Annotated in this window: 56 protein-coding genes and 1 pseudogene (2 of these 57 running past the window's edge); 9 read left to right on the top strand and 48 right to left on the bottom strand. The window is 42.3% G+C overall.

The genetic code is table 11. The features are described 5' to 3' along the window. Together ODU46_RS04700 and ODU46_RS04695 are read left to right on the top strand one after the other, a co-directional pair. On the top strand, positions 1-894 hold the 3' portion of the coding sequence (locus ODU46_RS04700; protein WP_002939248.1) for a magnesium transporter CorA family protein. The gene continues 51 nt to the left of window position 1, outside the view; only the last 894 of its 945 coding nucleotides appear in the window; the start codon falls outside the window, past its left edge; its stop codon occupies positions 892-894. Positions 895-909: 15 nt separating this feature from the next. After that, positions 910-1,566, top strand: coding sequence for a DUF1129 domain-containing protein (locus tag ODU46_RS04695; RefSeq protein ID WP_024385182.1), 657 nt, complete (start codon positions 910-912; stop codon positions 1,564-1,566). 340 nt (positions 1,567-1,906) lie between these two features. Here the strand turns inward: ODU46_RS04695 and rpsR are convergent, their stop codons facing one another. The 4 genes from rpsR to ODU46_RS04675 form a co-directional block, all read right to left on the bottom strand. Next, positions 1,907-2,146: a 30S ribosomal protein S18 gene (rpsR, locus tag ODU46_RS04690; RefSeq protein WP_002939250.1), complete on the bottom strand. Its 240-nt coding sequence runs from the start codon at positions 2,144-2,146 to the stop codon at positions 1,907-1,909. 32 nt (positions 2,147-2,178) lie between these two features. Beyond that, positions 2,179-2,673 (bottom strand): single-stranded DNA-binding protein, encoded by a 495-nt coding sequence (locus tag ODU46_RS04685; RefSeq protein WP_002942409.1) that lies wholly within the window; start codon positions 2,671-2,673, stop codon positions 2,179-2,181. Positions 2,674-2,684: 11 nt separating this feature from the next. Then, positions 2,685-2,975 (bottom strand): 30S ribosomal protein S6, encoded by a 291-nt coding sequence (rpsF, locus tag ODU46_RS04680; RefSeq protein ID WP_002942403.1) that lies wholly within the window; start codon positions 2,973-2,975, stop codon positions 2,685-2,687. 170 nt (positions 2,976-3,145) lie between these two features. Continuing rightward, a complete protein-coding gene (locus ODU46_RS04675; RefSeq protein ID WP_105140666.1) occupies positions 3,146-4,135 on the bottom strand; it encodes a lipoate--protein ligase in 990 nt (329 codons plus the stop codon). Positions 4,136-4,264: 129 nt separating this feature from the next. Here ODU46_RS04675 and ODU46_RS04670 point away from each other — a divergent pair, with 129 nt between their 5' ends. Beyond that, positions 4,265-5,425, top strand: a complete 1,161-nt coding sequence (locus ODU46_RS04670; RefSeq protein ID WP_398579312.1) for a DUF6688 family protein — start codon at positions 4,265-4,267, stop codon at positions 5,423-5,425. Positions 5,426-5,461: 36 nt separating this feature from the next. Here the strand turns inward: ODU46_RS04670 and ODU46_RS04665 are convergent, their stop codons facing one another. The 8 genes and pseudogenes from ODU46_RS04665 to ODU46_RS04630 form a co-directional block, all read right to left on the bottom strand. Further along, positions 5,462-6,901: a 6-phospho-beta-glucosidase gene (locus ODU46_RS04665; protein ID WP_024406580.1), complete on the bottom strand. Its 1,440-nt coding sequence runs from the start codon at positions 6,899-6,901 to the stop codon at positions 5,462-5,464. Positions 6,902-6,915: 14 nt separating this feature from the next. Continuing rightward, the gene (locus tag ODU46_RS04660; RefSeq protein ID WP_336383249.1) at positions 6,916-7,518 is read right to left on the bottom strand and encodes a histidine phosphatase family protein; all 603 of its coding nucleotides are present in this window, start codon (positions 7,516-7,518) and stop codon (positions 6,916-6,918) included. 11 nt (positions 7,519-7,529) lie between these two features. Continuing rightward, positions 7,530-8,129 (bottom strand): histidine phosphatase family protein, encoded by a 600-nt coding sequence (locus ODU46_RS04655; protein ID WP_024406579.1) that lies wholly within the window; start codon positions 8,127-8,129, stop codon positions 7,530-7,532. An 8-nt stretch (positions 8,130-8,137) separates the two neighbouring features. Next, a pseudogene (locus ODU46_RS04650) lies at positions 8,138-9,007 on the bottom strand (family 1 glycosylhydrolase); the annotation flags it as partial. Positions 9,008-9,055: 48 nt separating this feature from the next. Then, positions 9,056-10,816 carry a dihydrolipoyl dehydrogenase gene (gene lpdA, locus ODU46_RS04645; protein ID WP_253213372.1) on the bottom strand — a complete coding sequence of 587 codons (1,761 nt, stop codon included), beginning with the start codon at positions 10,814-10,816 and terminating at the stop codon, positions 9,056-9,058. 273 nt (positions 10,817-11,089) lie between these two features. Then, positions 11,090-12,472: a dihydrolipoamide acetyltransferase gene (locus ODU46_RS04640; protein ID WP_398579311.1), complete on the bottom strand. Its 1,383-nt coding sequence runs from the start codon at positions 12,470-12,472 to the stop codon at positions 11,090-11,092. 341 nt (positions 12,473-12,813) lie between these two features. After that, positions 12,814-13,809 (bottom strand): alpha-ketoacid dehydrogenase subunit beta, encoded by a 996-nt coding sequence (locus ODU46_RS04635; RefSeq protein ID WP_002942393.1) that lies wholly within the window; start codon positions 13,807-13,809, stop codon positions 12,814-12,816. Positions 13,810-14,328: 519 nt separating this feature from the next. Next, a complete protein-coding gene (locus ODU46_RS04630; RefSeq protein ID WP_013730549.1) occupies positions 14,329-15,297 on the bottom strand; it encodes a thiamine pyrophosphate-dependent dehydrogenase E1 component subunit alpha in 969 nt (322 codons plus the stop codon). A 232-nt stretch (positions 15,298-15,529) separates the two neighbouring features. Here ODU46_RS04630 and ODU46_RS04625 point away from each other — a divergent pair, with 232 nt between their 5' ends. Continuing rightward, complete coding sequence (locus ODU46_RS04625; protein WP_024401072.1) at positions 15,530-16,189, top strand: trimeric intracellular cation channel family protein; 660 nt, start codon at positions 15,530-15,532, stop codon at positions 16,187-16,189. Positions 16,190-16,224: 35 nt separating this feature from the next. On the opposite strand, the gene ODU46_RS04620 is transcribed toward ODU46_RS04625, so the two are convergent. From ODU46_RS04620 to ODU46_RS04565, 12 genes are all read right to left on the bottom strand, one after another. After that, positions 16,225-17,379, bottom strand: a complete 1,155-nt coding sequence (locus ODU46_RS04620; RefSeq protein WP_136628780.1) for a carbohydrate-binding domain-containing protein — start codon at positions 17,377-17,379, stop codon at positions 16,225-16,227. 167 nt (positions 17,380-17,546) lie between these two features. After that, entirely contained in the window at positions 17,547-18,218 is a 672-nt protein-coding gene (locus tag ODU46_RS04615) for a colicin lysis protein (RefSeq protein ID WP_398579310.1), read from the bottom strand. Between the two features lie 125 nt (positions 18,219-18,343). Continuing rightward, entirely contained in the window at positions 18,344-18,697 is a 354-nt protein-coding gene (gene rbfA / locus ODU46_RS04610) for a 30S ribosome-binding factor RbfA (protein ID WP_002942382.1), read from the bottom strand. A 154-nt stretch (positions 18,698-18,851) separates the two neighbouring features. Further along, positions 18,852-21,674, bottom strand: coding sequence for a translation initiation factor IF-2 (infB, locus tag ODU46_RS04605; RefSeq protein WP_398579309.1), 2,823 nt, complete (start codon positions 21,672-21,674; stop codon positions 18,852-18,854). A gap of 17 nt (positions 21,675-21,691) precedes the next feature. Beyond that, the gene (locus ODU46_RS04600) at positions 21,692-22,030 is read right to left on the bottom strand and encodes a YlxQ-related RNA-binding protein (protein WP_043028741.1); all 339 of its coding nucleotides are present in this window, start codon (positions 22,028-22,030) and stop codon (positions 21,692-21,694) included. Then, positions 21,987-22,283, bottom strand: a complete 297-nt coding sequence (gene rnpM / locus ODU46_RS04595) for an RNase P modulator RnpM (protein WP_024389460.1) — start codon at positions 22,281-22,283, stop codon at positions 21,987-21,989. The genes ODU46_RS04600 and rnpM overlap by 44 nt, the downstream gene beginning before the upstream one ends. 16 nt (positions 22,284-22,299) lie before the next feature. Further along, on the bottom strand, positions 22,300-23,442 hold the full coding sequence (gene nusA / locus ODU46_RS04590) for a transcription termination factor NusA (RefSeq protein ID WP_105141519.1): 1,143 nt from the start codon (positions 23,440-23,442) through the stop codon (positions 22,300-22,302). Between the two features lie 73 nt (positions 23,443-23,515). Then, complete coding sequence (gene rimP, locus ODU46_RS04585; protein ID WP_002942369.1) at positions 23,516-23,986, bottom strand: ribosome maturation factor RimP; 471 nt, start codon at positions 23,984-23,986, stop codon at positions 23,516-23,518. 297 nt (positions 23,987-24,283) lie between these two features. Beyond that, positions 24,284-24,922, bottom strand: a complete 639-nt coding sequence (trmB, locus tag ODU46_RS04580) for a tRNA (guanosine(46)-N7)-methyltransferase TrmB (RefSeq protein ID WP_002939002.1) — start codon at positions 24,920-24,922, stop codon at positions 24,284-24,286. After that, positions 24,919-25,713, bottom strand: coding sequence for a cell cycle regulator CcrZ (gene ccrZ, locus ODU46_RS04575; protein WP_002942360.1), 795 nt, complete (start codon positions 25,711-25,713; stop codon positions 24,919-24,921). The genes trmB and ccrZ overlap by 4 nt, the downstream gene beginning before the upstream one ends. A 49-nt stretch (positions 25,714-25,762) precedes the next feature. Further along, entirely contained in the window at positions 25,763-26,803 is a 1,041-nt protein-coding gene (locus ODU46_RS04570) for an ABC transporter permease (protein WP_398579308.1), read from the bottom strand. Next, a complete protein-coding gene (locus tag ODU46_RS04565) occupies positions 26,800-27,534 on the bottom strand; it encodes an ABC transporter ATP-binding protein (RefSeq protein ID WP_398579307.1) in 735 nt (244 codons plus the stop codon). The genes ODU46_RS04570 and ODU46_RS04565 overlap by 4 nt, the downstream gene beginning before the upstream one ends. 62 nt (positions 27,535-27,596) lie before the next feature. Here ODU46_RS04565 and ODU46_RS04560 point away from each other — a divergent pair, with 62 nt between their 5' ends. Beyond that, positions 27,597-28,010, top strand: a complete 414-nt coding sequence (locus tag ODU46_RS04560) for an HIT family protein (protein WP_398579306.1) — start codon at positions 27,597-27,599, stop codon at positions 28,008-28,010. A 1-nt stretch (position 28,011) separates the two neighbouring features. After that, positions 28,012-28,314: a hypothetical protein gene (locus tag ODU46_RS04555; RefSeq protein WP_024383569.1), complete on the top strand. Its 303-nt coding sequence runs from the start codon at positions 28,012-28,014 to the stop codon at positions 28,312-28,314. A 469-nt stretch (positions 28,315-28,783) separates the two neighbouring features. Here ODU46_RS04555 and ODU46_RS04550 read toward each other — a convergent pair whose 3' ends face one another. The 10 genes from ODU46_RS04550 to ODU46_RS04505 all read right to left on the bottom strand — a co-directional run bounded on the left by ODU46_RS04550 (position 28,784) and on the right by ODU46_RS04505 (position 39,161). Further along, complete coding sequence (locus ODU46_RS04550) at positions 28,784-29,977, bottom strand: LCP family protein (protein WP_398579305.1); 1,194 nt, start codon at positions 29,975-29,977, stop codon at positions 28,784-28,786. Then, positions 29,974-30,501 carry a GNAT family N-acetyltransferase gene (locus ODU46_RS04545; protein WP_253212313.1) on the bottom strand — a complete coding sequence of 176 codons (528 nt, stop codon included), beginning with the start codon at positions 30,499-30,501 and terminating at the stop codon, positions 29,974-29,976. The genes ODU46_RS04550 and ODU46_RS04545 overlap by 4 nt, the downstream gene beginning before the upstream one ends. Continuing rightward, positions 30,494-30,934 carry a tRNA (adenosine(37)-N6)-threonylcarbamoyltransferase complex ATPase subunit type 1 TsaE gene (tsaE, locus tag ODU46_RS04540; protein ID WP_024376437.1) on the bottom strand — a complete coding sequence of 147 codons (441 nt, stop codon included), beginning with the start codon at positions 30,932-30,934 and terminating at the stop codon, positions 30,494-30,496. The genes ODU46_RS04545 and tsaE overlap by 8 nt, the downstream gene beginning before the upstream one ends. A gap of 92 nt (positions 30,935-31,026) precedes the next feature. Further along, positions 31,027-32,691: a DAK2 domain-containing protein gene (locus ODU46_RS04535; protein WP_014638614.1), complete on the bottom strand. Its 1,665-nt coding sequence runs from the start codon at positions 32,689-32,691 to the stop codon at positions 31,027-31,029. A gap of 2 nt (positions 32,692-32,693) precedes the next feature. Continuing rightward, positions 32,694-33,059 (bottom strand): Asp23/Gls24 family envelope stress response protein, encoded by a 366-nt coding sequence (locus ODU46_RS04530; RefSeq protein ID WP_002939192.1) that lies wholly within the window; start codon positions 33,057-33,059, stop codon positions 32,694-32,696. Between the two features lie 121 nt (positions 33,060-33,180). After that, a complete protein-coding gene (locus tag ODU46_RS04525; protein WP_029171026.1) occupies positions 33,181-34,083 on the bottom strand; it encodes an ABC transporter permease in 903 nt (300 codons plus the stop codon). Positions 34,084-34,096: 13 nt separating this feature from the next. After that, the gene (gene opp4B, locus ODU46_RS04520; RefSeq protein WP_024389682.1) at positions 34,097-35,053 is read right to left on the bottom strand and encodes an oligopeptide ABC transporter permease; all 957 of its coding nucleotides are present in this window, start codon (positions 35,051-35,053) and stop codon (positions 34,097-34,099) included. A 1-nt stretch (position 35,054) separates the two neighbouring features. Continuing rightward, complete coding sequence (locus tag ODU46_RS04515) at positions 35,055-35,996, bottom strand: ATP-binding cassette domain-containing protein (RefSeq protein ID WP_029694475.1); 942 nt, start codon at positions 35,994-35,996, stop codon at positions 35,055-35,057. A gap of 2 nt (positions 35,997-35,998) precedes the next feature. Next, positions 35,999-36,997, bottom strand: a complete 999-nt coding sequence (locus ODU46_RS04510; protein ID WP_002942324.1) for an ABC transporter ATP-binding protein — start codon at positions 36,995-36,997, stop codon at positions 35,999-36,001. A 376-nt stretch (positions 36,998-37,373) separates the two neighbouring features. Then, positions 37,374-39,161: an oligopeptide ABC transporter substrate-binding protein gene (locus ODU46_RS04505; RefSeq protein ID WP_105153861.1), complete on the bottom strand. Its 1,788-nt coding sequence runs from the start codon at positions 39,159-39,161 to the stop codon at positions 37,374-37,376. 212 nt (positions 39,162-39,373) lie between these two features. Here ODU46_RS04505 and pbp3 point away from each other — a divergent pair, with 212 nt between their 5' ends. Continuing rightward, positions 39,374-40,615 carry a D-alanyl-D-alanine carboxypeptidase PBP3 gene (gene pbp3 / locus ODU46_RS04500; protein ID WP_398579304.1) on the top strand — a complete coding sequence of 414 codons (1,242 nt, stop codon included), beginning with the start codon at positions 39,374-39,376 and terminating at the stop codon, positions 40,613-40,615. Positions 40,616-41,038: 423 nt separating this feature from the next. On the opposite strand, the gene sufB is transcribed toward pbp3, so the two are convergent. From sufB to ODU46_RS04460, 8 genes are all read right to left on the bottom strand, one after another. Next, positions 41,039-42,454, bottom strand: coding sequence for a Fe-S cluster assembly protein SufB (gene sufB, locus ODU46_RS04495; protein ID WP_024379508.1), 1,416 nt, complete (start codon positions 42,452-42,454; stop codon positions 41,039-41,041). A gap of 181 nt (positions 42,455-42,635) precedes the next feature. Beyond that, positions 42,636-43,076: a Fe-S cluster assembly sulfur transfer protein SufU gene (gene sufU / locus ODU46_RS04490; RefSeq protein ID WP_136628882.1), complete on the bottom strand. Its 441-nt coding sequence runs from the start codon at positions 43,074-43,076 to the stop codon at positions 42,636-42,638. After that, on the bottom strand, positions 43,063-44,286 hold the full coding sequence (locus tag ODU46_RS04485) for a cysteine desulfurase (RefSeq protein WP_136628881.1): 1,224 nt from the start codon (positions 44,284-44,286) through the stop codon (positions 43,063-43,065). Before ODU46_RS04485 ends, sufU begins: the two co-directional genes overlap by 14 nt. 3 nt (positions 44,287-44,289) lie before the next feature. Further along, positions 44,290-45,552, bottom strand: a complete 1,263-nt coding sequence (gene sufD / locus ODU46_RS04480) for a Fe-S cluster assembly protein SufD (protein WP_398579303.1) — start codon at positions 45,550-45,552, stop codon at positions 44,290-44,292. A gap of 16 nt (positions 45,553-45,568) precedes the next feature. Further along, the gene (gene sufC, locus ODU46_RS04475; protein ID WP_002938165.1) at positions 45,569-46,342 is read right to left on the bottom strand and encodes a Fe-S cluster assembly ATPase SufC; all 774 of its coding nucleotides are present in this window, start codon (positions 46,340-46,342) and stop codon (positions 45,569-45,571) included. A gap of 373 nt (positions 46,343-46,715) precedes the next feature. Continuing rightward, a complete protein-coding gene (locus tag ODU46_RS04470) occupies positions 46,716-47,888 on the bottom strand; it encodes an MraY family glycosyltransferase (protein WP_024385160.1) in 1,173 nt (390 codons plus the stop codon). Continuing rightward, the gene (gene mecA, locus ODU46_RS04465; protein ID WP_002938171.1) at positions 47,885-48,607 is read right to left on the bottom strand and encodes an adaptor protein MecA; all 723 of its coding nucleotides are present in this window, start codon (positions 48,605-48,607) and stop codon (positions 47,885-47,887) included. Before mecA ends, ODU46_RS04470 begins: the two co-directional genes overlap by 4 nt. Positions 48,608-48,734: 127 nt before the next feature. Further along, the gene (locus ODU46_RS04460) at positions 48,735-49,571 is read right to left on the bottom strand and encodes an undecaprenyl-diphosphate phosphatase (RefSeq protein ID WP_014638628.1); all 837 of its coding nucleotides are present in this window, start codon (positions 49,569-49,571) and stop codon (positions 48,735-48,737) included. A 126-nt stretch (positions 49,572-49,697) separates the two neighbouring features. Between ODU46_RS04460 and ODU46_RS04455 the strand changes: the two genes are divergently transcribed. Together ODU46_RS04455 and ODU46_RS04450 are read left to right on the top strand one after the other, a co-directional pair. Then, the gene (locus tag ODU46_RS04455) at positions 49,698-51,263 is read left to right on the top strand and encodes an ABC transporter substrate-binding protein/permease (protein ID WP_024393418.1); all 1,566 of its coding nucleotides are present in this window, start codon (positions 49,698-49,700) and stop codon (positions 51,261-51,263) included. Then, positions 51,256-51,999 (top strand): amino acid ABC transporter ATP-binding protein, encoded by a 744-nt coding sequence (locus ODU46_RS04450; protein WP_012775335.1) that lies wholly within the window; start codon positions 51,256-51,258, stop codon positions 51,997-51,999. Before ODU46_RS04455 ends, ODU46_RS04450 begins: the two co-directional genes overlap by 8 nt. Before the next feature lie 123 nt (positions 52,000-52,122). On the opposite strand, the gene ODU46_RS04445 is transcribed toward ODU46_RS04450, so the two are convergent. The 6 genes from ODU46_RS04445 to ODU46_RS04420 form a co-directional block, all read right to left on the bottom strand. Then, complete coding sequence (locus ODU46_RS04445; RefSeq protein ID WP_009910800.1) at positions 52,123-52,332, bottom strand: hypothetical protein; 210 nt, start codon at positions 52,330-52,332, stop codon at positions 52,123-52,125. 82 nt (positions 52,333-52,414) lie between these two features. Beyond that, positions 52,415-53,320 (bottom strand): SPFH domain-containing protein, encoded by a 906-nt coding sequence (locus ODU46_RS04440; RefSeq protein ID WP_398579302.1) that lies wholly within the window; start codon positions 53,318-53,320, stop codon positions 52,415-52,417. Positions 53,321-53,329: 9 nt separating this feature from the next. Beyond that, positions 53,330-54,580 (bottom strand): threonine ammonia-lyase IlvA, encoded by a 1,251-nt coding sequence (gene ilvA / locus ODU46_RS04435; RefSeq protein ID WP_398579301.1) that lies wholly within the window; start codon positions 54,578-54,580, stop codon positions 53,330-53,332. Positions 54,581-54,873: 293 nt separating this feature from the next. Next, entirely contained in the window at positions 54,874-55,896 is a 1,023-nt protein-coding gene (gene ilvC, locus ODU46_RS04430; RefSeq protein ID WP_002942259.1) for a ketol-acid reductoisomerase, read from the bottom strand. A 140-nt stretch (positions 55,897-56,036) separates the two neighbouring features. Then, positions 56,037-56,513, bottom strand: a complete 477-nt coding sequence (gene ilvN / locus ODU46_RS04425; protein WP_024412902.1) for an acetolactate synthase small subunit — start codon at positions 56,511-56,513, stop codon at positions 56,037-56,039. Then, positions 56,506-57,485 carry the 3' portion of an acetolactate synthase large subunit gene (locus ODU46_RS04420; protein WP_105139558.1) on the bottom strand. It continues 724 nt past the right edge of the window, so the window shows 980 of its 1,704 coding nt (coding positions 725-1,704); its start codon lies beyond the right edge, outside the window; the stop codon is at positions 56,506-56,508. The genes ilvN and ODU46_RS04420 overlap by 8 nt, the downstream gene beginning before the upstream one ends.

Raw genomic sequence — 57,485 nt, 5'->3', positions numbered from 1 at the left:
TTTGAACCAGGGGCTTGGATTAATTTGGTCAACCCCTCCCAGAGTGAGTCTATGGAAGTGGCTGAACACTATAAGATTGACATCGCTGACCTGCGAGCACCGCTCGATGCGGAAGAATCCTCTCGTATCACTGTCGAAGACGACTATACGCTCATCCTGGTCGACGTCCCAATTCTTGAAGAACGAAACAACAAGACATATTATATTACTATTCCTTTGGGAATTATTCTAACAGATGATGCGATTATCACGACTTGTTTGGAACCGTTGCCACTGTTTGAGCAGTTTATCCATCGTCGTCTACGAAATTTCTTCACTTTCATGAAGTCTCGTTTCGTTTTCCAAATTCTCTACCGCAATGCTCAACTCTACTTGTCAGCCCTACGGACCATTGACAGAAAGAGCGAAGAGATTGAGAAGCAACTCCATGAGGCTACTCGAAATGAAGAATTAATTGTACTCATGGAATTGGAAAAAACCATCGTCTACTTCAAGGCTTCCCTCAAAACCAATGAGCGTTTGGTCAAAAAACTTGCTAGTTCCTCACGTCTACTCCGTAAGTATGAAGAGGATGAGGATTTGCTTGAAGATACCTTGGTCGAAACCCAACAGGCCATTGAGATGGCAGACATCTATGGTTCCATCCTGAACTCTATGACCCATGCCTTTGCTTCTATCATTTCTAACAACCAGAATACCATCATGAAAACCTTGGCATTAGTGACAATCGTTCTCTCTATCCCAACCATGGTCTTCTCTGCATACGGTATGAACTTTAAGGACAATATCATTCCTTTTAACGATATTCCCTATGCTTTTTGGTGGATTATCCTCTTCGCATTTGCAATCAGCCTATCACTTACCTTCTACTTCATCCGTAAGAGATGGTTTTAACCTAAGGAGATTTACATGTCATTTACAGAAATTAATGGATTAACTAAAAAAAATCAAGAATTCATTCACATTGCTACTAACCAATTAATCAAAGATGGTAAGACTGATAGTGAAATCAAAGAACTATTGGAAGAAATCTTGCCTACTATTATTGAAAAGCAAAAAACTGGCGTGACTGCCCGCAATCTCTATGGAGCACCAAGTGAGTGGGCTGCTAGTAAGACAATTTCTGAACAGGAAAAGAAAGACCAAGTGGAATACAATGAAAATCCATGGTTGATGTGGCTAGATTCTAGTCTTTTCATGCTTGCAATTATTGCTGGTATCAATGGTTTGATGAATCTTTTTGGCCAAGGTGCACAGTATGGGCTATTGACCTTATTTGTCATCGGTTTCGGTGTTGGTGCAGGGATGTACTTGATGTACCATTTCGTTTATAGAGAACAAATTAAGACTGGGCAACGTCCTAAATTGCTGAAAGCTATCGCTTTTCTTGGACTTGCTACGCTGGCTTGGTCAGTCGTTTTCATTCTAGCAGCACTAATTCCAGCCGCATTTAACCCAGTTCTCCCTCCGCTTGTTACTATTCTTATCGGAGCTGCTGCTTTCGGTGCACGCTACCTCTTGAAAAAGAAATATAACATTCGCAATGCTATGTCCCCAGTTCAATAATAAAACAAAGCGATTGGAATATTCCAGTCGCTTTTGTTTATCTATACAGTCCAGCTATCAAATCACCCGAGAACTTTATCCGCTATCACTTGTCTATGTAATCTGCTGAAACAGTCTATCCCCAGACTGTGCTCGCTTTCTAACTTCTTGGCTCGGGTTGAAACAGTCCATCCCCAGACTGTACCTCGCTTTCTCATTTCTTGGCTCGGGTTGAAACAGTCCATCCCCAGACTGTACCTCGCTTTCTCATTTTCATGCTCGTGACAAAACAGTCTATACTGTTATTGCGCCTTTCGCATTTCTAGAGCGCAAGAAAAAATCGCCACACAGGGCGATTTTTTTAATCTTCGTTTACGAATGGTAAAAGAGCCATAACGCGAGCACGTTTGATAGCTGTTGTTACTTTACGTTGGTTTTTAGCTGAAGTTCCAGTTACACGGCGTGGAAGGATTTTTCCACGTTCAGAAATGAAACGGCTAAGAAGCTCAGTATCTTTGTAATCAACATATTCAATTTTGTTAGCTGCGATATAGTCAACTTTTTTACGGCGTTTGAAACCGCCACGACGTTGTTGAGCCATGTGTGTTCTCCTTTATATTATTATTTTCAGACCTAGAATGGTAGGTCATCGTCTGATATGTCCATTGGATTACTTGCTCCAAATGGACTTTCTTCTCGAGCGAAGTTTGGTGTAGATTGTGCAGGCGCTTGATAAGGCGAGTTATAGTCATTTCCTCCAGCAAACGAGTTGCCAGCTGAATAGCCTCCACCTTGACCTTCACGGGCAGTACGGCTTTCCAAGAGTTGGAAACTTTCTGCAACTACCTCAGTAACGTAGACACGTTGCCCTTGCTGATTGTCATAGCTACGAGTCTGGATACGACCTGTAACACCAATCAGAGCACCTTTCTTAGCCCAATTCGCCAAATTCTCAGCTTGTTGACGCCAAATGACTACGTTGATAAAGTCCGCTTCACGCTCACCGTTTTGATTTTTAAAATTGCGGTTAACCGCCAAAGTAAAAGTCGCAACAGCTTGATTAGACGGAGTATAACGAAGTTCTGCATCACGGGTCATACGACCAACCAATACTACATTATTAATCATACAACACCTTCTTACGCGTCAAGTTTGACAATCATGTGACGAAGAATGTCGCCGTTGATTTTTGACAAACGGTCAAACTCTTTAAGAGCTTCATCGTTGTTAGCTTCAACGTTAACGATGTGGTACAAACCTTCGCGGAAATCTTTGATTTCGTATGCAAGGCGACGTTTTTCCCATGCTTTTGATTCAACGATAGTTGCACCGTTGTCAGTCAAGATAGAGTCAAAGCGTGCTACCAAAGCGTTTTTAGCTTCTTCTTCAATGTTTGGACGAATAATATAAAGAATTTCGTATTTAGCCATTGATATGTTCCTCCTTTTGGTCTAATGACTCATGGTCTAGCCACGAGTAAGTGAGGGATACTCACAGAAAATAATTATACCATAATATAGAAAATGTGCAAGCGAAAACAGTTTTCTGAAAACATTTTCACAAAAAATAAAGACTGCCAAACAAAGGGCAGCCCTATGGATTAAGCTACAATTGCTTTTGCTACTTCTTCTGTTGTCATGCGTGAGAAATAGTGTGTTGTGTCGATTTCTTGGAGTTTCGCTAGGACATCTACGTACTCGTACCGAGTGCCAACCAGCAAGTCTTCGATGTCCGATACATCACCAATACCGAAGAAGTCTCCGTAAATCTTGATAGATTCGATCACAGATTTTTCAGCCTTGATGTAGGTTGTGATTTTACCAGCTGGGTAACGCACGCTACGCTCCACTGTGTATTCTGGTGTTTGACCGTAGGTCCAATCCCATGTCGCAAACTGGGTATCACGGATTTCTTGGATACGAGCCAAGTCATCTTCTGACAAGACGTACTCGTCCATGTCTGGGTATTCTTGCTTCATCTGGTTGAGAATGGCGTCCTTGAACTCCAAGACTGTCATCTTCTCTGGCAATTCGTTATTGATATTGGTCACGCGAGCACGGACTGATTTGACTCCCTTGGACTCAATCTTGTCCTTGCTGACTTTAAGAGCACTTGCGAGGACTGACATATCCACATCAAAGAGCAAGCAACCGTGGTGCATCATACGACCTTTTGCATATGCTTGGGCATTACCACAGATTTTCTTACCATCAATTTCCAGGTCATTACGGCCGGTGAAATTTGCCTCAACACCCAGTGTTGCTAGGGTATCAATCACAGGCTTGGAGAAGGTTTTGAAGTCAAAAGCTCCCTCGTCTGCCTTATTAGATATAATGGTATAGTTGAGGTTGTTGAGGTCATGATAGACAGCGCCACCACCTGACAGACGGCGAACAACATGGATGCCTTTTTCGTCTGTGAATTCCTTGTTAATTTCTTCAATAGCATTCTGGTGCTTACCGATAATGATGGCTGGCTCATTGATCCAAAGGATAAAAATCTCGTCAATATCTGTTAATTCCTTGAAGGCATAGGCTTCGAGGGCGATGTTATAAGCTGGGTCATTGCTGTTGTTTACGATGTATTTCATGCAAAACTCCTTTATTGTTAACTAATTTTTATTATAGTGGAAACGATAACAAAAGGCAAGTATTGAAACTCTTCTTGTCCATTCTTGAATTTTCTAAAAAATGATGGTAGGCTAGGGAAGGAGGTTAACATGAATAAACGCTTAAAACTATTCTGGCAAATTTATATTATCTCAAGTATCTTGGTTCCTTTTATGTGGATAATCAATCTTCCCATCATTTGCTTTATCCTTCCTCTTTATTTGACCTGGAAAAACATCTGTCATTTTATGGCACTCTTGAAAAAGCAATTAAAAGAATACGTTTTCTGGGTCAATGATAGCTTGATATTCTTTTTTGGAATCGTACTGAGTTGGCTAGCTCTTGATGAAGCCCAAGTTGTTTACGTCGATTGGACAGAAACCTTAGTTAATAGACAGATCCACAGCCCCATTCAAACAGAAGCCTGGTCAGGGCAGTTCTTCCTGCTTCTTATGGGTCTTTTAGCTTATTTAGTGCTGAACATCAACCAAACTAAGCTCCTCTCCCCTCTCCTAACGGTCCTCCTCATCAGCTGCCTGTATCCAAGTTTTGTCTTTGCTATTTTGTGGACTATTCAACTTTCTAGTTTGATCGAAACAGATTTACTCACCTACAGCTATCTGTGTTTGGTCCCCTTCAATATCTGTCTTATTTACAGTCGGACCATTTTACAAACCATTCAATTATGGCAAGAAGATTTAGCCAAGCAGTGCAATCCACGCTTTCCTAGACTTTCTGTTCTCCTGCAAAGAAGCCTTTCTCTGCCAATCTGGTTGCTCTTCTTCAGCCTGCCCTATCTTGCAGTTCTTGGCTCTTATCTCATTCTCTTTGGTCAAAAACCTGACCAGCTGCTTCAAATGTGGTCAGAAACCAGCGATTGGGCCTTATCGGAAAAAGTCTCCCCACCAAACACCTTCTATGACGAACACTACCTTTGTACAGTGGGGGCCGCTGGACACCGCAAATTGGTCAAACCCATTCGCATGGGAGAACGCCATGGTCATCGTGTGGTGGTCAACCGTCAGCTACAAATTGCCAATGCCTTTGAACAAATTTTAGAAGAAAGATGTCCACGCCTGCATCGATGTATCCGTTCTAACTACGATCGATATGGCTATCCCATTTCCAAACATATTCGCACAGCCTGGCAGGCAGACCTCGTTTATCTGCTAATGAAGCCGGCAGAATGGCTCTTCCTCATCGTCATCTATCTGCACGATCGTAAGCCAGAAAATCGGATAGCACGTCAGTATTTACCTATAAAAAAATGATAAGCTGAAGATTATTCAGCTTCTTTTCAATAAATTTTATTCCACGTCAGCTCCGTTTGTAGCGATGACTTTCTTATACCATTCAAATGATTTTTTCTTGGAACGTTTGAGGGTTCCATTTCCTTCATTGTCGCGGTCAACGTAGATGAAGCCGTAGCGTTTTTTCATTTCGCCTGTTCCAGCAGAAACTAGGTCAATACAGCCCCAAGTGGTGTAGCCCAAGAGTTCAACGCCGTCTTCGACAATGGCGTCGCGCATGGCTAAGACGTGTTGACGGAGGTAGTCGATACGGTAATCATCTTCCACATAGCCATTTTCATCTGGTGTGTCAACTGCTCCCAGACCATTTTCAACCACAAAGAGTGGCTTTTGGTAGCGATCCCAGATAGAGTTGAGGGTAATGCGGAAACCGAGTGGGTCAATCTGCCAGCCCCACTCCGATGCGTCTAGGTAAGGGTTTTTAATAGAAGCAAAGATATTGCCTGCTGTTTTTTCCTTCTCTGCTGGATCGCCAGATGCAACACGGCTAGAGTAGTAAGAGAAGGAAATAAAGTCCACCGTATGCTCTTTCAGGAGTGCTAGGTCTTCGTCTGTCATTTCAATCTCAATGCCTGCACGCTCCCACTTCTTCTTGGCATAGTTTGGATAGTAGCCACGCGCCTGCACATCGATGAAGAAATAATTTTCACGGTCTTCTTGCAAGCCTTCCCAGACATCACGTGGGTGACAGGTATGTGGGTAGTATTGACCTGCGGCCAACATACAACCAACCTTGTTTTCTGGGTCAATTTCATGGGCCAATTTTGTGGCAATGGCTGAGGCAACAAGCTCGTGGTGGGCAGCCTGGTATTTGACCTGTTCCACATTTTCACCTTCTTCAAAATAGAGACCTGCTCCCATAAATGGTGCATGGAGAATCATGTTGATCTCGTTGAAAGTCAGCCAGTATTTGACCAATCCCTTGTAGCGTGTGAAGAGGGTACGGCACAGGCGTTCGTAAAATTCAAGCATCTTACGATTGCGCCAGCCACCGTAGGTCTCAATCAAGTGCATTGGACAGTCAAAGTGGGTAATGGTCACAAGGGGCTCAATGCCGTACTTGTGGCACTCCTTAAACAAGTCTTCGTAGAATCGCAAGCCTTTTTCGTTCGGCTCTAGCTCGTCTCCCTTAGGGAAAATACGGGACCAGGCGATGGATAGACGATAGGTCTTAAAGCCCATTTCACCAAAGAGGGCAATATCCTCCTTGAAATGGTGGTACATGTCAATGGACTCTTTGGCTGGGTAGAAATAGCCATCCTCAAAATCAAACATCTTCTTACGACCAGTAATAATGGCACCACGGTCTTCACCAATTGGAACTACGTCAACATTGGCAAGTCCACGCCCGTCCACATCATAGGCACCCTCACATTGGTTGGCAGCTGTTGCACCACCCCATAAAAATCCTTCTGGAAATACTTTTGTTACTGTCATTTTTTCTCCTTTTCCTAGCTTTGCTGTTGATAAAGAACCTCTCTGTTCACAGGGTCAACGACACTGACTAGGTCATACTTTCCATCCTCATAATCAAAGGTCAATATAGCACAATTACGCATCCGAACTTGCGGATAGTTTGTCAATACCTGCCTGAAAAATTGAGCTATGGCAGCTCCGTGACTGACCACTAAAACAGATTGATCGTCTGCTTCTTCCATAATGCCCCCAATGGTTTCGACCATTCGTTTTCGGACATCTTGATAAGACTCTCCTCCAAAGGTGACAAAGTAATCACCGTAGCCAATATCTCCTTGGAGAGGAGGGTTAAGATATTCCTGTTGACCCTCGAAAGCTCCAAAATCCTGTTCTTTCAAGCCTTTCAAGCGAGTATAGTCCGTCCTTCCAGATACCAATTCGGCTGTGTCACAGGCACGTTCTTGGGTTGAAGAATAGATTTTATCGAACTCAATCCCTTGCTCTTGAAAATACTGGTGAGCAGCTAGTGCTTGCTCTTTTCCCAGTTCTGTCAGGGGAGAATCACAGGCCCCTTGAATCCGACCTTGTTGATTAAACCGAGTTTGTCCATGGCGCATTAAGTACAATTTTGTTGCCATTTTCCTCCTCCTTACAAATCAATCACTTGATTGAGGACAGGGTTGATTACTTTGACTAAGCGAATCTGGTCCCCATCGTATTCTAACTGGCAAATGGCACAGTTGCTAAATCGGAAATCAGCTGGAAGTTCGATTTTGTGGTGCAACATAAAGCCCCACATGGCTGCACCATGACTGACAGCCAACACCGTTTTTTCATCCTGTTCTGACACCGTCTCTTCTACCGTCTGAGCTACTCGTTGTCCGACTGTACGAATATCCTCACCTCCGAAAGGCACCAAGAGGTCTTCAAATGAATTGGCTCCTGGACGAAACTTGGGCAAAAGCATTTCAGGTTGTGCTTCGAAAATGCCGAAATCCATTTCTTTGAGCCCTTTTAATTGCTGGACATTCTCCTGACCTGACACAATCTTGGCAGTATCTGTCGCACGTTCCTGTGTGGAAGAATAGACTGCACCAAACTGGATACCTTGCTCAGCAAAGTAATTCTTAGCCGCCTGTGCTTGCGCTCTGCCATTTTCCGTCAAAGGAGAATCGCAAACGCCCTGTACACGACCTTGGGTGTTAAAAAGTGTTTCCCCATGGCGCATCAAATAGATTGTTTTTACCATAGAACCTCCTAGTCATTCAAAATGCTTGCTCCATTACTTGCGATAAGGTCCTTATACCAGAAGAAGGAATCCTTCCGTGAACGGTCAAAGCTGCCATTTCCTTGGTCATCCGCATCTACATAAACAAAACCGTACCGTTTGGACATTTCTGATGTTGAAGCTGAAACCAAGTCCGTGCAACCCCACCAAGTGTAACCCATGAGTTCTACCCCATCTTCGATGGCTTCATACATTTGTTCCACATGTTTGCGAAGGTAATCAATCCGATAATGATCGTGAATGGAACCATCCTTCTCAACCGTATCCAAGGCACCCAAGCCATTTTCCACAATGAAGAGAGGAACTTGGTAACGGTCGTAGAGCTTATTGAGTGTGAGACGGAGGCCGACAGGATCAATCTGCCAACCCCAGTCAGAGGCTTCCAGATATGGATTTGCTTCGCCTAGAATCAAGTTTCCTGCTGTCGCTTTTTGCTCTGGCGTTTGATTATTTGGATGGCGGGTAACGGAGGTCATATAGTATGAAAAACTCATAAAATCCACGGGATATTGTTTCAAAATCGCTTCATCGCCTGGTTCAAAGTGAATGGTGATATTATTTTCCTTGAAGAAGCGATTCATGTAACGCGGATATTCCCCACGCACTTGAACATCCGAGTAAAACAGGTTAGATTGGTCTTTTTGTAGCGCGTACATCATATCATCTGGATGACAGGTTGCTGGATAGGCTTCCATACGAGCCAGCATACAACCAACCTTGTTTTCTGGATCAATCTCATGAGCAACTTTTGTTGCTAAACTAGAAGCGATAAACTGATGGTGGACTGCTTGGTACATTTCGTCCAAGTGCAACTGACCATCTTCAAATAGCAAGCCGCCAACATGCAAAAAAAGAAAGCCACGTGGACTTTCTTTTCATTTATTATATTATTTCCGTTTTGGTGGGTTGTGAATCGCTACACCAAGAACATCTAGGAAGGCTTCATACATAACCTCTGAGAAGGTTGGGTGACCGTGGATTGATGCTGCTACGTCGTCAACTGTCAATTCAGATTCCATGATAGTTGCTGCTTCGTTAATCATTTCAGCTGCAACTGGACCGATGATATGAACACCAAGGATTTCATGGTATTTTTTATCAGCAATAACTTTTACGAAACCATGTGCTTCGTTAGAAGCAATAGCACGACCGTTACCAGTGAAGCTGTTGCGACCGATAAGGATGTTTTCTTTACCGTATTTCTCGATAGCTTGGTCTTCTGTCAAACCAACCATAGCGATTTCTGGGTGTGTGTAAACCGCTGCTGGTGTGAAGTCCAATTTAGCTTTATGGTGGTTACCGTGGATCGCATTTTCAGCTGCCACTTCACCCATACGGTAAGCAGCGTGTGCCAACATCTTAGTACCGTTGACATCACCTGGTGCGTAGATGCCTGGGATAGAAGTTTCTTGGTATTCGTTAACCTTGATACGACCGCGGTCCAATTCAAGGTTAAGATTTTCAAGACCAGCCAATTGTGGTACACGACCGATTGAAAGAAGGGCTTTTTCAGAAACGATTTCTGAGCCGTCATTCAACTTGATAGTCAATTGGTTATTAGCTTCGATGATTTCAGATACACCAACAGATGTCAAGAATTTCATACCTTTCTTAGAAAGGACTTTTTGCAATTCAACAGACACTTCACGGTCCATACCTGGAATGATACGGTCAGCCATTTCAACAACTGTTACTTCTGTACCGTATGATGCGTAAACCAAACCAAGCTCCACACCGACTACGCCACCGCCCATAACAGTCAGTGACTTAGGAATTTCACGCAAGTCAAGGATATCGTCAGAAGTCAATACTAGCTTAGAATCAATACCTGGGATGTTGATGCGTGATACTTTAGAACCTGTTGCAAGGATGATGCTACGACCTTTGATAACTTTGTCGCCAATAACAACCGTCTTATCAGGGTTTACTTGACCAAGACCATTGAAGATTGTTACCTTGTTAGCTTTCAAAAGACCTTGAACGCCACCAGTCAATGTCTTCACAACCTTGTTCTTGAAGTCGACTGTCTTATCCATGTCAACAGTGTAGTTGGTTGAAGCAAGGTTGATACCACGCTCAGCCGCAATCTTCAAACCGTCAAGGATTTCAGCGTTTTTCAGATAGGTCTTAGTTGGGATACATCCCTTGTTCAAGCAGGTACCACCAAATTCTGATTTCTCAACGATAGCGATTTTACCGCCCAATTGAGCACCACGAATAGCTGCGTAGTAACCAGCAGGACCACCACCGACAACAACCATGTCGTACTCGTCAGCTGCCAATTCCGCCTTCGGAGCTTGTGGAGCTGCTGCAGGAGCTGCAGGTACTTCCAAACCAGCTGCTTTCAAGTCAGCAGTTGCTTGAGCAACTTCAGCTGGAGCAGGTGCAGCACCCACTTCAACTGTTTCACCTTCTGCACCAAGGTAAGCAATGACTTCTGTTACAGGAACTGTTGCACCGTTACCGTGAACGATTTTCAAAAGAACACCTGATTCTTCCGCTTCCAATTCCATACTTGTCTTGTCTGACATCATCTCCAAGATAACATCACCCTCGTTGACAAAATCACCCTCTTGTTTTTTCCACTCGATGATTTCACCTTCTTGCATATCTACACCAAGTTTCGGCATAATAATTTCAATTGCCATGTTTAAGATACCAAGAGCGAAGAGAAAGCGACTGAAAAATAGGAAATCGTAGAAAATCCTGATTTTCTAAACGATTTGTCTTTTTTCCGAGCTTTCCGCTCGGGTTCAATTGCTAAAACTCTCTCGCTCTTATTCCCTTTCTTTATTTTTTCTCTTTACCAAATTGAGCACAGGCTAAAAACCTATTGAAAAAGATAAATCGCCTCGTGCCTCAAGGCACATCGTTGATTTCCTATTTTCATACGGTTTTCTTAACGCCTTTTGCATCTTATCTCAGATCAACAATTCCAATGGGTTTTCCAGCAAGTTCTTCAAGTCAACCATGAACTTAGCACCATTCATACCATCAATGATACGGTGGTCGATGGTCAAGCAGAGTGCCATGATTGGACGGATTTTGATTTCGCCGTCGATGACAACTGGTGTTTGAACAGTTGATGCTACACCAAGGATTGCTGAGTTTGGTTGGTTGATGATTGGGTTAAAGGTTTTAGTACCAAACATACCCAAGTTGGTGATAGAGAAGGTAGAACCTGACATTTCAGCCCCCTTCAACTTACCAGATTGAGCCTTCTTGATGACATCTTTCGAAGCCACCACAAAGTCAGACAAGCTCATCTTATCTGCGCCGTGAACAACTGGCACCACCAAGCCATCATCTAGACCTACTGCGATACCAAGGTTGACGAACTTGTGTAATTCGATTTCTTGTGCATCGTTAATCAAAGATGCGTTCATGTAACGGTGTTCTTCTTTCATCAAAGTACGAACAACCGCAAGACCGATTAAGTCTGTAAAGGTTACTTTCAAACCAGTCTTGTTCATGATTGGCTCAAGGACTTGCTTACGAAGTGCCATGAGGTTGGTCATGTCAATATCGTAGTTAAGTGTAAATGTCGGAGCAGTCAAGTAAGAGTTGACCATACCTTTTGAAATCGCCTTACGCATTGGGCTCATCTTGATGATTTCAACGCCTTCTGGCAATTCTTTAGCTGGTTTTTCTTCTGCTTTTGGTGCTGGAGCAGCAGTTTCTACAGCTGCAGGAGCAAGTACTGCAAGAACGTCGTTCTTGACAATCTTACCGTTGACACCTGAACCTGTAATGGTTGACAAGTCAACACCTTGGTCTGCTGCAATACGGGCTGCAAGCGGAGTTGCTTTGGGAGCTGCTCCCTTGAAGTCTTCGACGTCAACCTTGTGGACACGACCGTTAGCACCTGTTCCTGGAACAAGACCCAAATCAATTCCAAGCTCACGCGCCAATTTACGTGCTGCTGGAGTCGCACGAACCTTGCCACCACCTTGTGGTTTGGCAGCAGTTGCAGGAGCAACAATCACTGGTGTACGACCTGCAGGTACTTCTTCAATAGCCGCTGCTGGTTCAACAGCAGGAGCACTTCCAGCTTCAACCGTCTCACCTTCAGCACCGATGTAGGCAATAACTTCTGTTACGGGAACGGTAGCACCGTTTCCGTGAACAATTTTCAATAGGATGCCTGACTCTTCTGCTTCCAGCTCCATGCTGGTCTTGTCAGACATCATTTCCAAGATGACGTCGCCTTCGTTGACAAAATCGCCCTCTTGTTTTTTCCACTCGATGATTTCACCTTCTTGCATGTCCACACCGAGCTTAGGCATAATGATTTCAATAGCCATAATTATGATACAAAGAACGTCCAAATGCGACCGAATTTTAGGAGTCCAACGCAGGATGCTTCACATCCAAGGCGGACTATCTAAATTCCGAGCATTTAGTTCGTGTTCTAATCCTTTCTTTCAGTTTCTTACCTTGTCAAGAACCAAACCAGACTTCGATAATCGAAGTGGCTTAATTCTTTTCCAAGCATTCTTAGTCATGCTAGAACACTTTATTTCTAGCATATTAGGGTTATCGTCTTTCCGATTGCTTTTCTGGCAAGTCAATTTGGTGCAGGCATAACCGACCTTAGGCAAGCCAAATCAATACAGCCAGAAAAGATAAGCGAATGACGATAAGATTAACCCTTGTTTACTTGCTTGTAGATTGCCGCTTTGATTTTCTCTACGTTTGGCAATACTGCGTTTTCAAGAATGTTTGCGTAAGGAACTGGTACATCGTCTGAAGCGATACGGATGATTGGTGCATCCAAGTAGTCAAAGGCTTCGCTTTCTGTGATGATTGATGCGATTTCACCGATGAAACCACCTGTTTTGTAAGCATCGTTGACCAAGATAACCTTACCAGTTTTCTTCACAGATTCGATGATCAATTCTTTATCCAATGGGATAAGGGTACGTGGGTCAACCACTTCTACGCTGATGCCTTCTGCAGCTACTTCTTCAGCCGCTTTCAAGGCACGTTCCAACATACGACCGTATGAAATGATGGTTACATCTGTACCTTCACGTTTGATTTCACCTTTACCAAGTGGAATGTAGAAATCTGGGTCCAAGTTCACTTCTTCTTTTTTACCGTAAAGAGCTTTTGGCTCCAAGAAGATAACTGGGTTATTGTCAAGGATAGATGATTTCAAGAGACCTTTTGCATCGTTAGCTGTACCTGGTGCAACAACTTTGATACCTGGGATGTGAGTCAACCAAGCTTCAAGAGATTGTGAGTGCTGTGCCGCTGAACCGATACCTGAACCAGATGCCACACGGAAGGTTACAGGTGTTTTCAAGCCACCACCAAACATATAGTTGGTTTTAGCCGCTTGGTTAACAATCGCATCAAGGGCAATTGTGATGAAGTCCATGAAAGTCAAGTCAACGATTGGACGAAGACCTGTTTGAGCCGCACCAACCGCAGAACCAGCGATTGCAGCCTCAGAGATAGGCGTGTCGCGAACGCGTTTTGGACCAAACTCGTCCAACATACCAACAGATGTACCGAAGTCACCGCCGTAGATACCGACGTCTTCACCCATCAAGAATACTTTTTCATCCTTACGCATTTCTTCGCTCTGAGCCAAGTTAATCGCTTCACGCAAGGCCATTACTTTTGTTTCAGCCATTTTTTACTCCTAATTTATATCAATTTATCTTTACTGTACTAAGGAAAACCAAACAATTACCACAATGTATCGTCATTTAGTTTTTCTTTTATTACTTCGTTAACTCGCCTTGCCTAACTTCAGTTATGCCTGCATCTCGTTGCCTAGTACTAAAAGCAAACTAAAAGACTATAATTGTTTATAGCCCCAGCTTGAGGCACCGTAGAATTGTACTCGAACTAAGGACTGTGCAAATTTCATGTTTAACTATTGCAGTTACTGCGTCGTAGACAACTGTACTTTCTTCGGTTTCACCTGTGAAAATACTAGTTGTCTTGACGAGGGTGCGTCTACGAAATCAAAGATTTCGGACTTACCGCTTATTTTCGCTGTGTCCTTTTAACGTTCTCGTTACTTACGACACGGAGACTATTCAGCCGATATTGCTGAATAGGCGAAGTTAGTGAGGTAAGTAGGTAGTCCACCATAGTGGCTACCGTAGTTTGACTTGCTCTTTAGAGCTTAGTCAAACTTCTTACGTTAGTCTACAAACACATCTTCGTAAGCTACTGAGATGTCTGGATCTGGGCTTTCTTGTGCGAATTTCACAGATGCTTCTACTTGTTCTGCAACTTGTGCTTCGATGGCATCCAATTCTTCGTCTGTCGCAATCTTGTTTTCTGTCAAGTATTTGCGGTATTTCTTAAGTGGGTCTTTTGCTTTCCACTCGTTAACTTCTTCTTTTGTACGGTACACACCTGCATCGGCAGTTGAGTGACCAAACCAGCGGTATGATTCAACCTCAACCATTGCTGGTCCGTTTCCTGCACGAACGTACTCGATGACTTCTTGCATTTTTTCATAAACGGCAATAACGTCGTTACCATCCTCAACATAGTGACCTGGAATACCGTATGCTGCTGCACGTTGGTAGAGATGAGGAATCTTAGTTGAGTAAGAAATATCTGTTGAGATACCGTAACGGTTGTTTGTAATGAAGAAGATAACTGGCAAGTTCCAAACTGCCGCCAAGTTCATTGATTCATGGAAGGAACCTTCGTTAGTAGCTGAATCACCTGAGAAGGCAATAACAATGTTATCTGTACCAAGGTATTGTTGCGTAAGGGCTGCACCAACTGCAAGGGCATAACCACCACCTACGATACCGTTTGAACCAAAGTTTCCTTTTTCAACGTTTGCCAAGTGCATGGAACCACCACGGCCTTTTGATGTACCAGTTGCCTTACCAGCAAGCTCAGCCATCATACCATTGATGTCAATACCTTTTGCAATAACGTGACCGTGACCACGGTGATGTGAGAAGATGATGTCCTCATCTGTCAATCCAGCAATAGGTCCAACAGCTGCAGCTTCTTCACCGACTGAGAAGTGAGTCATACCTTGTACGAAACCGCGACGCACTAATTTGTTTAATTTCATATCAACATCACGGATTTGTTGCATTTTCAAGAACATGTCCAAATGTTGTTCTTTTGTGATAGATACCATAATTTCCTCCAAAGGTTTTTCTCTTTCTGTACTATGATAGACCAATATTTCACAAATGGCAAGTAATTGAACCGTTTTCTTTTTACAGAAATTTTCGTGAAAACCTTGATTTAGTGCGTTTTTTCACAAATTCCAAAAAGATTTATTTTCCTTGTTTGAAACTTTTTTCACAAACTTTAAAATGAGCTTGCACGCCGTCTTTCTTTCTGTTAATATAGGTACGGAGGTTCTTATGGAATTCGATTTATTTCTGATGATTTGTAACTACGTAGGCACTATCGCATTTGCTGTTTCGGGGGCCGTAAAAGGATTTAAGAAAAAGTTAGATATTTTTGGAATTAGCTTGCTCGGCATCATTACCGCCGTTGGTGGGGGAATTATTCGAGATACGATGGCCAATCGCATTCCTACTGCTTTGACTGATCCTACAGCCATCTATTTATCTCTCGGAGTAGCGATTAGCATGTACTTGATTGTTATCAATCTAAAGCAGGACAAACCACTTGATAAGAAGATGATTCATTTCCTTTCCCAGACAAACCTTATCTTTGATGCAATCGGTCTAGCCATCTTCGCCCTCATTGGAGCCAGTACTGGCATCTCTCTCCAGCTAAACGCTCTAACCAGTGGTATTCTGGCAGCTTTGACAGGTGTCGGAGGCGGAATCGCCCGTGATTTACTCGTCAATGAAACACCTATTGTTCTTAAAGAAGATGTCTATGCTGTCCTTGCATTTTTCTCAGGAGTCCTCTATCATCTTTGCGTTGTAAATTGGAAATTACCACAAATTCCAACCTTCATCACTATTTTTACCATTTCTTTAGTCATTCGATTATTGGTAATTAAATACAAAATCAATCTTCCAAATATGGAAAGCAAACGAAAGGTCTGAGTTCGTCAACTCAGACCTTTTTGTATTATTATTGATTACCAGCCGCCGTGACCACCTGCACCTGGTCCTGTTGCTGTGATTTGAGTAATCTGCTCACCGTTAACTGTCACAGTACCTCCTGTCAATTCAGCAGTTCCATCGAAGTCAAAAGCAGATTGAGCTGTTACATCGATTGTACCACCGGAGATATAAATGTCTCCATTAGCATCAAAGGCATCCGTATCTCCACTACCTACAGCCACTTTCAAGTCACCGCCAGTTACCTTGATAAAGATATCTGATGACGTTGTACTTGCCGCATTAATAGCATCATCTGAACCGTAAACATCTAATGTACCACCATTAATCGTGATGTTAGTACCTTCAAGTGCCTCAGCAGATTCTGATACTGTAATGGTACCTCCGTCAATTGTCAAAGCCGTCTCCGCTTTAATACCATCATCACCTGCTTTTACAGTAATTTCACCACCTGTGATAGTTGTATAACCTTTGGTAGTATCTGTATCATTTGTAGACTTGATACCATCACCACCTGCTGTTACATTGATTGTACCACCATTGATTGTCAATGAATCCTTACCACGGATACCATCATCTACTGCAGTGACGGTAATGTTTCCTGAATTCACGACAAGGTCGTCCGTCGATACAATACCATCTTGGAAGTTCCCCTCAACTGTCAAGCTACCATTACCAGTGATGGTCAAATCTGCTTCAACATGGATAGCCCCCTCAATATTGGTATCTGTATGATTGCTGGTATCTTTCACTGTATTCGTCGTACCATCTTTGATTTCCAATTCAACATTATCAGCATTAATAACATTGATTGCTGCAGTATCTGAACTTGAAATCTCAGCACCTGCTAGAATGATGCGAACATTGGCATCTGTTTCAACCGTTACACCAGCTGTTGTTGAACCAGTCAAAATATAGGTTCCTCCCTCAGTAATTTTCAAGCCATCGTTTGAAAGCGTCACTTCTGTCGTTGGAAGGGCTGACCAGTCAATAGATGACGAGCTCGAATCTGATGAAGTGCTATTATTTGAAGTTGTCGCTACACTTGTCTGACTAGTTGCTGCTAAACTTGAAGTCGTCGTTGAACTTGAAGTAGATGAACATGCTGCTAAGACACCAAGACTCATAAGAGTAACACCAGAGTAAAGTAATTTTTTAAGATTTGTTTTCATAATAAAGATTCCTTTTCTTTCTTTAGGAAGTCGTATCCCTTCCTGATATGCTCCTAGTTTACCTTTCCTTCCTAAAAGAAAGATTAAAGATTGCCAAAAGAAAACTTAAAGTTCTATGAACTACAAAAGGCCGGGAAACCCAGCCTAGGAATAATCATTGATAAAATCTATAGCTTAACCCAATTCAAGCTTTTCAACTCAAGCAAGGGAGAAGTTTCAGGGTTGGTATCTGATTCAGAAATGCGTTTTAAACCTGGAATCATCGCATTGTATTGATAAATGCGAAAAACACCATCTCCTTCAAATAAGTATGTTCCATCCTGTAAAGGACGAAGTAGGGCGTCCGGTCCAATTTCAAATCCAAGATTGCGGAAATTATCCACCAAACGTAGACTCTCATTGGCAAGCTGAGTATAGAGATCAATTAAGACATATTCTCCCGACTTGTCCAAAGCTAGAAGCAGCTCCTCTGTACCATCATGGTTGACATCATACAAACTATAAAATATTCCACTGTATTCTTGCCCCTGGCTAGTTAATAAGCTCAGATAGCTACTGACCTCATCCTGATTGATTGCCTCAGCAGGCTGCCCCATATTCGCTTGATAACGATCAATAACTGATTGGTATACCTCACTTAGCTCAGGAGTGGTCACTGAGGATGCTTGCTTCTCGGAGCTAGATGCTATTGTTGACGCTTGCTGCAAACTAGAACTATCTGAAACTTGGCTTGAAGCACTAGAACTAGAACTCTCACCACCTTTTACCTGATTAGACTGACAAGCAGCTAATAGTACAACCGTGGACACTAACATCAGTTTACTAATAAATGTTTTCATAACTTCCTCCTGTGCTCTATCTTTGGTCTTAGTATAACATCTTTCCGAAGGCTTGTAAACGCCACCATATATGGACAAAGCATCCGAGCCAGAAAAAGCCGAATGTTTCCATCCGACTTTTATTGTTAATCTTTCTGATCAAGAGCACGCAGCATTTGGTCAATTTTATTGCCGTACTCAATTGATTGGTCTTTTTCAAAGACCAAATCCGGAATTTTATAAAGAGTTAACTTACGACCAAGTTCTCTCTTAATGGTTCCCGTCGCTTTTTCAAGACCCGTTTGTGCTTTTTGATTATCGGATGCCAAATTACTCATGATTGTGTAGTAAACCTTGGCCATTGACAAATCGCCGACCATCTGAACATCTGTAATAGTCACTCCCTGCACACGTGGATCACGAACTTTCTTTTGCAAAATCTCATTGACTTCGCGCTTGATTTCCATCCCGACACGGTCTGTACGAAAATGATTCGCCATATTCTTTCCTTTCTTAGATGATAGAAAAGCTGAGTTTCCCCAGCTTGAATAATCCAAGTAGATTAAAAACTATTGCTTTAAAACCTACTAAATCTATTAAATTATCACTTCCTCGACAAAATCACTTGTCTATGATTTTGACAATGAGAAAATATTATTTTTTGATTTCTTCCATGATGTAAGCTTCAATGGTATCATCAACTTTCAAGTCGTTGTAGTTCTCAATCATCAAACCACCCTCTTGGGCATTACCAACTTCTTTCACGTCATCTTTATAGCGTTTCAAACTAGCTAGTTTACCATCAAATACTACAACACCATCACGGATAACTCGAACACTTGAATCACGGGTAACTTTACCACGAACAACCATGAAACCACCGATCGTTCCAACTTTGGATACCTTGAAGGTTTCACGAATGATTGCCTCACCAATGATTTTTTCTTCATATTCTGGGTCAAGCATACCTTTCATGGCATCTTCCATCTCTTCGATAACCTTGTAAATGATGCTGTGAAGACGTACTTCAACATCATCTGCTTCAGCTTGGTTACGTGCTTCAGCTGTTGGACGAACGTTGAAACCAATTACAAGAGCATTTGAAGCTTCCGCAAGAGTAATATCTGATTCGTTGATAGCTCCGACTGCAGAGTGGACGATATTAACACGTACTCCCTCTACTTCAATCTTTTGAAGCGATGATGCAAGTGCTTCAACTGAACCTTGTACGTCAGCCTTGATAATCACATTAACTGACTTAACCTCACCTGCTTTAAGGGTATCAAAGAGGTTTTCAAGACTAACTCGTTGCGTTGCTTGACGCTGTTTAAGAAGAGCACGTTTAGCACGTTCTTCACCTGCTGCACGAGCTGATTTCTCATCCTCGTAAACTGCAAAGTGATCGCCTGCCATAGGAGCTTCGTTCAAACCAGTAATAGATACCGGTGTAGATGGACCAGCAGTTTTAACACGACGACCAAGGTCGTTTGTCATGGCACGAACACGTCCGAAGGTATTTCCGACAACGATTGGGTCTTGAACATTAAGTGTCCCTTGTTGAATGAGGAGGGTTGCAACCGCACCTTTCCCTTTATCCAAATGCGCTTCGATAACTGTACCAATCGCACGAACAGTTGGGTCTGCCTTCAGTTCTTGAATTTCAGCAACCAAAAGAACAGTTTCCAACAATTCATCAATGTTTTGGTTAAACTTAGCTGAGATTTCTACAAATTCAGATTCTCCACCCCAAGCGGTTGAGATAACACCGTGCTCAGCCAATTCACCGATGACACGCTCTGGGTTTGCACCTGGCTTGTCAATCTTGTTGATAGCTACAATGATTGGCACATTAGCGGCTTTTGAGTGGTTGATAGCCTCAATCGTTTGCGGCATGACACCATCATCTGCAGCAACGACTAGGATGGTCAAGTCGGTAACAGATGCACCACGTGCACGCATAGAAGTAAAGGCCGCGTGTCCTGGAGTATCCAAGAAGGTAATTTTCTTACCAGCTTCCTCAATTTGGTAGGCACCGATATGCTGTGTGATACCTCCAGCTTCCCCAGTAGCAACACGAGAATTACGTAGGGTATCCAACAAGGTTGTTTTACCATGGTCAACGTGTCCCATGATAGTCACAACAGGTGGGCGTTCTGTCATCTCTTCTTCATTGAGGTAGCCCTCTTCTACGAAGAAACGCTCAATATCTGCGTTATCGACCTCTACCTTTTCTTTCGCTTCAATACCATAATCAACCATGAGGAGTTCGATAGTATCTCCATCCAAAGATTGGTTTTGAGTCGCCATAACTCCCATAAGGAAGAGTTTTTTCACAATTTCAGCAGGTTCACGTTTGATCCGTTTTGCAATTTCTGCGACGGTCATGCCAGCAGTGTATTCAAATTCAGTTGGCAATTCGTGGAACTTGCGTTCTGTGACAGGTTTGGCAGGTTGGTTAGCCTTGCCTTTTTTATTTTTCTTGTTGTTATTCCAGTTACTTGTTCTTTGATTTCTCACTTGATTTTGACTATTTCGATTTCTTTGTTGTTTCCGTGGACCATCTTCTTCGTCACCATTAAAGTCACGTTTTTTATCTGGTCGAGCTTGTTTCTTACGACGGGTATCTACAGTAGTTTCTGCAACTTGCTCTGGTACCGATGCAACAGGTGCAGGCTTCACAAATGGTTTGCTTTCCACAACCGGTTCTTCAAACTTAATTTCTTTTGGCTTCTTAGGTTGCTTTTTAGCTTCCTGAGCCTGACGAAAACGTTCTTCACTGGTACGAGCATACTCCGCATTTTGTTCTGCTTTCAAAGCAGCAGCACGCGCTTTGAAGTCAATTTTAGGTCCTGCTGGTTTTGCAGCCTCTCTTTGTTCAAAGCGAGCTGACCGACCTGAACGATTGTCCTGACGACGGTTGTCTCGATTATCGCGACGGTCTCCAAATCGGTTGTCTTTCCGCTCTTCTGGACGCTGGTCACGACGATTGTCGCGGCGATCATTTCGCTCATTGTTTGAACGTCCCTGACCTAGTTGACGGTTGTCCCGACGGTCCTGACCAGATTTAGCTTGACCACCTTTTCCTTGATTCTGAGCTCGCTTAGCAGCCTGCTCTTTGGCCCGTGCTTCACGCTCTGCCTTAAAGTTTCGACTCTGTGGACGATGTGGAGCTGATTGTACTGCACTTGCCGCAACTTCTTCTTTTACTACTGGCTGTGTTTCCTTAGCTTTTTCTAGCTTAGCTGTTTCCACTTTTGGAGTTTCATCAACCTTCTCAGGCTTGCTAACTTTTGCCGCAACTTTAGTTGCCTCTGATTTTTGTCCCCCAAAGCTTTCTGCAAGGCGTTTAGCGCTTGCTTCATCTACGCTTGAAGCATGACTTTTGACTTCAAAACCCAATTCTTGAGCCTTAGCAACAACTTCCTTACTGCTTACGCCTAATTCACGGGCTATTTCATTCAATCTCTTCTTAGACAATGCCTTGTCCTCCTGTTCTATTCCATAATAGACCTCATCTTCTTTGTAAATCCAGCGTCTGTCACTGCAAGAACTTTTCTAGCCTTGCCGACAGCTGCACTCAATTCCAGTGTTGAAAACACTGTTACAACTTCTACTTGATAGGTATGACTTTTATCTGTTACTTTTTTACTTAAATTTCCAGCAGCATCTTCGGCTAAAAACACCAACTTTGCCTGCCCTTTTTGAATAGCTTCAACAACCAGGTCCTCACCCGAAACCAGGCGACCAGCTCGCTGGGCCAAACCTAATAAATTTAAGATTTTCTGTCTCTTATTCGAGTCCAAGTTCTCTCCTCTTGATCTTATGATCAACATAGGCAATTAATTCATCGTAAAATTCTTCGGTCACTTCCATACTAAAGGAACGATCGAAGACACGACGTTTCTTAGCTTGGCTTGCCTCATCATTATCAAGCTTGATGTAAGCTCCACGACCATTTGCCTTGCCTGTTGGATCGATAAATACCTGACCTTCTTTATTTTTTACAATACGGAGCAAATCCCGTTTGTCGATGATTTCACCGGACACCACAGACTTGCGCAAGGGTATTTTTCTAGCTTTTGCCATGGTTGCTCCTTTTGTCTTATTCTAGTTCTTCTGTGACTTCTTCTACAACTTCGTCTGTTGCATATTGAGCAGCCTCAATTGCTTCATATTCTGATGCTGACTTGATGTCGATACGGAATCCTGTCAAATGCGCTGCCAAGCGAACATTCTGACCACGACGACCGATTGCCAAGGACAATTTATCATCTGGCACAACAACAGTAGCATGCTTGCCATCTTCTGTATCAAACAATACTTGGTCAACCTCTGCAGGTGCAAGAGCATTGTAGATAAATTCCGCTTCATCTGCTACCCACTCGATAACGTCAATATTTTCCTCAGTAGGAATCATACGGTCATTCTTAGCATCATAACGAGCTGGGTGGAACTTGCTGGTGATTTTCTTGATATTTGAACCACCACGACCAACGATCGTACCGATGGCATCTACGTTTGGATTATGGCTACGAACAGCCACTTTCGTACGATCTCCAGCTTCACGGGCAACACTCATGATTTCAACTGTTCCATCGTATACTTCTGGAATTTCCTGTTCCATAAGACGTTTGATCATTTCTGGATGGCTACGGCTGACAAATACGTTAACACCACGACCATTGTCTTCTACCTTGTAGACATAGACTTCGATGCGATCATGAGATTGGAAAACCTCACCAGGAATTTGGTCTTGTTTTGACAATTGTGCTTCAATCGTACCAAGGTTGACATAGATAAAGCGATTATCAAAACGCTCTACCGTACCTGACATAATCTCATTTTCATGTTGCTTGTAGGTATTGAAGGTAATGGCACGCTTTTGTTTGCGCATCTTTTCCATGATGGTCTGTTTAGCTGATTGAGCAGCTACACGTCCAAATTCCGCTGGGTCTTCTTGGAATTTAATTTTGTCACCCATTTCATAAGCTGATGAAATAGCCAAGGCATCTTTTAGACTAATTTCTAGTCGGCTATCAAATACTTCATCTACTACTTCACGAACAGTAAATACATGGAAATCGCCTTTTTTCTCGTCAAATTCAATCACTGCTGATTCTGATTGACCATAACGGCGTTTATAAGCTGAACGAAGCGACTCTGTAACTGCATCAATGATATCCGCTTTGTTAATACCCATGTCTTCCTCTAAAATACGGAAGGCTTCTAGCATTTCTTTACTCATGTTGTTTTCCTTTTGCGCTCAAAAGGTCCTTTCTTAAAGTCTAATATCTTTATAAAATACTCATGAAAGAGCATTATAACTTAACAGCCAAACGGGCCTTAGCCACCGTCTGGTAAGGAATAGTCACTTCCTTCTTACGGGTTTTATCCATATACTCCATAATCAGGTCTGTTCCATCAAAGGAGAGCAACGTTCCTTCAAAAACCTTGATTTTATCAATTGCCTGATAGAGCTTGACATGGATGTACTTTCCAACCGCCTTCTCAACAGCATCTGCCGTTTTTAAAGGACGTTCCAAACCTGGACTTGTTACCTCCAGCATGTATTGGTCTGGAAATGGGTCTGGTTTGATAGTGTCCAAAATCGGACTGATCTTTTCGGATAAATCTGCCGTATCTTGAAGGGAAATTCCACCCTCCTTATCGACAAAAATCGATAGGACATAGTCACCGCCCATTTTACCATATTCCACATCTACCAACTCGTAAGGAGTTTGAATAGCGGGGGTAATTGCTGCTGTGACCAATTCAATAATTGATGACATAAACACCTCCTACTTTTACAGTCGCTAGAAATACATTACTCAAATAGTTCGCACTATCCAGGACTCTCTATTTCCTTTGACAGTAAACTCCCTTGTACTATCATTCATTCTATATACAGAAATCCGTGTACAGGGAAAGGGTTGACTGACGCCAACCCCTTTTCTCATTATTCACTTCCATTATTCTATCATATCTATCCCTATTTGTAAAGGAAAACGATGGATTATAGTCATTTAGTTTATTCGACAAAGGAAAAAGGTCTCTGCTAGACCTCTCCTCATTTTCCACTAAGAGAATTATTGAAACTGTGCTTCCACACGATAGATGACTTGACCCTTGTTTGAGAATTTCTCCTCATACTCTGTCATAACGTTGCCTTCCAAACCATCAGCATGCAAATCTAGCCAAACTTGCTTCAAGACCATGCCATATTGAGAAAAACTAGCCAGGCTATACTCAAACAGACCACGATTATCTGTTTTGAAGTGGATTTCTCCTTTCTCAGGCAAGATTTCCTTGTAGGTATCCAAGAATGACTTGTAGGTCAAACGGCGTTTCTCATGACGTTTCTTAGGCCATGGATCTGAAAAATTCAGATAAAGCTGATCTATCTCTGCCGGTGCAAAATAGTTGGTCAAACTCGAACCATCCACCTGCAATAATTTTATATTTGGCAAGCCAGCTTCAAGCACACGATCCAAGGCATAGCTTAACACGGTCATCTGAATATCAATACCAATATAGTTAATATCTGGATTTTGCGCAGCCATACCAGTGACAAAGCGACCTTTACCAGAACCAACTTCTATGTGGATAGGATTATTGTTTCCAAAAATCTCTGCCCATTTCCCCTTACATTCCTCTGGATTGGAGATAACATACTGGGGATTGTTTGCTAGAAGCTCACTCGCTCCCTTACGATTTCTAACTCTCATACTTCCTTATAGAAACTCTGACGGAATTGCCGTAGAGCGTAAATTTCTTTATTTGCAGCCAAAACATTGTAGCTTTCTACATGCTTAGCAATTTGGTTTAGATAGCCAAGCTGGCCATACCAATAAACCTTATTTAACACTGTGCTGTTATATTTGTAGCCGTAAGCCCGGAGCCACTCTTCCCAGGACTGACGAGGAATATAATGCGTCAAAATATAGGCAACATCCAACATCCGATCCGTTACACAAGCGGTCTCCCAATCTGTCAAATACACCAAACCAGACGTCGTTTCTACCCAGTTACTATGATGCAAATCTCCGTGAACAAATGTTGCCACCTCTTGACGGAATCTTGGTAGATTATTCAATAAATCTTGACAGATAGATTGCAGATAAGAATTCTGTCCCAATCTAGTTGGCGCCTCTTTTTGCCAACGATAAACCAAATCCTGAGGTTCCATATAGGTGTAATTCATCTGCAAAGCCTGATTGAGCAAAATGCGAGAATAGTGCATTCTCACCAGTATTTGACGAATCTGTTTACTAGTCATATCTTGACGCTCCAAGGTACGACCATTCAACCACTCCTGCTCTACACGATGCCCCATTCCTACTTCACGATTTGCTGACAAAACGGGTGGTGTAATTTGCTCACGCGCAAGAGCAGACACTATCGGAGGCATCTCATACTTCACAAAGACTGGCGTTCCGTCTGACCGTAGGCCTTTAAACGCTTTGCCACTATTTCCTGCAATAGACTGTAATTGTAGCCCACTGGTATCAAACTGCATGCCTTTCCTCCTTTAAAAATTCCTTACTATTTTACTAATTTTCGTCTATTTAGTCAATCAATTTTTTTAATTTTAGAGGCAAATATATTTCATGCAAGAAAATCCCCACGAGAAGTAAGACGACTACCATAGTATTCTCTTTAGAAAATAGCAGAGCAAAGCCCAATTCTACCAGTAATAGACTGTATAAAATCACTCTAAGCAAATTCTGAAGACCGATTTTCTTGGAATCTTTCTCCAAAGGATACAGTTGTGTTACAAATTGATAATCATAGTGCTTGTAAAGCCCCAACAACTGGAAGACAAGCAAATAATGAAAGACTAAAACTAGGCCGATGGATAACCACGATTCTTCGATGGCAAATAGAGACAAAATCGCCAACAACAGTAGACGTATCGTCAAGCCCAAGTAGTCTCCTGAACGCAAGAAAGCCCGTAAGTAGAGATAAAACCAAGTCTGTCTCGACTTGACAAGACGCAAGATTCCATTGAGATAGCTTCTCGGTCTAACTGTCGTGCTGATGCCTTTAACCGTCGTAAACAAGGCAAAGAAACGTAAAATAGACTGTTTCCTTTTTTGTTCATCTTGAATAGCCTTAGACCAGTCCAATACTCCCTGTGACTGATAAGCCACTAATTGGCGCTTGACAAGAAGACATTTTAAAACCAACAAAGTAAGAAGACCAGCTACAATCATCCACACCGGCAAACCCAGTTTCAAATAGATTGGTAACAAAACAAGCTGAACCACCACCTGTATAGAGGACCAAAACAAGACCGTGCGTCTGGCTGCAACCTCGAGTCCTTGCAGAATGTCTTTTTCCTTGGTCAATAAGAAGATTTGATCAGCTTCTTCTAAATAAGTCGCAATTCTTCCGGACAATAGCACCAGTAGACTGATTGCAATAACCACCAAAATAATCGGCAACGGATTCTCAGGTAATGACAACAATAATTGACGGTATTGCAAACTCAAAAAGCCTAATAAAACCATGAGAACCAAAACAAAATGGTCATTCAGAACATAGCGCAGATATTTGGAACAACGATTTAAAAAATCTAGTCGGCGTTGTTGAAACAATTCTTTCATCCAGCCACTCCTTCTTGCGTCAAGGCCAGATAAATTTCGTTCAAACTTGCACCATCCATACCAAATGCGCTTTGTAGCTCCTCCAAATTTCCAGTTGCACGGACCTGTCCCTGATGTAAAATCACAAAAGAGTCGCACATTTTCTCAGCTGAGTCAAGAACGTGAGTGGACATGAGAATGGAAGTCCCCTTAGATTTTTCTTCCTCCAAAAGAGCGATCAAGTCAGAGATAGCCACAGGGTCTAATCCCAGAAAAGGCTCATCAACAATCAGCAGACTTGGCTCCACCATAAAAGCACAAATAATCATGACCTTCTGCTTCATTCCCTTTGAAAAATTGACAGGAAACCAGCCCAATTTTTCATCCAAGCGAAACAGTTTTAACAAGTGCTCAACACGTCCCCAAGCTTGCTCCCAGGATAAATCATAGGCCATTGCTACCACTTCCAAGTGCTCTTTGAGGGTTAGTTCTTCATACAAACTTGGTGTTTCAGGGATAAAACCAATCTTCTTCCGATAATTTTCAGCCCCTTGTAGCAAAGTTAAGCCGTCAATTGCAATCTGTCCTTGATAAGGTGTCAAAAGACCGATAATTTCCTTAATAGTCGTTGATTTCCCTGCACCATTTAAGCCAATTAGACCAACTAATTGACCATCCTCAACGGTAAAAGATACATCTTTCAAAACCGGGATATTGACATACCCTCCAGTTACATTTTTTACTTCTAACATACATTTCTTCCTACAATTTGATATAATTATTATAACAAAAATCCCAGAAAGAGGTTGCCATTATGTCGGATTGTATTTTTTGCAAAATTATCTCTGGAGAAATACCAGCTTCAAAAGTCTACGAAGATGACCAAGTATTAGCCTTTTTAGACATCACTCAGGTCACAAAAGGACACACATTGGTCGTCCCTAAAAAACACTACCGAAACGTACTTGACATGGATGAAGAAGCTGCAGCCACACTCTTTTCTGTTGTGCCAACCATCGCTTGTCAGTTAAAAGAAAAACTTGGAGCTAGTGGTCTAAACATCGTTAATAACAACGAGGAGGCCGCTGGACAAACCGTCTTTCATACACACATCCATCTCTTACCACGCTTTAACAATCAAGATGGATTGAACATTCAATTTAAAGCCAACGCCCCTGACTTCCCAGCCCTGGCTCAACTGGCACAAGAGCTCTATCTAGGAGAATAATATGAAACTTCGTAATATCATTTTAGCCGTAAGCGCCGCTACCGCCAGCTTCCTTGCAGTCACGCATCGGGATAAAATTGCTAAAGAAGTACAGGAAACCAAACAACTTCTATCAGATATTCAATTGAGCAAGGACAATATTCAGGAACAACTTGCCATTATCCAAAGTTTTCAAGAACCCTTGCAGGAAATGGCTTCTGACTTACAATATAAGACTCGAGTCTATCAGCAAAGCATTGCAGGAAACTTGGAAGAAATCCAACAGATTCTCAAAAAATACCAGAATGAGAATAACACTCCCTAACATAGGGAATTTCCAAATATCGTCATTTAGTTTCTCTTTTATTACTTGGACGTAAGAGGAAACTCTGTTTCCTTATTTCCAACTTCAAACACTCCACTGGATTGTTTGAACTCGCCTTGCCTAACTTCAGTTATGCTTGCGGCTTTTGATGTGAACATCATTCACTTTATCCCCAGTCTCCAACTATCTCCCAGATAGTTGGAGCGAGTAGTAAAAGTAAACTAAATGCCAATAAAAATATTAAAAATTGAAGAAGTTTGCAAAAGATAGCAAGTCATTAAACTCTTAGAAACATTGATATTTCGGCGTTTCTGAGAGTTTTTTTATTTTCAACATAAAGAAAAAAGATTGAAGAAAATTGTCCAAAATGGACTTTTTCTTCAATCTGAGAGGTTGCAAACGCCCTCTATTTTTATAGGCTTTTAGTACTCGCTCGTCAAAGTAATAAAAGAAAAACTGAATGACTACATTATTGTGACCCGTTTTCATCACCGAGTACTGGCTCTGTTGAAAAATCGGTTACCTGCTCTTCTGTTGTCACAGTCGTAGTAGCCGATGGACTCCCTATTTCTGGATCCAAGCTTTCTGCCCATGGACTTGCTTCTAACAGCAAGAGATTTGTATATACATCATAAACGTTTATTGGACTTGGCAATCCCATCTGTCCTTCGTAGACCTTCACGTTTGTGACTAAGTCGGTATTTTCTTCTAAGCCGATAGATTTTTTCAGAATATTTTGCATTTCCAATAGATGTGTACTGGTTGGTAATTGATAATAGATTTCATCAACCATTTGGTCCACACCGCGCAACTGATAGGAATTCAACTTAGAGACCGAGTCTTTATAACCCAAAAGGCTTGGAATTGTCGCAGGACTAATCTCAATGTTGGTTCGCATATTATTGGAGATGGCGGTCAGAATCTTCTTATACTGGGTCAAACCATCTAACTGGAGGAGTTTTTTTATAATAGCCGTGATAACTTCTCGTTGGCGTCTCTGACGTCCGATATCCCCCTCAGGATCATCATAGCGCATCCGAGCATAAACCAGCGCCTGATCCCCATTTACCAACTGTTTCCCCGGCTGAACAATAGAGGTGTAGGCAGGCTCATGTTCCGAAATGGATATAGGGAAGCCAAGAGTATTGTTTACCTCAATACCTCCAACCGCATCAACAAGCTCAACCAGACCATCCATATTTATTTCGATATAGCGGTCAATGTTAATATCCATCATCTTTTCGATCGTGGCAATGGCCATCGGTGCCTGTCCGTAGCTATAAGAATGATTTAGTTTTTCAACCGTTCCTGAAGACTCCCCATTCGCTTCTGCAATCTCAACCATAATATCACGAGTCAAGCTCATCATATTGGTTTCCTTGGTCTTAGGATTAACAGTTACCAAAATCATCGAATCACTACGACCACCCTCCCAATCTCCCCCACGGGTTGCTTGGTCCATATCCACCCCCATCAGTAGGATGGTTAGGGGCTCTGTCGCATCAATAGGAGTGATTTCTTCTTCTCCATTTAACTGCTTAAAGGTTTTGGAAATAGCATCTGTAGAAAAATTTAACAAGCTGGCTCCATATATTAAGCCGGCACCTAGTGTTAAACCAATAATAGCCAAAGACATTAAGAATATTTTTTTTCCAATTGTCATACTTCACCAATTAACTTGCCCATATAATAAAGATCAAGCCATTCTCCTTCATCTGTTCTAGCCCCACGTATCTGGGTTCCTTCAATGTTGAATCCTAGTTTTTGGTATAAATGTACTGCCGCCTGATTGCGAACCTGAACCGTTAATTCCAAACGTTTCAATACATCCATTTCCTCTGCCCAATGCAATACTTCCTCCAGTAAAATCGTCCCTAGACCGTGACCCCAATAGGCTTTTTTTACTGCAATAAAAATATTTCCGATATGGCTAATGCGAAACTGCTTAGAGGACTTAACAGAAATTGCGCCGACGACTTCCGAACCAACCTTAGCCAACAGGCACAATTCACGAGGATTTTCGATTCCTGCTTCGAAGATGGTCCCCATTTCATCAACACTAAATCGAAAACCAGTCTCATCCATGACCAGATAATCCGTTTCTCTAGCAACTTGATTCATAAAATCAATAAAAGCTGCTGCATCAGCTGGTTCAGCTTCACTAAAATACACTTCTTTTTCAGACATTTTGGAACTCCTTCGCTAAATCGCTACTTTGAGCCCCATGAGATTCGACTGTCAATCGTCGACCATCTCCCTCTTTCTCTATACGAATGAGCAAATAGTCATCAAATAGACTGACATCCAGTAATTCTCCCCACTCGATAACCGTTAGACCACCTCCATAGAGAAAATCATCCAAATCAATCGAGTCAGGATCATCTCCAATTCGATAAACATCTAAGTGATAGAGTGGCATGGTCCCCTCATACTCTCGAACAATCGTATAAGTAGGACTCTTAATCATCTGTTCAATTTTTAAACCCTTGGCCAAACCCTTGGTCAGAGTTGTTTTCCCAGCACCCAAATCCCCTGATAATACTAGAACTTGATTTGGCTTACAGGCTTTTCCAATTCTCTCACCAATGGCAATCAATTCATTTTCATTCTGACTATACATGTCTTTAATTATACCATAGCCCCAGTAGTTTGTCATAGGTCTACTGGAAATTGTCGACAGAAAAAATCGCAAGCCAGAGCCTGCGATTTTGTTTATTCTACGCTGAAAAGATATGGGTAGACTGGTTGATTTCCTTGATGGATTTCGACCTCGACATCTTCAAATTGTTCTTCTAGCTGTTCAGCAAGAGTTTGAGCCAATTCTTCATTACCATCTTCACCGATATAGATTGTCACGATTTCGCTATCTTCATCAAGCATTTTCTCAAATGTAGCGACAAGTGTTTCCATCATATCTGGATTAGAAACCACAATCTTGCCATCAACCATACCAAGGTTGTCATTCTCATGGATTTCAAGACCGTCAATGGTTGTATCGCGGACCGCAGTTGTCACGCTACCACTTTTCACCTCTGCAAGCGATGCCGTCATCGCTTCAAAGTTGCTTTCCAAATCACGACTTGGATCAAAAGCAAGCAAGCTAGTGAACCCTTGTGGCAGGGTCTTGGTTTCCACAACCTTAACTGCAACTTCTGCAACCTCAGCAGCCGTCTGAGCCGCCATCAAGATGTTCTTATTGTTTGGCAACAAGATGACATTGCGGGCATTGACCAATTCAATAGCATTAACAAAATCTTCTGTTGATGGGTTCATAGTCTGACCACCTGAAATCACATAGTCAACGCCTTGTGATTTGAAGATTTCTGTCAAACCTTCCCCAGCAGCTACCGCAATAATAGCATACTCTTTTTGTTCAGCCGGTTTTTGGAAACTTTCTTCTTTCTCAACCTGAGCTTCATGTTGCTCACGCATATTGTCCACTTTTACCTTGACCAAGCTACCGTATTGAAGACCCGCTTGCATGACCAAACCTGGATCTTCTGTATGGACATGGACTTTAACGATTTCATCATCGTTGACCACAAGGAGGGAATCCCCAAGGTCGTTGAGGTAGTTACGGAATTCTTCATAATCAAAGTCCTTGACATAAGTAGGACCTTGGCGAAGAGCCACCATGATTTCGGTACAATAACCAAAGGTAATATCTTCAGTCGCTACATGACCCGCAACTGACTTGTGGTGCTCAGCATTGATCATTTCAGACATAACAGCAGGTGTTGCCTCAAAATCTTCCGAAGCAATATACTCACCTGTCAAAGCTGACAAGAAGCCTTCATAAATGTAAACAAGACCTTGTCCACCTGAATCGACAACACCAACTTCCTTCAAGACTGGAAGCATCTCTGGCGTTTTCTTAAGAGCACGATTAGCACCGTCAAGAGTGGCACGCATGACCTCAACCGCATCATCAGTCTCTTCTGCCTTTTTCAAAGCGGCAGTGGCTGCCCCACGCGAAACAGTAAGAATTGTACCTTCAACTGGCTTCATAACGGCTTTATAAGCCACTTCTACACCATGTTGAAAGGCTTGCGCCAAATCCTTACCGTCCAATTCAACCTTGCCTTTAACAGATTGACCAAAACCGCGGAACAATTGCGACGTAATAACACCTGAGTTTCCACGAGCTCCCATCAACAAGCCCTTAGAAAGAATTTGCGCAACTTCTCCAACAGTAGAGGCAGACTTATCTGCTACTTCTTTAGCACCATTGGTAATAGTCATCCCCATGTTGGTACCAGTATCCCCATCTGGAACTGGGAAAACATTGAGTGAGTTCACATATTCGGCTTGTTTATTCAGACGAGTTGATGCTGCCTGCACCATTTCTTGAAATAAACTAGTTGTAATTTTAGACACAATTATTCTCCTACGACTTTGATATTTTGGATAAAGACATTGACGGCATCTACAGAGATACCTAGTTGATTTTCCAAGTTGAACTTAACGCGTTCTTGGATATTGCGAGATACTTCACTGATTTTTACACCGTAGCTCATCACAGTATAAACATCGACTGCAATGCGACCATCTTCCAAGGTCTTAATCACAACACCTTTAGAATAATTTTCTTTTCTCAAAAGTGCTTGAAAATTATCCTTGATCGCAGACTTACTAGCCATCCCAACAACACCGAAAATCTCAGTCGTAGCACCGCCAACAACTGTGGCAATCACGTCATCAGTCAATTCGATTTGGCCGTCTTTAGTATTGATTTTAACAGTCATAATTCGTTACCTCAAATAGTTTTATCACTCCATTTTACCACATTTTCTGCTTTCTGTAAAAAACAAGCTTGTTACATCGGATTTTACAAAAAAAGAGTTCCCAGAGGAACCCTTTTCACAATTAACCTAAACGCTGCTTAGCATCTGCTGCACGTTGGAAAGCTTGTCCGACATAGTTGATACAGAGCATCATCACAAGGATGAAGATGGCTGCTGGCAACCAAATCCATGTCTTGTTTTCCAAAATATCTGCATTGCGGGCATTGGCAATCAAGGTACCCAAACTTGGTACTGTCGATGGTAGACCGAAACCAAGATAAGTCAACGAAGTCTCGATACCGATATTTCCCGCAAAGTTCAAGGTCAAGTTAACGATAATCAATGAACTTAAGTTTGGTAAAATTTCACGGAACATAATCATGAAGTCGCTTGTTCCCAATGTTTTTGATGCATTGACATAATCCAAGCTTGCCTCTGACAATGTCCTTGTACGGAATAGACGAGCCTTGGCTGTCCAGTAAAAGGCACTCATGATGAGAATGAAGTGATAGATCGTATAGTTCTTGATAACTGTCACGAACACAATGATCAACATAGTCACCGGCAAAATCATGATGAAATCGACAATACGCATCAAGAATCCGTCCAAGCGACCACCGTAATAACCAGAAATCAGACCGATAGAGATACCAACGATACTAGTAATAATCGTAATGGTAAAACCGATAATGATTGAGTTACGAGCACCGATAATCAGCTGACCAAAGATATCTTTACCACCTTCATCTGTCCCCAAGATATAGCCGTTAACACCTGGTTCCAAGTAACGTCCCAAAAGGTTGACTTTCATAACTTGTTCTTGATCCAACAGAAGCGCTCCGATAAAGACTGCCAAGAGAACCGTCACTAAGATAATTAATGAGGTCAATGCAAGTCGATCCTTCATAAACTCCCGCGCGATGACACGGAAGCCACCTGGAGGAGTTGAAGCAGATTGTGCTTGTTTTTTATTTTCTTTACTCACCTTACTCCTCCTTCTATTTCACACGGATACGTGGATCCACGATACTCATGATAATATCTGAAATCAATGTCCCCAACAAGGTACCCATACCAAATATCAACAACAAAGCCAAGATGACACTATAGTCACGACTAGAAATCGAGTTAAAGAATAACTGACCGATACCTGGATAAGTGAAAATATTTTCAATGAAGATAGAACCACCAATCAACCCTGTCAATTCATAGCCCAAGAAAGATGCAATTGGCAAGATAGAATTACGGAAGATATGACGGTTATAAACAACTCTCTCGGGAACACCTTTGGCACGAGCTGTACGAACATAATCCTGGCTCTTCGCATCGATAATCCCCGTACGAAGATATTGAATAGTTACTGTTGTTGACAAAATTGCCATTGTAATCGCTGGAAGAATCATATGGTGTAAGCGACTGAGAATGGCTGCAAATCCTTCTACACCACCGTCAATCGACCCACGCGTTGGGAACCAACCCAAACTAAAGCCAAACATCCAAAGCATAAGGATGGCAAAAACGAAAGTTGGAGTTGAAAACGTCAAGAAGTTATACACGCCAATGATTTTATCTGCAAGCGAGTTTTGGTAACGACCTGCAATCATCCCCAATGGAAGGGCAATCAAATAAGTCAACACCATCGTCAATAAAGACAACCAAATAGTGTTGTTTAAACGTTGCATGATAACATCAACAACAGGTTGCTTGAAGAGGATACTTTGACCAAAATCCCCCTGCAAAAGATTACCAATCCAACGGAAATACTGAACAGGGATTGGATCATAGTAACCTGCTGCAATCCGTTTTTGTTCGATGATTGCTGGATCGATATTTGGGTCAATCAATCCTGTAAAGGGATCCCCCGGCATCATCTTCGCAACAAAGAAAGCAATGATGCTCAAGATAATAATCTGCGGAATCATCATGAGTAAACGACGTAATACTGTTTTCCACATCTTAGTTCTGACCTCCTTCTGGAAGGGCTACTTGATGAGTTTCTGAGAAGGATCTCAAATCGTACACACGACCGTTTTCATCATAGTATTGACCTTGCATTTCTTGATACTCTTTTTCAGCAGCCAAACGTTTTTCTTTATTCTTCAAACGGTTGACTGGGTCAATCGTTGGAATCGCAGACAACAAACGTTTAGTGTAAATATGTTGTGGATTATTATAAATATCGTTCTTATTTCCTGTCTCTACGAAACGTCCGCGATACATGATAAACAATTCATCACACATGTGTTGTACAACACCGAGGTCATGGGAAATAAAGAGATAGCTAAGCTTGAACTCATCTTGGATACGTTTCATATAGTTCAAAACCTGTGCCTGCACAGACAAATCCAAGGCAGAAACCGGCTCGTCAGCAATAATCAAACGAGGGTTACTAGCCAAGGCACGAGCAACACCGATACGTTGGCGCTGACCACCTGAGAATTCATGAGGATATTTAATCAGGGCTTCTTCATTTAGACCGATTGTATCCAAGAGATGAAGAACCTTTTTCTTTTCTTCATCTGGAGATAAGCGGTCAAAGTTACGGATTGGTTCCGCAATGATGTCCAAAATACGTTTTTTCGGGTTAAAACTTGAAAGAGAATCTTGGAAAATCATTTGAACATCACGATTAAAGTTTCCTTTTTTACCACGTGATTTGTTGGTTACATTTTGTCCTTCATAGATAATCTGACCAGAAGTGGCACGCTCTAAACCGATAATTGCCTTACCAATGGTCGATTTCCCAGAACCTGACTCACCTACCAAACCATAGGTTTTTCCTTCTTCAAACTCAATATTAACGCCATCGACAGCATAGACATGATCCGTCACACGGTTAAAGAAGCCACTACGAATTGGATAATGGACTTTTAAATCTTTTACTTCAATAAATCCCACTATTAGGCCTCCCCTTCAAAATAGAATGTCTCATGGCAGGTACAACGAACAAAGTGATTTGGACCTACCTCGTGCATGCTCGGATTCTCTTCATGAGCCTCTGCTCCAATCCACGGAATACGTGGAGCAAAACGGCAACCCTTACGAACCATTTTTGTAATCGGCGGCACAATACCTTCAATAACATGAAGATCGCCTCCTTCGCTACCTGATTGAGGATTTGACTTCAAGAGCGAACGTGTATATGGATGTTTTGGATTGGTAAAGAGTTCTTCTACTGGCGCTACTTCGACAAACTGACCACCGTACATGACAGCCACACGATCAGCAGTTTCTGCAACTACTCCCAAGTCATGGGTAATCAAAATAATACCCGAACCTGTCTCCGCTTGAATATCATTTAAGAGATCCAAGATTTGTGCTTGAATTGTAACATCCAAGGCTGTTGTCGGTTCGTCCGCAATAATAATTGGCGGTTTACAAGACAAGGCCATCGCAATAATGATACGCTGACGCATACCACCTGAAAGCTCATGTGGATACTGTTTAAATGTCCGCTTAGGATTTGGAATACCTACCTGAGCCAAGAGTTCCAAAACTCGCTCTGTACGAGCATTGGCATCCAAATCAGTGTGATAGAACAGCGCCTCATCAATCTGTGCACCAATCGTCATCAATGGATTCAGAGAAGCCAAGGGATCTTGGAAAATCATACCAATATCATTACCACGTACCGTATTGTACTTAGCTTCATCCATACCAATCAATTCCATATCATTGTACTGGATGCTTCCTGTGATTTTGGTATTCAAAGGGTTATGCAAGCCCATAATGGTCGTTGCCAAAGTTGATTTACCACAACCAGATTCCCCTACAATTGCCAAAATTTCATTTTTTTGCAATGAGATGTCAACACCGTCAACAGCGTCAAAATAATCATCTCCAATACGGAAACCGACGTGTAAATCTTTAATGTCTAAAAGCGGTTTTTCGGTAGCCACGCTTTTTCCTCCTTTATGTGCCAGCTAATCAAGCTCAATCAATTCAATATCCTTACGATTATCAAGTTCATATAATGTTTGATTAACTGACTTTATGTAACTACTCTAGAATAACATATTTCTATCAATCATCGTTTGATAGCGGTTACCCAGAAGTAAAAAATGTACGTATATCCAATCATAAATCAAGACCATCCCTATTACTGACTCAATTAGCAATTGAGTAGGTTAATGTGATCCATCTTGAGTTTTTGTTAGTAGTGACTCATTTTTTGTGTACTGAGTCTACTATACCACAATTATCTGAAAATTCCAATAGCAATCTGAAAAAAGCCAACCAAGTTGGCTTTTTCAAATTCTATTGTCTTCTTGCAGACTATTCTGCTACTACACCTTTATCAGCTGTAAGTTCGATACCCTCATAAGCAATACCGTTTCCTGAAGCTGAACCATAGTTAGAATCATAGTTTTTCACACGTTTGTTAAGTGCTGTAACCTTTTCAGATTCAAATGTAGGAATAGCAAATGCTTGTTCGTAAGCATATTTTTGCCAAGCCTTATAGTTCTCAACATTTTTCTTATCATCAAATGATTCTGTTGAGCTGATTGCATTCAACAATTTAGTGTTTTCATCAGACACGAAACGTGACATGTTGAAGGCAGCGATAGGACCCCAAGTACCAGTTGGGTTTGGATCGTAACCTGTAGACCAACCACCAGCGTACATATCAATAGCAGGATCATTTGCTTGAACAGCTTCGTAGAATGTATTGATTTCAACTGTACGGCCTGTGTAAAGTTCAACGTTCAAGCCAACTTCTTTCCACCAAGCAATGTACTGTTGTACAAGCGCTTCGTTAGCTTCCGTACGTTTACGAGCAGCAAAGGTAATCTTGAATTCCTTACCGTCTTTACCTTCACGGATACCATCGCCATCTACGTCTTTGTAGCCAGCTTCATCCAAGAGTTTTTTCGCTTTTTCAGGATCGTATGAATAACCTTCCAACTCTGAATCATGAATATCGCCGAAGAATGAGATAATCAATGATTTTGCAGGGTGGTAAAGACCATTGTACAATGACTCACCAGCTGTCTTGGTATCAATTGCATAGGCAATCGCTTGACGAAGTTTCACATCATTCATCTTAGCATTTTCATCCATGACATTCTTCTCAGCAGACTCGTCATATTTACCAAGGTTGAATGAAATATATTCATAAGCTGAGTCTAACCGACCAACAATATTCAAGTTAGATGCATCTTTATAAGAATCCAACTGATCAACAGGCATCTCAGCAATGTCATAGTTACCAGCTTTCATCTCAGAAACGATTGTATCAGGAGATACAATATCAACCTTCAATGAGCTTGTTTTTGGTTGTCCCTTGAAGTAGTATTCGTTTGGTACGTAAGTGATAGACTCACCGTTTACGATTTCCTTGATTTTCCAAGGTCCCATACCAACAAGTTTAGCTGTACGTGAGTACTCGCTCTTTTCCCAGTCTGCAACAGGGATGTCTTTATAGATATGTTCTGGTTGGATATAGGCTGGGACATCACCACCCGCATACATCATTGAAGGTGACATTTCTTTTACAGTCAATTCTACTGTGTAGTCATCAATTTTCTTAAGACCAGAGATGTCAGAAGCTGTTCCAGCAACGAATTCTTTCATACCTTCAATGTTCAAGAATTTATCATCAAAACGAACACCTGTATAGTCTTTGCTTGCCATTGACTTGATAGTAAAGATGTAGTCGTTGATTGTGAACGGTTGACCATCTGACCACTTGTAGTCCTTACCTGTCAAGCTAACTGTGATTTTCTTACCTTCTACATCAAATTCAGCTTTAGCAAGACCTGAATCATCTAACTTACGATTTCCATCGAAACCGAACAGTGAGATATCAACAAAACCACCAAATGTTGAGTCAGTTGTATTTTCAGTCAACTCGTCAATCAAGAGACCTGATGAAGTCGTTGGTGATACCCATGCGTATTTCAACTGAGCATCAGACACTGCTGTTCCGTCTTGTTTTACCTCAGCTGGGAATGACAATTCCTGTTTTGCTGCACCTGATTGTTTTGAACCACATGCTGCAAGAACAGATGCTGAAAGGAGAGTCACACCTGCAAGTGCAAAAAGTTTCGTTGTCTTTTTCATAAAACACCTCTGTTTTCTTTTTGTTTGACACTTATTACTATGTCTTATAAAAAACATTATATCATAAAATTTTCTTAAATAAAGTCTTTTTGTCAGAAAATTTTGTAAAAACATAATTTTTCGGCATTTTCTCATTTTTTACATATTTTTTCCAAATTTTTCTCACATTTCTTGTGATATAATAGAATAAAATAACAGCCAAAGGAATGATTATGCGTAAATTTTTACTAACACTCACTACAGTTATTGCTCTTTTTTTCACTTCCACACCTATTTTGGCAGAAGATTTTTCTGTTGCAGCCAAGCATGCTATCGCGGTTGAAGTAAGTAGCGGCAAAATCTTGTATGAGCAAGATGCCGAAACCAAAGCAAGCATTGCTTCCATCAGTAAGACATTGAGCATTTACCTGGTCTACGAAGCACTGGCAAAGGGGGAAATCACTTTAGATACTATGGTAGATATTTCTGATTATCCCTATAGCCTCACTTCTAATACAGAATTAAGCAATGTCAACCTAGATGAACGTTCCTATTCAGTAAGCGACCTATTAAACGCTTCTTTAATAACATCATCCAATAGTGCTATTATTGCTCTGGCAGAAAAAATAGCCGGTAGCGAAGCTGCATTCGTGGATAGAATGAAAGCAAAAGTCCAAGAATGGGGAATTACTGACGCAAAGATTGTCAATGTATCCGGACTAGACAATACCGACTTGGGTGAAAATATTTATCCAGGTTCCAGTCCTGAAGATGTAAATATGTTTTCAGCCTTAGATGTTGCTATCATTGCTAGACGATTAATACTCGACTATCCTCAGGTGCTCGACATTACTTCGCTAAACGCCTACGACTTTGGTGGCTACACTTACTATAGCACCAACCAAATGCTGAGCGACGGCACTCACGCTCGTGGAGGGGTTGACGGCTTAAAAACAGGGACATCAAACTCAGCAGGTTCAAGTTTTCTTGCAACAACTCAACAAGCTGGTATGCGCATTATCACAGTAGTATTGAATGCCACTGATGGGCTGACCTCTCCAGAAAATCGATTTGTCGCGACAAATGATTTGATGAACTATGTTTATTCTAACTTTTCGCTTGTTACGCTAGTAAAAAAAGGGGAAGCTTTTGAAGGTAGTAAGATAAAGGTTTTCAATGGTGAAAAAGAAACAAGTCCTGTTGTTGCAGCAGCAGATTTAACTGTTGTTCAACGAAATCAAACTGATAATGTCCCCACCGCAACTTTCACAACGGATATAAAAGAAATTGATGCTCCCCTCAAAGCAGGGACCTTGGTTGGCAAACTGCAACTGAAAGATCAAGATCTCATTGGAAAAGGTTATATTTCCGAGCAAGCTAGTGTCGATATGATTATCCCTAGCGATATGAAAGAAGCATCCTGGCCATTCTCTTGGTGGAATCAATTTGTCCGCTATGTCAATGAAAAATTATAAAAAATAGTATGTCGGACGATTTTCGACATACTATTTTTATTGTAGACTAGCATTCGCTACTCCTTATCTCCTACTTCAGTGGGGAGTTTGACGGGCTTGAACAACTTTAAAGCTGTTTGAGTCACAAGGTTGGCCGAATTACAAAGAAGAGCGATTTCCATCGCTCCTCATCTCCTACTTCCTTGGAGAGAGTTCCTATGGAACTCCTTATTACATATCGCTTCCTTACAGGAAGCGACGTCAGTAGGGTAATCTAGCTCCCTAAACTATATTAGTAACAAAGAAGAGCAATTTCCATCGCTCCCTATCTCCAACGAGCGTTGGCATTACAATGTAGAGTAGCTTTCGCTACTCCTTATCTCCCACCTCGGTTGGAGATTTTTTGGCTTTTAGCAAACTCATGTTTGCTAAATTGCCAAAAATCTAACCAACCGAGCCCTCCATTTCATAGGCAATCAGTCTGTTGAGTTCGACTGCGTATTCCATTGGGAGTTCTTTGGTGAATGGTTCGACAAAGCCCATGACAATCATCTCTGTAGCTTCTGACTCGGACAAGCCACGGCTCATGAGGTAGTAGAGCTGTTCTTCTGAGATTTTGGATACTTTTGCTTCGTGTTCGAGAGCCACTTGTGAGTTGTGGATTTCATTAAATGGAATGGTGTCTGATTTAGAAATATCATCCATGATAATGGTGTCACACTCGATGTGGCTAATCGACTTGGCTGAGTTTTTCGCAAAAGTGACTTGACCACGGTAATTGACTTCTCCACCGCCACGGGCAATGGATTTGGACACGATAGAAGATGAGGTGCGTGGGGCATTGTGGATCATCTTGGCACCGGTATCCTGGACTTGACCTTTATTGGCAAAGGCAATGGACAACATGGTTCCACGAGCCCCTTCACCTTCTAGGTAAACCGCTGGATATTTCATAGTCGTCTTGGCACCAAGGTTGCCGTCAATCCACTCAACTGTGGCATTTTTCTCAGCACGGGCACGCTTGGTTACCAAGTTATAGACATTGTCTGACCAGTTCTGAATGGTTGTATAACGCATATAGGCACCTTCGTGGGCAATGATTTCCACAATAGCAGCGTGAAGGCTGGCCGTTGAATAAGTCGGAGCGGTGCAGCCTTCTACGTAGTGAACACTTGCCCCTTCATCTACGATGATAAGGGTGCGTTCAAACTGACCTGTCCCCTCATTGTTGATACGGAAGTAGGTTTGAAGCGGAATATCCAGCTTGACACCTTTTGGTACGTAGATAAAGGTGCCCCCTGACCAAACCGCTGAGTTGAGGGCAGCCAGTTTGTTATCTGACGGCGGAACGAGTTTTCCAAAGTATTTTTTGAAAAGTTCTGGATGTTCCTTGAGAGCCGTGTCGGTATCTGTAAAGATAATGCCGTGCTTGTCGTACTCTTCTTTCATATTGTGGTAGACCACTTCTGATTCGTACTGGGCAGAAGCTCCTGCCAGGTAAGCACGCTCGGCTTCTGGAATACCGATGCGTTCAAAGGTTTCCTTGATCTTGTCTGGCACATCGTCCCAGCTGCGTGCTGGCTTATCTGACGGTTTTTGGTAATAGACAATGTCATCAAAATCCAGCTCAGACAAGTCGGCTCCCCAAGTCTGCATCGGCATTTTCTTGAAGGTTTCATAGGATTTCAAACGGAATTCCAACATCCATTCAGGCTCGCCTTTGATACGGGACATTTCACGAATAACTTCTTCGCTCAAGCCCTTACCCGTCGAAGCCACCAGTTCCACGTTCTCGTCATGGAAACCGAATTTGTATTCCCCAAGGTCAATCGGGGTTGGTTCAATTCTTTCTTCTGACATAATATAAGATACTAAGCCCCTTAAGAAAGCAAATGAAAAATAGGAAATCGACTTCGTGCCACAAACACACGAGGAGATTTATCTCTTTTCAAAAGCTTGAGGGCCTGTTCAATTTCAATTCCAATCAGAAACTGAACAATCCTTTCTGTATGATTTTCGTTTTTTGTTTATTCGATGGTGCTCAGTCAGCACTTTCACTGCGTTCGATTGTCTTCTTTAGGGCATTCCATGGTAGTGTGGCACACTTGATGCGTTGGGGGAATTTGGCAACGCCTGCGAGGAGGGAGGCGTCTCCCAGTTCCTTCTGGCGTGCATCTTCTTGTCCTTGGACCATTTGTGAGAAGATTTCTGCCAGTTCTTGAATCTGACTGATTTCTTTGCCAAGGACTGCCTCGGTCATCATGGACGCCGATGCGGTTGAAATAGTGCAGCCAACTCCGTCAAAAGCAATATCGGTAATCACATCTTTTTCAATCTTGACTGACAGTTCAATCACATCGCCGCAGGTTGGGTTGTGGAGTTCTAGTTTTTCCACTCCATCCAAACTTCCGCGATGATGAGGCGACTTGGAGTGTTCAGACACAACTGCCATATAAAGAGAATCTAATCTAGATAGGGCCATTGAAAAACTCCTTTGTCTTGATGATTGCCTCAACCAACTTATCACAGTCGGCCTTGGTATTGTAGATGTAAAAACTTGCTCGCACGGTGGCTGGTACCTGCAAATATCTGAGAAGCGGTTGGGCACAATGGTGGCCAGCCCGCACAGCAACACCTTCATAGTCCAGAGCAGTTGCCACGTCATGTGGATGCAAGTCGTCCAAGTTAAAGGCGATAACTCCCGTCCGCTTGGACAGGTCCTGACTGCCATAAATGGTCAAACCTGAAATAGCCTGTAATTTGGGAAAGACATAGTCAACCAGCTCTGCCTCGTGGGCCTGGATAGCGTCCATGCCAATTTCCGTTAGGTAATCAATGGCTGCTCCCAGCCCAATGGCACCTGCAATATTGGGCGTTCCTGCCTCAAACTTCCAAGGCAATTCCTTCCAAGTGGCTGACTGCTCATAGACAAAGTCAATCATCTCACCACCGAATTCAACAGGCGACATGAGATTGAGCAATTCTTCCTTGCCGTAGAGAACGCCGATTCCTGTCGGTCCTAACATTTTATGACCTGAAAAGGCATAGAAGTCCACGTCTAATTCTTGCACGTTGACGGCCATGTGGGGAACTGACTGGGCTCCGTCCACCACCAAGTAGGCACCGACTTCATGCACCAGCTCTGCTATTTCCCCAATAGGAACCACGCCACCTAGGACATTGGATACGTGGGCTAGGGAGACGAACTTGGTCTTAGAAGACAACAGCGACCGCAGGTGGTCCATGTCTAGCTCGCCGTCTTTTAGGGTCACATAGCGGAGCTTAGCACCTGTTTGCTGGCAGGCTTGCTGCCAAGGGATGATATTGGAGTGGTGCTCTTGGACCGAGATGATCACTTCCTGGTCTGGCTGGAGAATTTCCTTTGCAAACTGAGCTACCCAGTTAAGACTGGTGGTCGTTCCTCTGGTAAAGAGAATTTCCTTACTAGACTTGGCCTGGATAAAATCTGCCACCTTCTGCCGAGCCGCCTCGTAGCGAGCAGTTGCCCGTTCCGAAAGGGTGTGAACGCCACGGTGAACATTGGCATTATCCCTCTGGTAATAATCCGCCAGCACATCTAGTACCTGCTGCGGTTTTTGAGTGGTCGCCGCATTGTCCAAATAGACCAGCGGCTCATCGTTAACAACTTGGTCTAGGATTGAAAAATCCTTGCGAATGCGTTCCAAATCCATATCTTATCTCTTTGTTAGTTTTTCTTCAATCACGGCAATCAGTTGGTCACGAACTTCCTTGACAGGAATTTCGGTAATGACTGCGCCAAGGAAACCGCGAACAACCAAGCGTTCAGCAGTTGCTCGGTCCAGACCACGACTCATGAGGTAGTACATGTCTTCTGGATCCACCTGACCGATTGAGGCTGCGTGTCCAGCTGTGACCTCGTTCTCATCAATGAGGAGAATTGGGTTGGCATCGGAGCGAGCCTTGTCAGACAGCATGAGGACACGGCTTTCTTGCTGGGCATCTGCACCTTTAGCACCACGAACAATGTGTCCGATACCATTGAAGGTCAAGGTTCCGCTTTCTAAGATAACCCCATGTTGCAGGATGTGTCCGACCGAATTATGACCGTAGTTGGTCACGCGCGTATCCACACCTTGTACCTGACGACCAGATGAAAGGCCGACAACTTTGAGGTTGGCATGACTGCCGTTTCCTTTTAATTCGCTGTCCAAATCGGCAACTACATTTCCTTCGTTGAGCAGACCAATCGCCCAGTCAATCGTTGCATCGTTTCCGAGATAGCCACGACGGTTGAGGTAGGTATCCAAATGCTTACCAAGGCGGTCAATGGCCGCAAACTTGATTTGGCTACCAGCAAGAGCAATTACTTCCACGACAATATTGGCTGAAGTCGCTGCTGCTCCGTCGCCCAGACTTTCAAAACGCTCCAGGTAATTAAGCTTGGCATTTTTTCCTGCGATGATGAGGACACGTTTGTTAAAGGCAACTGGAATAGTGCTGTCTTGGTAGAAAAGGGCCTCAACTGGCTGGTCGATTTCAACATTATCTGGCACATAGAGGACCGCTGTTGCGTTAAAATAGGCTGTGTTGTAGGCTGCTAATTTGTGCTCATCGTAGGCTACGGCAGCGCCGATGTATTTTTCAAGCACACCTGGAATGATGTCCATAGCCGATGCGAAGTCTGTAAAGACTACACCCTTCTCTACAAGGTCAACCGGCAACTGCTCTAGAACAGTTTGGCTGCCAACCTGTACCAACATAGGATTGTCACCGATGGCTGTAAAATCTGGAACTGCCCCGATTTCATCATTTGTGGCTAGGCTTCCGTCACCCAAATTCCAACGATGAAACTTAACCCGCTCGATAACCGGCAAGTCCAGCTCTGCTATTTTGTCAAAAGCCTTAAGACGCAGGTCTGTCAACCAAGTTGGTTCTGCCTGCAAGGCTGAAAATTCTTGAATTTTTTCTTTGGTCATAGCTTCCTCCAAAGACTTAAATGTCATCTTCTTTGTAGTCAATGCCAAGCTCAGCTGCAACTTGGACATAACCTTCTTTTTCCAAGCGTTGCGCCAATTCTGGTCCGCCTGAAAGCACGACACGGCCTTCCATCATGACATGGACAACGTCTGGTGTGATGTAGTTGAGCAAGCGTTGGTAGTGGGTGATAATCATGGCACCGAAGCCTTCACCACGCATAGCATTAATTCCTTTTGACACGACTTTAAGCGCATCAATGTCCAATCCTGAGTCAATCTCATCAAGAAGGGCAAAGGTTGGCTCCAACATGAGCAGTTGCAAAATCTCATTGCGTTTTTTCTCACCGCCTGAGAAGCCTTCATTGAGGTAGCGCTCTGCCATTTCCTCTTTCATGTTGAGGAGTTCCATTTTTTCATCCAACTTGGTAATGAAATCACGGACAGAAATCTTGTCTTCATCTTCCTTACCAGCATTCATAGCAGCACGGAGGAACTCTGCATTGGTGATCCCTGGAATTTCTGACGGGTATTGCATAGCCAAGAAGAGTCCCATGCGGGCACGTTCATCGACTTCTAATTCTAAAATATTGACACCGTCAAACAGAATCTCACCTTGGGTCACTTCATAACTTGGATTGCCCATGATAGCAGCTGAAAGGGTGGATTTCCCTGTTCCGTTCGGTCCCATGATGGCTGCAATTTCACCTGTTTTAAGGGTCAAATTCACACCCTTCAAGATTTCTTTGCCTTCAATCTCCACATGAAGGTCTTTGATTTCTAATACTGACATGCTGTGCTCCTTTTCATTTTTGTCCTCTTCAAAAACCACATTAACTGACCAAGCAAACTAGATACACCGACAAGACTCAACTTTGGCAGTGGGAAAGAACTCGACCATTCATAGAAGAGTTCGTCAACAAGTCTTTATTTCTAGTTGTTGAGCTCCACCGGACTGTTAACTCCAATCAACCACTGCATTGAGATGTTGACGCTAACTTTGAAAAGCGGTGCGGGGCTTGAGCCCAGCCTCTTTTCTTGTTAATGATGATTTTCAGAGAGTGTTAATCTATAAAATAGTCTTTTCTGACAATTTTAATTAACTATATCCACTATATTATATCAAAAAAAGAGCCTGACGGCTCTTATCTTGTTTAGAAAGATTCTTATTTTCTTTTTTTCTCTTCGTAGCACTTTTTATACTTTGCGATTTTTTCTTGACGGTAACTGCTATTACCAATAAAACGAAGAAGGTTGAGCAACGGAGTTCTATTGATACCAAAGATGCCAATCAATTCACAGAGAATCTCAATCCCCAGTCCCATGGTCACCAATAGGAGAATTCCCCCTATTCGACTCGAAACATTGAGCAAAAGAGAGGTCAGGGAGAATAAGAAAGAGATGGCGTAAATCACCAATACTGTGCCACGATGAGTAAGTCCCAGAGAGAGCAAGCGATGATGCAGATGCATCTTATCTGCTTCATAGATTTTTTGCCCAGACAATTTTCGACGAATGATGGCTACTACAGTATCCGTAATAGGCACTCCAAGAATAATCATCGGAGTAACCACTGCAACAGCTGTCGAATTTTTCAGTCCTTGAAGCGACAAGACTCCAATCATAAACCCAATGAAAAGGGCTCCTGTATCGCCAAGATAAATGATGGCGGGATTATAGTTGTAAGGTAAAAAACCAACAATCGCCGCAACCAAAACAAAGATGGTTAAGGTCAAAAAAATATTGCTATCATGCAAAAAGAAATAAGACACAATTCCCATCGTTGTCAAGGAAATAATCGATACTCCCGAAACCAGACCATCCAGACCATCAATCAAGTTGACTGCATTCGTAATGGAAACAATCCAAAGGACCGTTAATAGAAAAGAGAGCCAGACAGGAAATTGAAGGAAAGGTCCTCCAAAAGGAATTTTAAAGCTATCAAAACGAAATTCCGTAAAAATCCAAATGATTGTCGCTGCAGCTAGAATACCAAACATTTTAGGAGCAGGCTTTAGCTCCTTGACATCATCAATGAATCCCGTAAGAACGATAATGCTGGATGCTAGGACCAGGGGCCAGATATAATGCAAGTAAGTGCCATGGTAATTGACACGGGTAACAATTCCTGGTAAAAACCATAGGACAGAAATGGTAAACGCCACAAAGATGGCCAGCCCTCCCGCTGAAGGCATGGGCACCTTATTTATCCGCCGTGCATTTGGATTATCGACTGCTCCAACCCTCAGGGACATAAAACGAACCAAGGGGGTCGCAATGGCTGATATGATCATGGTTGTAATAATGACCATTATGTATTTTAGAGCAAAAGGAATCATACTGTCGGAACCTTCCTAAGCTCCTCGATTGCCGCAAGCGGAAGCATCAAAGTTCCGTGTTCTTGTAAAGCAGGTCTGGTCAACTTCGTATCATTGGTAAATTCCAACATTCGTGAGAGAATGTAGCCTGGATACTGCTTGGAACGATTTTCTACATTGATAAGAACGGTCAAGTAGTAGTGACCATCCATTTTATATAATTCCGATTCTTCTACTGGATAATCAACCGTACCAACAAAAGTAAACAGATCCTCTATCGTTGGAAATTCCAAGATATAGTAAATATAGCGCTCCTGCTCCTCTTCATCTGCTTCTTCCTCTTGCTCTACCTCTTCCAAATGACGAACGGCTGTTGCATCCGGTGCACTTTTCTCACGAACGGTTTGCTCCAAACTCTTGAAAAACTCATCTGGAGTCATACTTGCGACATCACCAAGTTCCGACAAATCTGTAAATTCATCGAAATTCAAGCTCTGATCCAAATCAGACTTGGTAACAAAGATGTCCACCCGATCTGGCTTCGGAGTCACACGAAAACTCAGCATACCGCTTTCTCGGAAAGTCATTGGTAAATCCAATTCATCCAAAACAGTATAGAAGAACTCCTCTGTCTTTTCTTGCGGAATGAGAAAGTCCGAAAGTTCCATTCCTCTCTCTTCCAAATCATCTAATTTTATAGTGATTTTCAAGGTTGAATCACTAATTTGCTTTACTTTCATAACTACCTCATTCATTGATTCATCAATTTCTTAAAATTGATTGATCATTTTCAATACTCATACATATCTTCCACCATTATACTAAAACCAAGCTCGAAAGACAAAAGAAAAGCAGGTCTCCCTGCTCTTAAAATAAAAATGTGATAAAGGCATAAACCAATAAAATCGCCCCCAAAATGATACGGTAGTAACCAAAAACTGTGAAATCATGTTTTTTAACAAAGTCTGTCAAGAAACGAATAACAACTAAGGATACCAAGTAAGCCGTCACACTAGCGACTAACAAGAGCCATACCTGCTCCATATTCAGGCTATTGCCATCTAAGAAATATTTAACAGCCTTCAAGCCACTATAACCAAACATGGTTGGAATCCCAAGGAAGAAGGTAAAATCTGCCGCCACAGATCGGCTGGTCCCCAAAATGATTGCTCCCAGAATGGTCGCACCTGAGCGACTAGTCCCCGGAACGATACTTAAGACCTGGAAACACCCAATCAACAAGGCAGTTTTATAAGACATTTTCGCTAAGTCCGTCACCTGTGGCTCTACACCTCTGTTACGGTTCTCAATCCAAATAAAGGCAATACCGTAGACAATCAAAGCAATCGCAATCGGTACCATAAAATTGAAGTGCGCTTCAAACCAATTATCCAACGGGACTGCAATTAGGATGGACGGAATACAGGCAATGACAACCTTGGCCCATAATTGCCAAGTCAATTGAATATCACGCTTGGTTTTTCCAGGCTGAAATGGATTCAATTTTTTAAAGTAAATAGTCATAACTGCTAGAATTGCTCCTAGCTGAATGACAATATTAAACATTTCTAGAAAGTTCTTACTTTGGTTTAATTTCACGAACTCTTGAACCAAAATTAAATGCCCAGTTGAAGAAACTGGCAACCACTCCGTTACCCCTTCAATGATTCCTAAAAATATAGCCTTCAACAATTCCAATAGCATAAAAAGCTCCTTTTCATCAATTCTCTACATTATATCATAAAAAAACTCCCTATTCATAGTACAAGGATATTGAAATTTGTCAGAATTTTTAATAAAATGGTGTAATAGCATTTTAAAGGAGACATTATGAAACGTAAACTCAGTATATTTCTGCTGACCCTAATCGCTGTTTTTTCTGTAACAACAGGGGTTCGGGCAGACGAATACCTGCGGGTCGGTATGGAAGCCGCCTACGCACCATTTAACTGGACCCAAGAAGATGATAGCAACGGTGCCGTTCCTATTGAGGGAACCAATCAATTTGCCAACGGATATGATGTTCAGGTTGCAAAAAAAATCGCTGCATCCATGGACAAAGAACTCTTGGTTGTTAAAACCAAGTGGGAAGGGTTGGTCCCTGCTCTTACATCTGGTAAAATCGATATGATTATCGCCGGTATGAGCCCGACAGAAGAGCGCAAGAAAGAAATCGCCTTCTCAGATAGCTACTACACTTCAATTCCTACCCTGGTTGTTCGTTCTGATAGTCAGTACGCAAACGCAACCAGCTTGGCAGATTTTGCTGGCGCAAAAATCACTGCCCAGCAAGGGGTTTACCTCTATGATTTGATTGACCAAATTGAAGGGGCTAACAAACAGACTGCCATGGGAGATTTCTCCCAAATCCGTCAAGCTTTAGAATCTGGCATTATAGACGCCTATGTTTCTGAACGTCCAGAAGGTCGTACAGCAGAAGCTGCAAATAAAGCTTTCAAAATGGTTGAATTGGCAGACAGTTTTGAAACCAATGCCGAAGACGTGACCATTGCTGTCGGTATGCGCAAAGATGACGCTCGTATCACTCAGGTCAACGAAGTCTTAGCAACTATTTCAGAAGAAGAGCAAATCGCACTTATGGATGATATGATTGAAAACCAACCCGTTGAAGAAGCCAGCGAGGGCGAAACACCTAGTTTCTTCGCCCAAGTTTGGAATATTGTTGTTAACAACTGGCAACAACTTCTGCGCGGAACTGGGATGACATTACTCATTTCCATCCTCGGTACAATTATCGGTACTGCTATCGGTCTCCTCATCGGTGTCTTCCGTACAGCTCCAAAAGCAGCAAACAAGGCGCTTGCTATTGGTCAAAAAGTGCTCGGTTGGATTATCAATATCTACATCGAAATTTTCCGTGGTACGCCGATGATTGTACAATCCATGGTTATTTACTATGGTACCGCCCAAGCATTCGGACTCAATCTTGACCGCACACTTGCCGCTATCTTCATTGTATCCATCAACACAGGTGCCTACATGAGCGAGATTGTCCGCGGTGGTATCTTTGCCGTCGATAAGGGCCAATTTGAAGCTGCTACTGCTCTCGGATTTACCCATAATCAGACCATGCGTAAGATTGTCCTTCCACAGGTTATTCGTAACATCTTACCAGCGACTGGTAATGAATTTGTCATCAATATCAAAGATACTTCTGTATTGAACGTTATCTCAGTTGTTGAACTCTATTTCTCAGGAAATACTGTCGCAACTCAAACCTATCAATATTTCCAAACCTTCACGGTTATTGCTATTATCTACTTCATTCTAACCTTTACTGTGACACGTATCTTACGCGCAGTTGAAAAGCATTTTGATACAGATACATACACAACAGGTGCAAACCAAATGCAAGTCGAGGTGCCACATGACTAAAAATGTAATTCTTGAAATCAAAAATCTAAAGAAATCATACGGACAAAATCAAGTCCTCAAAGACATCTCTATTAGCGTTGAAAAGGGCGAGGTTATCTCAATCATCGGTTCATCTGGTTCGGGAAAATCAACCTTCCTCCGTTCTATCAACCTTTTGGAAACACCAACAGAAGGACAGATTCTATACCACGGACAAGATGTTTTGGCTAAAGGATATGATTTGACGACTTACCGTGAAAAACTAGGTATGGTATTCCAATCCTTCAACCTTTTCAACAATCTAAATGTATTGGAAAATGCCATTGTAGCACAAACTACGGTACTGAAACGAGATCGAGCTGAGGCAGAGAAAATCGCCAAGGAAAACCTCAATAAGGTTGGCATGACCGAACAGTACTGGCAAGCCAAACCAAGCCAACTCTCTGGTGGACAGAAACAACGTGTGGCCATTGCACGCGCCCTATCTGTTGACCCAGAAGTTATCCTCTTTGATGAGCCGACTTCTGCTCTCGATCCAGAGATGGTCGGGGAAGTTCTCAAAACCATGCAAGATTTGGCAAAATCAGGATTGACGATGCTTATCGTAACTCACGAAATGGAATTTGCCCGTGACGTATCTGACCGCGTTATCTTTATGGATAAGGGTGTCATCGCCGAAGAAGGCAGCCCTCAACAAATCTTTGAAAATCCCCAGGAAGAACGCACACGTGAATTCCTTCAGCGTTTTCTTGGATAAACTCAATCTGTTCCATAGAAGACTATTACTTACCAGTTTCAAAGCTGGTAAGTTTTTTTAGACTAAAAAAAGAGGAATCGCAAAATTCCTCTTTTTGGACATCTCTAAACGAAACCATTTAGATTAGTTTTCAAATTTCTTGTGGTTTTTGTCGTAAAAATCAATCAAACCCAAGGCAGTTGCAAATGAAATATTGTCAATCTTAGCGCGACCTTGTGCAAGAGCGATAACTGACATTTCACGAGCATTTGTTTCCTTACTGATACGGTAACCTGTGATTTTCTTTTCACGAACCCAGCCGACAACAGCGGCTACTTTTTCGTAACTAGTCATTAGAAACCCCTTTCTTTTTTATTCGTGCAATTAAGTATAATACAGATAAACCTATTTTGTCAAGCAAATTGTTCGGTTTTTACTATGATTTTACTTTAAGAGACGATAATAGTTGTGTTCTGATATCTTCTACTCCTTCCGGATTCGCAGGAAGGAAAATGGTTTGATTACCTCCTTGTGCAAAATTATTGAGAGTATCCAAGTATTGGTTGGTCAGCAAGATAGACATAATCTGCTCTTCAGATAGGCTAACATTTGATTCTTTCAGTTCACGAATCGAATCTGCCAAGCCATCTACAATTGCCTTCCTTTGTTGGGCAATCCCCACACCATGTAGACGGTCTTTTTCAGCCTCTGCTTCTGCTGCTGTGACAATTTTAATCGTGTCAGCTTCTGCCAATTCCTGGGCCGCAACCCGTTTCCGCTGAGCTGCGTTAATTTCATTCATAGATTGCTTAACCTCGGCGTCTGGCTCTACCTTGGTAATTAAGGTTTTGACAATAACATAACCGTAGGTTGACATTTCTTCTGCTACTTGTTTTTGTACCTCAAGTGCAATCTCATCCTTTTTCTCGAAGAGCTCATCCAGGGTCAATTTAGGTACAGATGAACGCAGGGCATCTTCAATATAGGACTTAATCTGTGCTTCTGGGTGCATGAGCTTGTAATAGGCATCCGTCACATTATTTTCATTTACTCGATATTGAGTTGCCACATTCATTGTGACAAAAACATTATCCTGCGTCTTAGTTTCTACCACAATTTCACTCTGCAACATCCGCAATTGAATGCGGGCTGCGATGACATCAACTCCAAATGGTATTTTAAAGTTAATACCTGAAGTAGATGTTTTTTGGTATTTCCCAAAGCGCTCAATAATAGCGACCGTCTGCTGCTTGACAACGTATAGCCCTGAAGCAATCAAAATCAAAGCAATCAGTACAAAGAACAAGAAACTACCAATAAAAACAATTGGACCAAGCACCATAATGACCTCCTAAACTAGCATTTTATAAAGCGAATCATTTTCATGAAGATTGATGTACTGGGGATCAAACTCTTCCAAGCGAGAAATAAACTGTATATAATCTGTTTTATCTCCTAGGGCAATACCGATTAGAACCGGCCCTGTTCCCTTATTGGCACGTTTGATATATTCAAAACGAGTAATATCATCATTTGGCCCTAGAATATCATTTACAAATTCACGAAGAGCCCCTGGACGTTGTGGAAAATTAACAACAAAGTAGTGTTTAATTCCCTCGTAGATAAGCGCACGTTCCTCCATTTCCGGCATCCTGTTGATGTCGTTATTACCACCAGAAATGATACAACAAATGGTTTGCCCCTTGATTTGGTCCTTGACTACCTCAAGAGCTGCAATCGTTGCTGCTCCTGCTGGCTCAGCAACAATACCCAGCTTAGAATAGAGGTCTAAAATAGTCCCAGAAATCCATCCCTCATCCACACCAATCAGGCGATCTACGTATTTCCGAGCCACTTCGTAGGTCGACTTACCAACTTTCTGTACCGCAATACCGTCAGCAAATTTATCAATTTGGTCTAATTTAACCGGACGACCTTTATCAAAAGCCGCTTTCATTGACCGTGCCCCACTTGCTTCAACACCAACAATCTTAATTTCAGGTGCATGTTCTTTCAGATAGGCCGAAACGCCTGCAACCAGACCACCTCCTCCTATGGGAACTAAAATTTGGTCAAAACTAATGGTTTGCTCTTCCGCTTCTTCCAAGATTTCATAGGCTACTGTTCCCTGACCAGCCTGCACATTTTCATCATCGAATGGGTCTATAAAGGTTTTCCCACTTTCCTGAGTATAATCTTGTGCCGCCTTGGCTGACTCATCGAAGGTATCTCCTACGAGCCGAATCTCTACGTAGTCTCCTCCGAAAAATTTAACCTGCCCTATTTTTTGTTGCGGAGTTGTAATGGGCATGAAAATCGTAGCAGGAATTTGCATTTCCTGACAGGTGTAGGCCACACCTTGAGCATGGTTCCCGGCCGAAGCACAGACCACTCCGCGTGACTTCTCATCATCTGTCAATTGTGAAATAGCATAATAGGCTCCTCGAATTTTAAAAGATCGAACACGCTGTTCATTTTCTCTTTTTAAATAAATAGTTGCACCATATTTTTCCGACAAGTATCGACTATAATCCAAGGGGGTACGTACTACCACGCGCTTAAGAACGGAGTATGCTTGTTCTACATTTTTTGCTGTAATCATAGTTCCATTAATTTCTTTCTATATTTATTGTATCAATATTCCCTGAAAAATCCTAGCAATTAGACTTATATTCAAGCTACTAGCATGTTGTTCAACAGAAAACGAATGTTTAATTTTATAAAAATCTATTTATGAACAAAATGGGCAAAAGAGCTGGGAAAACCAGCTCTTTTATTCATTTTCGGAGATAGGGAAAAAGGGAATGACATCCCCTCATCTGCCAACTCAAACCTTAAATGTATTGCCATCACTCAAAGTAAAGCTGACTATCACCCTATCTACCTTGATAGTGTTTAATTATAGATTTTGAATGCGTCGTCATCATTGCGTCCGACAAATGGCATTGCTTTGCGGAGTTCTGCACCTACTTTTTCGATTTCAAGATTCTCTGCTTCTTTACGATAAGCTTCCATACGTGGACGACCTGCTTTATAGTCATTTACAAAGTCATTTGCAAATTTACCAGATTGAATATCTGCAAGGACTGCCTTCATGTTTTCTTTGACTTGGTCTGTAATGACACGTGGGCCTGATACATAGTCACCGAATTCAGCAGTGTTTGAGATAGATTGGCGCATTTTCTTAAAGCCACCTTCGTAGACAAGGTCAACGATAAGTTTCATCTCGTGGAGAACTTCGAAATAAGCCAATTCTGGTGCATAACCTGCTTCTGTCAAGACTTCAAAACCTGCCTGCATAAGGGCTGTCAAACCACCGCAGAGAACAGCTTGCTCACCAAACAAGTCTTCTTCCGTTTCTTCCTTGAAAGTTGTTTCCAAAAGACCAACACGGGCTGAACCAACACCTTTTGCCCAGTCCATCGCAATATGTTTTGCATTGCCAGTTGCATCTTGGTAAACAGCATAGAGGGCTGGTACTCCAAAACCTTCTTCAAAGGTACGGCGTACCAAGTGACCTGGACCTTTTGGTGCACACATGAAGACATCCACATCTGCTGGTACCTTGATAAATTCAAAGTGAACGTTGAAACCATGGGCAAAACCAAGGGCATTGCCCGCTTCCAAGTTTGGAGCGATTTCGTCATTGTAAAGGTCTGCTTGGATTTCGTCTGGAGCCAAGATCATGATGACATCTGCTTGTTTTGCTGCTTCTGCTACTTCAAAAGTTTCAAAACCGTCTTCTTTTGCCTTGTCAAATGACTTACCTGCACGCACACCGATGATGACATCGTGCCCTGTATCACGCAAGTTTTGAGCATGGGCATGACCTTGTGAACCATAACCGATAACGGCGATACGTTTACCGTCAAGTGCTGCTACTGTTACATCTTTTTCATATTGCATTGTTACTGTCATAAGATTCTCTTTTCTATTTTTTTAATTATAAGGTTGGATGTTCAAAGAAAACGAAGGCTAGACTAGGCGATGTAGGCGAAGATAGAACTAACCTCCATCAAGCCAAATCAACGCAGGATAGGTCTTATTATCGAAAAGGATTAGTCTCTACTAAAGCCAGTCGCACCCGTTCTTGCGATATTCTTGATGCCATAAGGCTGAATCACACGCAGGAGGGCGTCAATCTTATCTCCATCACCTGTCATTTGGATGGTAATGGAGTGAGGTGCCACATCGACAACATTTGCTCTAAAGGGTTGGATAATCGCTAAAATTTCTGCTCGTTTTGTTGGCGGAGCTGAAATTTTGACAAGAATCACCTCACGCTCTAAGTGGGGTATGTCCGTTAAGTCACGTACTCGAACCACATCAATCAAGCGGTTCAGCTGCTTGATGATTTGTTCGACCTCATCGTGACTGGCCACGTCTACAATTACCGTCACACGTGAGATGCCATCTACTTCTGTTGGGCCGACGGAGATGGACTCAATATTGATTTGGCGACGAGATAGAATACCCGTAAAGCGGTTAAGGACGCCTGATGAATTTCGTAATTTAGCTGTTAACATTCTACGCATTGAACTTCACCCCCAACATTTCTGCATTGCTCTTACCTGCTGGCACCATCGGTTGAACATGTTCACGATTAGAAATATGAACTTCTATGAGCATTGGTTTATCTTCTAAGATAACTTTCATGTCTTCACTTAGAGTCGCTGGATTGTCAAAACTATAATGACTAATGCCATAAGCTTCTGCCAACAATTGGAAATTCGGTTCATCGTCAAATACAGATTGGCTACGACGCTTTTCATAGAAGGATTCCTGCCATTGACGAACCATTCCAAGAGAGTGGTTATTGATCAATACAACCTTAATCGGTACACCATAGCCATTCAAAATAGCCAATTCTTGGTTGGTCATTTGGAAGCCACCATCACCAACAAAGATGATTACTTCTTTATCTGGATTGGCTAATTTGGCGCCGATAGCTGCAGGAATACCAAAGCCCATGGTCCCCATGCCACCAGATGTTACAAGTTGACGTGCATGTTTGTAGGGGTAGAATTGGGCAGCCCACATTTGATGCTGACCAACATCTGTCACGACAATGGCCTCCCCTTGCGTCAACTGACCAATTAATTCAATTGCCGCCTGTGGCTTAATAACCTTTTCATCTTCATCATACCAAAATGGCGCCCGACGTTTGTTTTCCAATACTTGTGCCGTCCAATCAGCATAGCCTGTTTCGACTGTTTCTAAAGCAAGTAGAGCTTTCAAGGTTGCCTTAGCATCGCCCACTACTGGAATAGCCGTTTTGACAACTTTACCAATTTCTGCGGGATCAATATCAATATGTGCTACCGTCGCATTTGGCGCATAGGTTGTTGGATTTCCTGTTAGGCGGTCATCGAATCGCGCTCCAATATTGATAATGTAATCAGCCTGATCCATAGCCATATTGGCAGCGTATGAACCGTGCATCCCCCCCATAGCCAAGGATAATTCATGCTCAATGGGCATTGCACCTAATCCAAGGAGGGTTGAAA

It is taken from the genome of Streptococcus sp. 2020WUSS089 (genome assembly GCF_044427405.1).
GTDB classification, from domain to species: Bacteria; Bacillota; Bacilli; order Lactobacillales; family Streptococcaceae; genus Streptococcus; species Streptococcus hashimotonensis.
This window is presented reverse-complemented; position numbering and strand designations above follow the sequence as displayed.

What these genes read in the sequence shown, in the direction of transcription:
- ODU46_RS04695 (WP_024385182.1), top strand. Translation starts at nt 910, where the DNA reads ATGTCATTTACAGAAATTAATGGATTAACTAAAAAAAATCAAGAATTC.
- rpsR (WP_002939250.1), bottom strand. Translation starts at nt 2,146, where the DNA reads ATGGCTCAACAACGTCGTGGCGGTTTCAAACGCCGTAAAAAAGTTGAC.
- ODU46_RS04685 (WP_002942409.1), bottom strand. Translation starts at nt 2,673, where the DNA reads ATGATTAATAATGTAGTATTGGTTGGTCGTATGACCCGTGATGCAGAA.
- rpsF (WP_002942403.1), bottom strand. Translation starts at nt 2,975, where the DNA reads ATGGCTAAATACGAAATTCTTTATATTATTCGTCCAAACATTGAAGAA.
- ODU46_RS04675 (WP_105140666.1), bottom strand. Translation starts at nt 4,135, where the DNA reads ATGAAATACATCGTAAACAACAGCAATGACCCAGCTTATAACATCGCC.
- ODU46_RS04670 (WP_398579312.1), top strand. Translation starts at nt 4,265, where the DNA reads ATGAATAAACGCTTAAAACTATTCTGGCAAATTTATATTATCTCAAGT.
- ODU46_RS04665 (WP_024406580.1), bottom strand. Translation starts at nt 6,901, where the DNA reads ATGACAGTAACAAAAGTATTTCCAGAAGGATTTTTATGGGGTGGTGCA.
- ODU46_RS04660 (WP_336383249.1), bottom strand. Translation starts at nt 7,518, where the DNA reads ATGGCAACAAAATTGTACTTAATGCGCCATGGACAAACTCGGTTTAAT.
- ODU46_RS04655 (WP_024406579.1), bottom strand. Translation starts at nt 8,129, where the DNA reads ATGGTAAAAACAATCTATTTGATGCGCCATGGGGAAACACTTTTTAAC.
- lpdA (WP_253213372.1), bottom strand. Translation starts at nt 10,816, where the DNA reads ATGGCAATTGAAATTATTATGCCGAAACTTGGTGTAGATATGCAAGAA.
- ODU46_RS04640 (WP_398579311.1), bottom strand. Translation starts at nt 12,472, where the DNA reads ATGGCTATTGAAATCATTATGCCTAAGCTCGGTGTGGACATGCAAGAA.
- ODU46_RS04635 (WP_002942393.1), bottom strand. Translation starts at nt 13,809, where the DNA reads ATGGCTGAAACAAAAGTAATGGCCTTGCGTGAAGCGATTAACTTGGCT.
- ODU46_RS04630 (WP_013730549.1), bottom strand. Translation starts at nt 15,297, where the DNA reads ATGGTATCTATCACAAAAGAACAACATTTGGACATGTTCTTGAAAATG.
- ODU46_RS04625 (WP_024401072.1), top strand. Translation starts at nt 15,530, where the DNA reads ATGGAATTCGATTTATTTCTGATGATTTGTAACTACGTAGGCACTATC.
- ODU46_RS04620 (WP_136628780.1), bottom strand. Translation starts at nt 17,379, where the DNA reads ATGAAAACAAATCTTAAAAAATTACTTTACTCTGGTGTTACTCTTATG.
- ODU46_RS04615 (WP_398579310.1), bottom strand. Translation starts at nt 18,218, where the DNA reads ATGAAAACATTTATTAGTAAACTGATGTTAGTGTCCACGGTTGTACTA.
- rbfA (WP_002942382.1), bottom strand. Translation starts at nt 18,697, where the DNA reads ATGGCGAATCATTTTCGTACAGACCGTGTCGGGATGGAAATCAAGCGC.
- ODU46_RS04600 (WP_043028741.1), bottom strand. Translation starts at nt 22,030, where the DNA reads ATGTTGATCATAAGATCAAGAGGAGAGAACTTGGACTCGAATAAGAGA.
- rnpM (WP_024389460.1), bottom strand. Translation starts at nt 22,283, where the DNA reads ATGGCAAAAGCTAGAAAAATACCCTTGCGCAAGTCTGTGGTGTCCGGT.
- nusA (WP_105141519.1), bottom strand. Translation starts at nt 23,442, where the DNA reads ATGAGTAAAGAAATGCTAGAAGCCTTCCGTATTTTAGAGGAAGACATG.
- rimP (WP_002942369.1), bottom strand. Translation starts at nt 23,986, where the DNA reads ATGTCATCAATTATTGAATTGGTCACAGCAGCAATTACCCCCGCTATT.
- trmB (WP_002939002.1), bottom strand. Translation starts at nt 24,922, where the DNA reads ATGAGAGTTAGAAATCGTAAGGGAGCGAGTGAGCTTCTAGCAAACAAT.
- ccrZ (WP_002942360.1), bottom strand. Translation starts at nt 25,713, where the DNA reads ATGCAGTTTGATACCAGTGGGCTACAATTACAGTCTATTGCAGGAAAT.
- ODU46_RS04570 (WP_398579308.1), bottom strand. Translation starts at nt 26,803, where the DNA reads ATGAAAGAATTGTTTCAACAACGCCGACTAGATTTTTTAAATCGTTGT.
- ODU46_RS04565 (WP_398579307.1), bottom strand. Translation starts at nt 27,534, where the DNA reads ATGTTAGAAGTAAAAAATGTAACTGGAGGGTATGTCAATATCCCGGTT.
- ODU46_RS04560 (WP_398579306.1), top strand. Translation starts at nt 27,597, where the DNA reads ATGTCGGATTGTATTTTTTGCAAAATTATCTCTGGAGAAATACCAGCT.
- ODU46_RS04555 (WP_024383569.1), top strand. Translation starts at nt 28,012, where the DNA reads ATGAAACTTCGTAATATCATTTTAGCCGTAAGCGCCGCTACCGCCAGC.
- ODU46_RS04550 (WP_398579305.1), bottom strand. Translation starts at nt 29,977, where the DNA reads ATGACAATTGGAAAAAAAATATTCTTAATGTCTTTGGCTATTATTGGT.
- ODU46_RS04545 (WP_253212313.1), bottom strand. Translation starts at nt 30,501, where the DNA reads ATGTCTGAAAAAGAAGTGTATTTTAGTGAAGCTGAACCAGCTGATGCA.
- tsaE (WP_024376437.1), bottom strand. Translation starts at nt 30,934, where the DNA reads ATGTATAGTCAGAATGAAAATGAATTGATTGCCATTGGTGAGAGAATT.
- ODU46_RS04530 (WP_002939192.1), bottom strand. Translation starts at nt 33,059, where the DNA reads ATGACTGTTAAAATCAATACTAAAGACGGCCAAATCGAATTGACTGAT.
- opp4B (WP_024389682.1), bottom strand. Translation starts at nt 35,053, where the DNA reads ATGTGGAAAACAGTATTACGTCGTTTACTCATGATGATTCCGCAGATT.
- ODU46_RS04505 (WP_105153861.1), bottom strand. Translation starts at nt 39,161, where the DNA reads ATGAAAAAGACAACGAAACTTTTTGCACTTGCAGGTGTGACTCTCCTT.
- pbp3 (WP_398579304.1), top strand. Translation starts at nt 39,374, where the DNA reads ATGCGTAAATTTTTACTAACACTCACTACAGTTATTGCTCTTTTTTTC.
- sufB (WP_024379508.1), bottom strand. Translation starts at nt 42,454, where the DNA reads ATGTCAGAAGAAAGAATTGAACCAACCCCGATTGACCTTGGGGAATAC.
- sufU (WP_136628882.1), bottom strand. Translation starts at nt 43,076, where the DNA reads ATGGCCCTATCTAGATTAGATTCTCTTTATATGGCAGTTGTGTCTGAA.
- ODU46_RS04485 (WP_136628881.1), bottom strand. Translation starts at nt 44,286, where the DNA reads ATGGATTTGGAACGCATTCGCAAGGATTTTTCAATCCTAGACCAAGTT.
- sufD (WP_398579303.1), bottom strand. Translation starts at nt 45,552, where the DNA reads ATGACCAAAGAAAAAATTCAAGAATTTTCAGCCTTGCAGGCAGAACCA.
- sufC (WP_002938165.1), bottom strand. Translation starts at nt 46,342, where the DNA reads ATGTCAGTATTAGAAATCAAAGACCTTCATGTGGAGATTGAAGGCAAA.
- ODU46_RS04470 (WP_024385160.1), bottom strand. Translation starts at nt 47,888, where the DNA reads ATGATTCCTTTTGCTCTAAAATACATAATGGTCATTATTACAACCATG.
- mecA (WP_002938171.1), bottom strand. Translation starts at nt 48,607, where the DNA reads ATGAAAGTAAAGCAAATTAGTGATTCAACCTTGAAAATCACTATAAAA.
- ODU46_RS04460 (WP_014638628.1), bottom strand. Translation starts at nt 49,571, where the DNA reads ATGCTATTGGAATTGTTGAAGGCTATATTTTTAGGAATCATTGAAGGG.
- ODU46_RS04455 (WP_024393418.1), top strand. Translation starts at nt 49,698, where the DNA reads ATGAAACGTAAACTCAGTATATTTCTGCTGACCCTAATCGCTGTTTTT.
- ODU46_RS04450 (WP_012775335.1), top strand. Translation starts at nt 51,256, where the DNA reads ATGACTAAAAATGTAATTCTTGAAATCAAAAATCTAAAGAAATCATAC.
- ODU46_RS04445 (WP_009910800.1), bottom strand. Translation starts at nt 52,332, where the DNA reads ATGACTAGTTACGAAAAAGTAGCCGCTGTTGTCGGCTGGGTTCGTGAA.
- ODU46_RS04440 (WP_398579302.1), bottom strand. Translation starts at nt 53,320, where the DNA reads ATGGTGCTTGGTCCAATTGTTTTTATTGGTAGTTTCTTGTTCTTTGTA.
- ilvA (WP_398579301.1), bottom strand. Translation starts at nt 54,580, where the DNA reads ATGATTACAGCAAAAAATGTAGAACAAGCATACTCCGTTCTTAAGCGC.
- ilvC (WP_002942259.1), bottom strand. Translation starts at nt 55,896, where the DNA reads ATGACAGTAACAATGCAATATGAAAAAGATGTAACAGTAGCAGCACTT.
- ilvN (WP_024412902.1), bottom strand. Translation starts at nt 56,513, where the DNA reads ATGCGTAGAATGTTAACAGCTAAATTACGAAATTCATCAGGCGTCCTT.